Source organism: Bradyrhizobium sp., assembly GCF_049519115.1.
Classification (GTDB): domain Bacteria; phylum Pseudomonadota; class Alphaproteobacteria; order Rhizobiales; family Xanthobacteraceae; genus Bradyrhizobium.
This window is the reverse complement of sequence record NZ_JBEKRB010000047.1, coordinates 1-57011: the sequence shown is the minus strand read 5'-3', so window position 1 is coordinate 57011 and position 57011 is coordinate 1. Positions and strand designations below refer to the sequence as shown.

Below are 57011 nucleotides of genomic sequence, written 5' to 3'. Positions count from 1 at the left end.
AAAGCGACGGGTGGTCCGGAGTTGCCGAAACTGACCTATGCGGGAGCGTATGGTGAGGGCGACCAGATGCTCGCCATCCAGGCCGGCGCCTATACCGACGATGTTGACGCGGTGGTGTTCGCCCGGGCGACCTGGATCGCTGTGGGAGGATTGGGCGGCTTGCTCATCGCCGGAATGGCCGCATTCATCCTTGGCCGCGGCCTGGTTCGTCCGCTTGGCAAAATATGTGGCGCCATGGATGATCTGGCCAAAGGCGACTTGAACGTCGAGGTTCCGTTCGTCGAGCATCGCAACGAGATTGGCCACATTGCGCGCAGCCTGTCTGTCTTCAAGGATCGATTGATCGACGCCGAACGCCTCCGTGCCGAGCGCGAGGAGACGACGGCTCGCGCCGTTGGGGAGCGCAAGGTCGCCATGAACCAGATCGCGAGCGTGTTCGAAAAGAGTGTCGGCACGATTGTCGCCGGCGCGGCTTCATCGGCTGCCGAAATGCAGCGCTCGGCGCAGTCGCTGTCGTCAATTGCAATGGAGACGACGCGACGGAGCACGACCGTCGCCTCAGCTGCACAACAGACCACTGGAAATGTGCAGACCGTAGCTGCCGCGGCCGAGGAACTGTCGAAATCCAGCCAGGAAATCTCCCGTCAGATTGACCAATCGGCATCGATCGCGCAAAGCGCGGTTGCTCAGGCCGATCGCACTAATACAATGGTGGAAGGCTTGCTCGCGGCAACACAGAAAATCGGTGAGGTGATGGGCCTCATTCAAAACATTGCCGCTCAGACCAATCTTCTGGCCTTGAATGCGACCATCGAGGCAGCGCGAGCCGGCGACGCGGGCAGGGGCTTTGCCGTGGTGGCAAACGAAGTGAAGGCGCTGTCGACACAGACCGCCAAGGCAACAGAAGAGATTGCCGATCAGATCGAGTCGATCCGCAACGCTACCGGAACAACGGCCGAAGCCATTCGCGAGATTGGCGCCACGATCGGCCAGATCGACGAAATCTCGACAAAAATTGCTTCAGCGGTCGAGCAGCAGCGTGGATCGACCAGGGAAATCGCCCACAGCGTGCAGGAGGCAGCCCAGGGGACGCAGGGGGTTATGCAAAACATTTCTGGCGTGACCAAGGCATCAGGCGAGGTCGGAGCCGCTGCCGAACTGGTCCTGAGTTCCGCGGGTGAACTCGGAAAACAGTCCGAACGCCTAAAGCAAGAGGTCGAAAGTTTTCTGACGACAGTCCGAGCGGCGTAGCGATCATTCTGATTCACCGTGTCGGAGAATTCGGTCCGTCCGACCGGAGCGACGTGTTCGTTGTTTACGGTCCAGCGACCCGTGTCCTGCGAAGCCTCAAGCGCGATGAGATTTGCTTGAATCATCATTGCGCTTTAGTTCTTTGAATAGGCATGATCTCCGCGCAAACGCCTTCGGCGTTTGTCGCGAGGAAAACCGCTTCGCACTTTTCCGGATCACGCCTTAGGCATTGGGACCCTGCCATGGGGATTAAAAGCTGCGGCGCTGTGCCCTCGGTAGCTCTTGCGCTGGGACTCTTCTTTGCGTCTCTGGCTTTGCCAACCGTCGGCACTTTCGGCTTCACGTCTCCTGCAGTGGGTCAGCCGTCCGCACTGACAAGGCAGCAATCGGATGCGCTCAACGCCTACAACGCCTCGTTAAAAAATTTCGAATCGGCCCTCGGGCAGCGGCGTGCCCAGATCAATTCGAATCGGGAATTGCCGAACTTGCCGGGACAGGCACTCTACCTTGCGCGCAACAACATGATGAGCGCGTACAAAGACCTCACCGAAGCTCTTCCGTCCAAAATCGGAAGGCCCAATAAATTTGAAATCCCTCCGGCATATTTTGACGCCGACAATGAGCGGCTGCTCGATGAGTACAAAGCTCTTTTCGATCTTATGGATGCGCCGCCGGTCAACGCGCAAAAGTCAGACACGCCATTCAAGGACGTTGTCGAGCTGGCAATGGCGATTGCGCGAGCCAAGGGACTTGATGGGACGAATGCCGAAGCGGCGGCCCGTATCAGCCTCGGGCTGTTTTTTGCCGAGACAAATGGCAATCAAAATGCAGGGAACGCGCGCTCGAACAAGTACAAGGGAAGTTTTCAAACCGGCCTTTCCGAAGATCAAGACGGTCAGAGGAAGTGGGCCGCGATAAAAGCGTCGATTGCAACCCGTGATCCGGCGCTGAGCCAGCGCGACGACAAGGAAGAAGCACGGGTCGGAAATCTGGATCATCGGCTCAACCATTGGACTGCGGTGCGGGATGCGCTGATGAACGCGCATGCCGATCTCTTCCCGCAAGTAACCGCGATCGCGAAAACGCTGCCAAATCCGATCGATCAAATGAAGCTGTTTGAGCTTATCCAGATTATTCCGACGCCGACCAGGTCCGCACTCGTGTCGGATAATCTGCTCAACTACAGAATTTCAGACCCGAAGATCATGGGATTTCTGCGAAACAACAGTATCTTCGCCTTTGGACATGCCGACAGGGCCAGAACTTCCGCGAACTTCCGCGAAATTCTCGATTCGATGTGGCTATTCAATGCCAAATTTGAACAGGCGCTTGCGAGATTTGAGGAGATCAAGGCGCGGTAAGGGTATATCTTGACGTGCGAGGGGATCATTCTGGGGAGAGCAGGAATTGCTGTCATCAGGTCAAACATTCGTCCGCTCGCCCTTCGACAGTCGGCCTCGCCGCCGTGCCGCCATCGCGGTAATAGTCGCATTGGTGCTTTTGCCGATCGAGGCCAGAGCGGCCGGCTGGCTGTCTGATATATTCAAGGGGTCTTCGAAAGACGGAAAATCGAACAAGCATCACGTCGCCTCGCGAAAGGCGGCTTCTGTGGTCAAGCACGCCGCGCCGCAAAAGCCCCATCATGTCAAGCTTGCGGCGCTCGGGCCGGCCAACCTGAATGGGTTGAAACCGGCGGCTTCGGTTTGCGGTCGTTCGAAATTCCGGATCGTGCTGGATGTCGGACATACGGCGGAATCAGAAGGCGCGACCAGCGCGCGCAATGTCCCGGAATTTGCGTTCAACCTGCGCCTTGCGCAGCGAATAGAGCAAAAATTGAAGGCGGACGGGTTTGCCGAGACCCGGTTGCTCCTGACCGGAGGCAAAGCGAGGCCAAGCCTCTTCAAACGCGTCGCTGCTGCCAACGATCTGAACGCGGATCTCTTCTTGTCGATCCACCACGACTCCGTGCCCAACACATTGCTGGAGGATTGGGAATTCGAAGGCAAGAAAAGCCATTTCAGCGACCGCTTCAGCGGCTATTCGGTTTTCGTCTCCCACGACAATCCGGAATTTAAGACGAGCCTCGCCTTCGCCGAATTGCTGGCCAAGGAAATGAAGGCCCAAGGCCTGCAATATGCCCAGCAATACACCCAGGCCATCATGGGGCGATACCAGTACCCGCTGCTGGATAAGGAAACCGGTGTCTATAGCCACGATGAACTCGTGGTCCTGAGAAAGACCGGCATGCCTGCTGTCCTGTTGGAGGCTGGCTCCATCATCAACCGAGACGAGGAGCTCAAGATGGCCTCGGACGAGTACCGAGATATCGTCAGCGGTGCGGTCGTCGCGGCGGCCAAGGAATTCTGCCATCCCCGGGAATCCGTTTCCGGTCCGCCCTGATGGCGCGGGGATGCTCTACCTCTACGTTGCCATGGCTGCAGTATCGATCCAGATCTGTTCGTCTTTTATTCGCGCAGGAAATATCCGCAGCGGCTTGCTTGCCCATCCGGCAGAAATATTGCCGTCATGAAGATCAAACGAGGCAAGATGGCGCGGGCAAAATAATCGGCCGTTAGCGACATGACCGAGGCTCAGGTCGGCTTGTTCGTGCGGGCAGGCCCGTTCGCAGGCAAAAACCTGATCGCCTTCGCGAATGAGCAAAAAATCCATCGCGTCGAGCCGCACGGAAATAATCGTCTGCGATGCCAAACGACTTGCCGGACAGATCGCGACCCAATTCTCAGCCTTCATCGATATAATTCCGCCCGCCAGTTTTAGGGAACGCTGGGCTGAGTCTCGCCGACGGGCAGCCAGCCGGCGTCGCTGCGCTGGAAGAGTGGACAGCCAAATACCGCGCGAATGGCAAGCGGCGCAGACAATGCGGCCACCGCGGCCTCCCAGCGGTTGGTCTGCTTCATGGCGACGACGATGCCGGCAACGTCCGCACCGACTTTTTGCAGTAGACGCATAGAAGCGACCGCAGTCGTGCCGGTTGAGATCGCATCGTCGACCAGCACCACCCGCCGGCCTTTGATCAGCGGAAGCAGGTTCGGGTCGAGCCGCAGAAGTTTGCCGGCCTCCGGGCTAGTGATCGAGGTGACCGGTTCGGAAAGCGCGTCGTCGTACCAGAACTTGCGCGAATAGCCGAGCGGCACGTAGCGCGGCTGTCCGAGCCGTTCGGCCACCAGCGAGGCAAAGGCGAGGCCGAGCGTCGGCAATCCGACGACGACTTCTACGTCGAGCGCGCGCGCCTGCGTCGCCATGTGATCTGCCAGCGCTGCGACGACGGTGTTTGAAGCCTGGTTGGCAATGAGAGAAGCGACGGCGCGATGGCCGTCGGGTAATTGGCGCAGCGGCAGGACGAGGATGCGGCCGCATGGCAGATCGACAGGGTAGCCGAAACGATAGGGCGGCGACGCCGAGAAGCGAGCGGGAATTTTCGGCGTCAGCTCCTGCCAATAGCCGGTCGTGGGCTCGGTATAGTTTTCGCTCGCCGTCGTCATGCCTGGTGCCACATCATTAGAGGCGCTCAATTTCTGTCATAAAACCGGTGGTGCATTTGCGCGTGTCGGCGGCGCTATCGTGCAAGACGTGAGCCGTTGCCTTCGCCAACCTTTCGGTTGAATTTCAGCGTCACTCGGTCATAGCGGCCCGTCCGCAATAGCGCTTGCCTAACGCGTTACGACCTTGTCACAAATAGATACTCGTTGCACGCCGCCGGCAATCCGGCCGGCGCAACATCGAGCCCGCACCTTGCCCAGGCGCGCCGCGCCGGGTCTATACGCGTCGTGAGAGGGTCTGCTGTTATGTTGCCGATGGAGCGTATTCCGTATTCGCCGATCACACGCCGGCCAAAACTCGCATTGCCGGATGGCAAGCGCATTGCGGTCTGGGTGCTGGTCTCCATCGAGGAATGGGACATCAATTCGCCGATGCCGCGAACGGTGAATACACCGCCGGCCGGCGGGGTCCCGACGCCGGACATTCCAAACTGGACCTGGCATGAATACGGCAATCGCGTCGGCTTCTGGCGCCTCACAGATACGCTCGACAAATTCGGCGTCAAGGCCTCGATGGCCATCAACGGCGTCGCGGTCAAAACCTACGCGCCGATTGCGGAAGCCGCGCGCGAGCGTGGATGGGAGTTCATCGCGCACGGCTACACCCAGAAGAACCTGCAAAAAGTCGAGGATGAGCGCGCCGACATCCGCAAGACACGCGACGTCATCGCGCAGTTCACCGGTCAGCCGCCGCGAGGCTGGGTCGGTCCTGGTCTTGCGGAGACGTGGAATACGCCGGACGTCCTCGCCGAAGAGGGTTTCTCCTATGTGTGCGATTGGGTGCACGACGATCAGCCGACCTGGCTGAAGACGAAAACCCGTCCGCTACTCAGCATGCCCTTCACCCAGGAAATCAACGATATTCCGATCATCCTGACGCAGCATCACCCTGCGGCCGAATACAAAGCGCGGACGATCGCCCAGTTCGAGGAGCTCTACGCCGAGGGCGAGATCAACGCTCGCGTGATGGCGATGGTGGTGCATCCATTCATCATGGGTGTTCCGCACCGGATTGCGCTGTTGCGCGAGACGTTCGCACACATGGCGTCAAAAAGCGGAACGGCCTTCATGACGGCGGGAGCCGTTCATGATTGGTATCTGGCAGCGACCGGAGGGCCGCCGGCAGCGGACTAACAATACGACAAAACAATAAAACAACGGGGAGTAATGAAATGTCAGGGGCAAATGCCGGCCGCGGCGGGAGAAACCTCACGACCGGGGTCATGATGTTCGGGGTGCTGCTCGCGTCCTACGCGATGAACGCGATGGACCGTCAGGTGTTTCCGCTGATCTTGCCGGAGGTCCGTAAAGAATACGGCTTCGATCTGGCGGCGGGTGGTTTACTATCAACCATCTTCACCTTGGGTATGGCGGTTGCGGGCATTCCGACCGGCTGGCTGCTTGCGCGGTTCACGCGCCGCTTCGTGGTGTCGCTCGGCATTTTCATCTTCTCGGTCGGCACCAGCATCACCGTCATCGCCCATGGCTTTGCCGACATGTTGTTCTATCGTGCCGCAACCGGTATTGGGGAAGCGATGCAGATCACGGCGCTGATCGCGATCGCGTCGAACTATTTCACCAGCTATCGCTCCTCGGCGGTCGGCGCCTTGAGCTTCACCTATGGAATCGGCGCCATCGTCGGGCCGCTGCTGGCCGGCTATCTCCTGACGAACTACCAGACCTGGCGTGCACCGATGGTCGGCTACGGGCTGCTTGGCGGCGTCGCGATCATCGCGATCTACACTTTCGTGCGCCCCTGGTTCAGCGAGTTGATTTCCGACACGGCGACCGAGGCCGACAAGAACGTCAGCGGGACGTTGTTCAACCGCAACGTTTTCGTGCTGATCGTGCTGGCGATCCTGTGGGGGCTGACATTGCAGTCTTACTTCGGTCTCTATCCGACTTACTTGCGCGAAAGCCTCAAGTTCACTCCGGGTGACGCTGCCACGCTGATGAGCTGTTTTGGCATCGGCGGACTGACCTCGATCGGCGGCGGCTGGCTGGGCGACCGTTTTTCCGCGAAGGCGCTGCTCAGCGTCGCGTTCTTTATTGCGTCGATCATCGGCTACTTGCTGTTCCACGCCATTACCGGGTTTGTGGCGCTGGCCGCGGCACAGATCGTGTGGGGCGCGGTGGGCGGTGGTACTTTGTTCGTCAATGTCGCGACCTATTTCACCAAGGCGGTGCAGCTTCCGCTCGCTGGACGCGCCGCGGGCCTGTTCGTGACGGCATTTTACGGCGCGGGCGCGGTCTCCGGTTATATTCTCGGCCTTCTGGCGAGTAACCTCGGCTGGCAAACGGCGGCCGAAATCCAGATCGTGGGCCTGCCGCTTTTCTCCGCGCTGATCTGTTTCCTGTTCGATTCATCGACGATGTCGGCGCCGCTCGGCGCAGCTTCGCCGGGGCGCGCGCCGGTGGCGCGTCCGGTTACTATGTCACACTGAGGTTTGAGGAATGTCTGATCTGAAAGAACTTGCTCGTCACGTTCGTATGGCCGGTCGCGCACTCGCGCGGCACGGCATGGTTCACGCCTATGGCCATTGCAGCGCACGGGTCGATGCGGACACGTTCCTTGTCTCGCCGCCGCGTCCGCTCGGCAGGGTGACCGCGGGCGAGGAGTGCGCGGTGGTCTCGGTGCACGGGCCGCTGCCGGAAGGCGTTCTCGGCGAGGTGCGCATTCATCGCGATATCTATCGCCGCCGTCCCGACGTGCAGGGCGTGGTGCGCTCGACCCCGCCAAAAGCCATGACGCTTGGCGCGATGCGCCGGACACCGAAGGCCCGCTACGGCTACGGCACCTATTTCGCGCCGCAGCCGCCGCTGTGGGATGATCCCAAGCTGCTGCGATCGGACGAACTGACCGACCGGGTGGCCGCGACGCTGGGAAATGCCGGCGCGATCTTCATGCGCGGAAACGGGCTGGTCACGGCCGGATCGAGTATCGAGGAAGCAATCGTCCTGACCTGGTATGCCGAGGACGCCGCCCGCGTCGAACTCGAGTTCCTGTCCGCCGGAATGGATGACGTCGGCATCATGAACGACGAGGACACCAAGAGCCGCGCCACCTGGGCCGGGCGCATCCGGGAGCGGATGTGGGACTATCTGACCGACGGCGATCCGGAAGGCGGTTAGCCGGAACTCCCGGTTATCCCGCCCTTAGGCCGCCCGTACCGTTTCCAGAAATTTGCCGACCTCGAACCGCAAGCGGTTGCTTTCGCGCGATAGCTGCTGGGCCGATGACAAGACTTGCGACGATGCCGTGCCGGTTTCGGTTGCGCCGCGCTGAACGTCGATGACGTTGGAGGACACCTGCTGCGTTCCTTGGGCGGCCTGCTGAACGTTGCGGGAAATCTCCTGCGTCGCCGCGCCCTGCTCTTCGACGGCGGAAGCGATGGCCGACGAGATCTCGGACAGCGATTCGATGCTGATCGATATTTCCTTGATGGCGTCGACCGATTCCCGGGTAGCCGACTGAATACCGGAGATCTGCGCGCCGATCTCGCCGGTCGCCTTGGCTGTTTGTTCGGCAAGTGCCTTGACTTCGGAAGCGACGACGGCAAATCCGCGGCCGGCCTGGCCGGCGCGCGCGGCCTCGATCGTGGCGTTCAACGCGAGTAGGTTGGTCTGCCCGGCAATGGTGTTGATCAGCTCGACCACGTCGCCGATGCGCGCGGCGGCTTTCGAGAGCTCGCTCACCTGTGACGTCGTGGAGCGCGCCTGGCTCACGGCCGTGCTGGCCCTGCCGGCGGATTCCTGCACCTGGCGGCTGATCTCGTTGACCGAGGAGGACAGTTCTTCCGTCGCCGCGGCGACAGATTGAACGTTGGTTGCGGCCTCTTCGGACGCCGCAGCAACCGTCGTCGCCATATGCTGACTACGTTCTGCGGTCGCGGTCAGCGACGTGGCGGAAGCTTCGAGTTCGGTCGATGCCGACGATACGACCTCGATGATCTCGCCTACGGCGGCCTCGAAGCCATCGGCGAGCTTGAGCATGTCGGATCGCCGTTGCGCCGCCTGGCGGGCCTCGATTTCCTTTTGCTCCGCTTCCATGCGGATCTTGGCAATACCGTTTTCCTTGAAAACGAGCGCGGTCTTCGCCACATCGCCCAGTTCATCGTGCCGATCGAGGCCGTGCACGTCGGCGCCGTAATCGCCTGAAGCGAGTTGCTGAAGCAGCGCAACCATAGAGCGGATCGGTCGCGCTATGCCATATTGGCCGATCAGAACGCCGAGAAGTATCCCGATCAGAACGCTGGCCGCGGCGCCAATGATCAGCGTTTCCGATGTCGAGGCGTATTCTTCGGATGTCCGCTTCTCAAACTCGTTGACCCGTTCATCGAGCCGATCTGCGACTTTCTTGATCTTGCCCTGAAGATCGTCGGCGATAGCGCGGCTCTTCATCACGGTAGCAAGCAGAGCTTGCGCGGAAGTGGTTATTTTCTCGGAGGAGGCTGTCTCAACCGCGGACATGGTTGCCTTCAGGCTCTTCTCGTAAGCAGAAAAGGCGTCCTGCACGGCCGGCAGCATAGCCTGAGCTTGCTGGTCCGGAGTCTTCCTGACCTCTTCGAGGCGCTGACGAAACGAGGCCATTTGTTCTTCAATGACCTTCTGATCGGCCTGACGATTGGAATCGCTCGGATCGAGCGCGCTCCGGTACTCGGCGCGGTTCGTGGCAATAAGGCTTTGATTGGCCCGGGCGGCGAAGAGCGATCGCTTGGCGGCGAGCGCCATGATCTCGGCGTTCGAGTTTTGTGACGAAAGCGCCCGAATAGCGACAAACGAACCGCCGCCCATCAGCGCGGCAAGAAGGAGAACAATTGCCAGGATTTTCGGGAGGACACGGAAGCGGCCAAGAAAGTGCATTTATTGCTCCAGAAGATTCAGGCGGCGCGGTCGTTCGCGCATTAACACCTTTCGTTGTGTCAGGGGATGGTAACCCCCGGGTTAAGGAGATCCCCGTTAGGTAGTCTTACGGTGTGCGGATGAGCCACAGATCGCTGCCGGCCGGATGAGTGCCCCGGACCGACAAAATAACCCTGCGCAGGCGGCTAAGTCGTTGGTTTGACGACGAGCGGAACAGCCGCTGTAAGGCGCGGCACACATCGAGTCCACCGCGCATGCGCTTCTTCAGTAAAGCGGGTTGTACATTTGCGATTCGATGAAGGCCATCAGGTCGTTCGGCTTCGGCGCAGTTGCAAGCCCGCGTTTATAGGCGACCTCGGCGACGGCTTCTGCGATGTGAGCCGAAACCTCACGAATGCGCGGGAGCGACGGATAGAGGCTGCCCTGCTCGATATCTTCTGGCGTCACGAGATAGGCCAGCGTGTGCGCGGCGGCCATGAACATCTCGTCGGTCACGAGCTTTGAGCCGCTTGCGACCGCACCGAGCCCGACGCCGGGGAAGATGTAGGAATTGTTGCCCTGGCGCGGCACGAAGGTCTTGCCGTCGAGTTGCACCGGATCGTAGGGGCTGCCGCAGGCAAACAGCGCCCGGCCTTCGGTGTAGCGATAGGCTTCCTCGGCCGAGCATTCGGCCTTCGAGGTCGGATTAGAGAGCGCAAACACGATCGGCCGGTCGTTGATCTCGGCCATGGCCTTGAGCACTTCCGGCGTGAAGGCGCCGCCGACCGCCGCTACGCCGATGATGGCGGTGGGCCGGAGTGTGCGGATGGCGGTCAGGAAATCGTCGAGCGGCGCATGCTCGTGCGCGTAGCGCAATTTGTGATCGGTGAGACCGGCGCGGCCTTTGACGACCAAACCGCGCGAATCCACCAGCCAGTTGCGATTGATGGCATCACGCTCAGAAAGGCCCTCGGCCATCATCGCCGAGACGATGAGGTCCGCAATGCCGGTGGCGGCTTCGCCGGCGCCCAGAAACAGGATCCGCTGGTCGGAAAGCTTGCCGCCGCCGACACGCAGCGCGGAGAACAACCCGGCCAGCGCGACCGCGGCCGTACCCTGGATGTCGTCATTGAAAACCGGAATATCGTCGCGGTACTTGTGGAGCAGGCGGAACGCGGAATGATTGGCGAAATCCTCAAACTGGATCAGCACACCCGGGAAGGCTTCGCGCGACGCCGTGACGAATTCATCGACGAAGTCATCAAAGGCCTGTCCGCTCAGGCGCTTCTGGCGCAGGCCGATATAATAGCGGTCGTTCAGGAGATCCTGGTTGTTGGTGCCGACATCGAGCATGATCGGCAGGCAATTTTCCGGATGGATGCCGGCGCAGGCGGAATAAAGCGAAAGCTTGCCGACCGGAATGCCCATGCCGTGGGCGCCAAGATCGCCAAGGCCCAGGATTCGTTCGCCGTCGGTGACGACGATCAGCTTGGCCTGATAAGGCCAGTTGCCGAGCAGCTCGGCGATACGCCCGCGATCGTTGGCGCCGATGAACATGCCGCGCGGCCGCTGGAAGATCAGGCCGAAGCGCTGACAGGCGAGGCCCACGGTGGGCGTATAGATCAGCGGCTGGATTTCATCGATGTTGTCGCAAACGACGCGAAAGAACAGCGCCTCGTTGCGGTCATGCAGCGAATTCAGCGCGATGTATTTTTCGAGATCGTTGGGGAGGCTGCGCAGGTTGATCAAAACCCGCGCCACCTGCTCTTCCATTGAAAGCACGTGGGCCGGCAAAAAGCCGCGCAGGCCAAGTTCATCCCTCTCGGTCTCCGTGAACGCCGTGCCCCTGTTAAGGAGCGGATCGCGCAACAGCGCCAGGCCGCGCGGCGGGTCGATGGTTTGCGAATTGGGAGTTGCCCGGACTGGCGCGATCATGATGTTTCCTCTCTCGTTTCTTTTTGGCTTCTTGTCTTTTTAGCTTCTGGTCTCAACTCTGGCCCTTGCCATCCCGTTCGAAACGAAAGGCGGCCGTTCTGAAGAAGAGACCAAACGGCCCTCTTCTGCAATTATTCTGCATTGACCAGAATTTGCCGTCGAAAGCAACATGGCCGGTTGCGACACGCCGGATCACAAGCCGATGATGCCGGTTGGATATGGCTGGCAAGTGAACCGCCAAGTCACCTGACATGTCAGAGCTGCCATGAGGTGAGACGTTTATGCCGCGAACCGAATTGACTCCCGATGAAACGATCCTATGACTTGTGATATGCGCTGCAAAAATGTGCTCGATTTTTGATCATTGCAGCGCGAGATAAAAGCAACGGAAAAGCTTGTCCATGCGTGTCATCAATGTCGCCGCCGCTCAGATGGGTCCCATTCAACGTGCCGAGAGCCGTCAAACCGTCATTCCGCGCATGATTGCGCTGATGGACGAGGCCAGGGCGCGCGGGGCCGACCTGATCATCTACCCGGAACTGGCGCTGACGACGTTTTTCCCGCGCTGGTACATGGAGGATCAGGCCGAGGTCGACGCCTGGTTCGAGCGCGAGATGCCGAATGCGGCGACGATGCCGCTGTTTTCCCGGGCCGCCGAATATGGCATGGCGATGAGTTTCGGTTATGCCGAGCTGACGCCGGACGGGCATCATTTCAACACCTGCATCCTTACCGACAAGTCGGGAAAAATCGTCGGCAAGTACCGCAAGACGCATCTTCCGGGCCATTCGGAATTCGATCCGGAACGCGCCTTCCAACACCTGGAGAAGCGTTATTTCGAGCCTGGCGATACCGGCTTTCCGGTGTGGCGCAACATGGGCGGTATTTTCGGCATGGCGATCTGCAATGACCGGCGCTGGCCCGAGACCTATCGCGTGATGGGCCTGCAAGGCGTCGAGATGGTCGCCCTCGGTTACAATACGCCCTCGGTCAATTCGCAGAAGAGCGACGAAGGTCCGGAGAAGCGGTTGTTTCACAATCGTCTGTCGGTTCAATCCGGCGCCTACCAGAATGCGACATGGGTCGTAGCCGTCGCCAAGGCCGGCGTCGAGGACGGCTTTCCGCTGATCGGCGGCAGCCTGATTGTCGATCCCAATGGCGAGATCGTCGCCGAAGCGAAAACCGAAGATGACGAACTCCTGGTCCATCCGTGCGATCTCGACGCCACCGTCTTCGGCAAGAAGACCATTTTCGATTTCGCCCGTCATCGCCGCATCGAACACTACGGCTTGATCACGAGCCGCGTCGGCGCCGTGCCGCCGCCGGAAGCTTGATTGCTTCAGATGTCAGGGCTTCTGCTCAGCGATTTATCCCGGCATGATCGCTACAAGCTGTTGTGCGCCGTCGTGGTGCCGCGGCCGATTGCGCTGGTGACGACGCTCGACGTCAATGGCGCCGTCAACGCCGCGCCGTTCAGTTTCTTCAACGTCTTCTCCGAAGAGCCGCCGCTGATCGTGCTGGGACTACAGCACAAGCCCGACCGCACGCCCAAGGACACCACGCGCAATATTCAGCGCGATGGCGAATTCGTGGTCCAAATGGTGGACGAAGCTTTAGCCAAAGCCATGAATGATTGCGCGGTCGATTTTCCTTCCGGCGAAAGCGAGGTCAGCGCGCTCGGGCTTGCCACGTTGCCGTCGGTCGACGTCAAGGTGCCGCGCCTCGCAGCCGCGCCATTCGCGCTGGAATGCAAGCGCAACGTTTCGCTGGCCTTCGGCCCGGGCCGCGAACTTCTGGTCGGCGAAGTCCTGCGCGTCCATGCGCGCGAGGGTCTGCTCGACACCGAAAGCATGCATGTCGATTTCGCCGCTTACCGGCCGATCGGAAGGCTATTCGGCAATCTCTATAGCTATCAGCGCGAGCCTTTTGCGATGGATCGCGAGACACATTCGCAATGGGCCGCGCGTATTCTGACTGACGGTAACGAGCCCAAAGAGTGAGCCTAAAGAGAGCTAGTTGCGCGAAAGCTGAACCGTTCCCAGCGCCATCGCGGTGGCGGCTTGCGTGGGGTCGATCACGGGAATCCCGAGCGCGTCTTCCAGGCCGCGGCGCAGACGGGCCATGCCGGCACAGCCCATGACGATGGCGCCGGCGCCATCCTGCTCTTTCAGGGCGCGCCCGACCTCGATCATTTTCGCGAGCGTCCCCTCGCCGGAGGCGGTCTCGGCGACGCTCATATTCAGCGGCCGTTCGCCGGCCAGCCGATCCATCAATCCCATCTGGCGGAGATAGCGGATATGCCGGCGGATCGAGCGTTGCGCGATCGCGATGACACCGAACGTTTCGGCGCGCGTCATCGCGGTCAACACACCGCATTCGGCGATGCCGAACACCGGTCGGTCGGTTCCCTCCCGGCAGACATGCAGGCCGGGGTCGCTGTAACAGGCAATGACGAAAGCCGAAGCGCTGTTGTCGCTTTCGATCAATCGCCGCAGCGGCATCGCCACGCTGTCGACGTCGGCCTGGCTTTCGATACCGAAGGGGCCCTCGGTGAGCGTGGTGCAGACGATTTCCGGTCCGTCGGCGAAATCGAGCGGTTTGAGCGCTTGTTCCAGCCCCTTGGTCACGGCAACGTTGGAATTGGGGTTGATCACGAGGATGCGCGGGCGGGACATCTCAATTCCTTGGCTCTTCCTTGCAACTTAGCTATGCCTTGCAGCTATTAACATAGTTTGCAAAAGTTTCGAACGCGGCTTTGTCTCGATGGCCGTTGTTATTCTCGGAGAATTTCATGGCCGAACCCGCCTATGACCTCGTGATCCGCGGCGGACGCGTGGCGACCGTATCCGACGTGTTCGAGGCCGATGTAGGCATCACCGGCGAAACCATCGCCGCCATCGGCAGTAACCTGCCGGCCGGCCGGCGCGAGATCGATGCCCGCGGCAAACTGGTGCTGCCCGGCGGCGTCGACAGCCACGCCCATATCGAGCAGTTGTCGGCTGCGGGAATCATGAACGCCGACACCTTTGAAAGCGCGACCACTTCGGCGGCTTTCGGCGGCACGACGAGTGTCATTTCCTTTGCGGCCCAGCATGTCGGCATGCATTTGCTGGAGGTGGTGAGCGACTATCACGCGCTCGCTCGAAAAGGCGCGGTGATCGACTACGCCTTCCACATGATTATCGCCGACCCGACGGTGGAGACGCTGGCCCACGATATTCCGGCGTTGGTCAAGGAGGGGCATGCCTCGATCAAGATCTTCATGACTTACGATCGGCTGAAGATCGATGACGAACCCTTGCTCGATATTCTGGTCGCGGCGCGCGAATCCGGCGCTATGCTGTGCGCCCATGCCGAGAACCACGGCATCATCGCCTGGATGGTGAAACGACTTTTGGCCCGTGGCTATACCCATCCGAAATATCATTCGATCAGTCATGCGCGCTTCTCCGAAGCCGACGCGTTCAACCGTTTGATCGGCATGGCCGCACTGGTCGATCAGCCGATCATGATCTTTCATGTCTCGACCGCCGAAGGCGCCAGGGTGATCCGCCAAGCGCGCGGCGAGGGCCTGAAGGTCTTCGCCGAAACCTGCCCGCAATATCTTTTTCTCACCGCCGAAGATCTGGACAAGCCGGGCGCCGAAGGCGCGAAATGGATGTGTAGCCCGCCGCCGCGCACTGTCGCCGACCAGGAAGCGCTGTGGCAGGCACTGTCGCTCGGCGATCTCCAGACCGTCTCGTCGGATCATGCGCCCTACCGTTTCGACGAAAACGGCAAGTTGCGCGCCGGTCCCAATCCTAATTTCAAGCAGGTGGCCAATGGCCTGCCGGGGCTTGAAGTGAGGCTGCCGCTGTTGTTCGACGCGATGGTGTCGAAGGGCCGTCTGGGCCTGGAAAAATTCGTCGAACTGACCGCCACGGCGCCGGCAAAAATCTACAACCTGCATCCACGCAAGGGTTCGATTGCGATCGGCGCCGATGCCGATATCGCGATCTGGGATCCCTCGCGCGAGGTCACACTGTCGGATGCGATGATGCACGACCTCACGGGTTACACGCCCTATACTGGCCGCACCTTGCGCGGTTGGCCGGTCACGGTGTTGTCGCGCGGGCGGGTGGTCGTCGCCGACGGCAAGCGGATCGCCGATCCCGGGTCGGGCCGTTTCCTCGCGCGTTCCGGCGGCGAAGCCGCAAAACCTACGGGCCGGCTTGTTGCGGACATGGATCCGAAAACGAATTTCGGCGCGACATTGCTGTGAGAGGCAATCGAATTTCAGGCACGGAGGCATGAGGCTTTGAACATCCTGATCTTTGGCGGCACGGGTTTCGTCGGGATCAATATCGCCTCCGCGCTGCTGGCACGCGGGCACACCGTGACCTTGTTCGACCGCGGAGCCTTGCCCCGCGCCGCGACGCAGGCCTTCGCAAGGTTTGGCGGTGCGCTTGATGTGGTCGAGGGAGATATCACCGATACTCCTGCCGTCGAGGCGACCATCGGGCGCGGCTTCGACGCGATTGTTCTGGGCGCAGCCATCACCGCAGGCTCAGCGCGCGAGGCCGCCGATCCGCAATCGATCCTGCACGTCAATCTGATGGCGCAGCTGCCGATATTGACGGCCGCGCATCGCCGCGGCGTGAGGCGGATCATCAACCTGTCGTCGGGGTCGGCCTATGGCGCCGCCGCTTTCCGCCACGCGTTGCTGGACGAAGCGTTGCCGTGCGAACCAGTCTCGCTTTACGCGGTTACTAAATTCGCTTCCGAAAGAGTGGCGGCGCGGCTCGCTGCCCTATGGCAGGCCGATATCATCTCGGTGCGGCTGAGCGGGGTGTTCGGGCCGTGGGAGCGCTTGACGGGTGTTCGCGATACGCCCAGTCCGCAGATGCAAATCGCTGCGGCCTTGCAGCAGAAACAAGCGGCGGTGCTGCCGCGGCCGGGAGTCCGCGACTGGATCTATGCTCCTGACGTTGCCGAGGCGATCGCTGTTCTGATCGAAGCGCCGAAGCCCAGGCATGGGCTCTACAACATTTCGACGGGAAATGAGTGGACCGCGTTGCAATGGGGAAAGCATCTTGCCGATCTCAATCCCGGCTTCGTCTGCCGTCTGGCGAGGACGAATGAAGCGCCGACGGTTGATCTGCACAGCGACGCGGATCGCGCACCACTCTCGATCTCGCGCATGGCGGACGAATTCGGCTGGCGAGCCCGTTTTGGTTGCGCGGATTCCGCGGCCGACCTGAACGAGTGGTGGGTTCGTCATGGGGAAGGAATGTGACATGCGGCTGAAGGACCGGATTTCGGTGGTCACCGGTGCGGGCTCCGGCATTGGCCGCGCCAGTGCGGTGTTGTTTGCCCGCGAAGGCGCTTTCGTCGCGCTGGTCGATCGCGACGAAACCGGCATGAATGAAACGCTTGACGCTATTCGCCATGCGAACGGTGAAGGATCGACGCATCAAGGCGACGTGGGCGATGGCGATTTCGCCAAGGCGACCATTGACGAGGTCGTGACGCGGCATGGCCGCCTCGATGTGCTGATGACCGCGGCCGGCTGGTCCTGCGGCGGCACGGTTGTGACGACCGATCCCGCTGATTGGGATGCGGTGTTCCGTACTCATGTTGGTGGCACATGGTTGTGGGCGCGCCGGGCGATCCCGCAGATGCAACGGCAGGGTAAAGGCTCCCTCATCACCATTGCCTCGCAATTGGCGATCGCTGGCGGCAGAGGCAACAGCGCCTATATTGCTGCGAAGGGCGCCATCATCAGCCTGACCAAGACCATGGCGGTTGATTTCGCCACGGACGGAATCCGCGTCAACGCGATTGCGCCCGGCGCCATCGACACGCCGCTGCTGAACCGAAGTTTTTCCCGGCATGCGGATGTCGAGAAGTTGCGCGAGACTTCGCGCAACCGCCATGCCATGAAGCGCTTCGGTCAGGCAGAAGAAGTGGCGGAAGCCGCGCTCTATCTCGCCGGCGATGCCTCATCGTTTACCACAGGAGCCGTGATGGTCGTCGATGGCGGATGGCTTGCCGCATGAGTAGTGCTCTCGTTGCGTTGGAGGTTCAGGTCCATGACGACCTCGCCAAAACGTCGCACCCGTCTGCGCCCTGGCTCGAACCGAAGCTCGGGCCGGACGGCCAACCGGCGCTGGACGTTCTCATCGTGGGCGGTGGACAATCCGGTTTGACCATCGCCTTCGGCCTGAAACGCTCGCAGGTCACCAACATCCTGATTATCGACAAAGCCGAGGCGGGCAGCGAAGGCCCCTGGCTGTCCTATGCGCGCATGCACTCGCTGCGCAGTCCGAAGGATTTCAGCGGGCCCGACCTCGATACACCGAGCCTCACCTATCAATCGTGGCACGAGGCGCGTTTTGGCAAGGAGGATTGGGAGAGGTTGGATTTGATTCCACGCAAGCTCTGGGCGGAATACCTGGTCTGGTTCAAGCGCGCGGTGGGCCTGACGGTGCGCAATGGGTGCGAACTTCTGGAGATAGGCCCTGCGGCGGATGGATTGCTGGCGGCGACGGTTACGCATCAAGGTGCGACCAACACGCTTTATGCCCGCAAGATCGTGCTGGCGACCGGCCAGGAAGCGATGGGCAACTGGACAATTCCTGAGCCGGTGCGCCATCTCCCATCACGGCTGGTCGCGCGCGCGTCCGACCCGATCGATTTCGCTAAGCTGGCCGGCCGAACCGTGGCCGTGATCGGCGCCGGCGCGACCGCCTTCGACAATGCGGCTACGGCGCTCGAAGCGGGTGCAGCGGAAGTGCATCTGCTATGCCGCCGCGCCAAGATCCAGGTGATCCAGCCCTATCGATGGCTGACGTTCCGTGGTTTCCTGCGGCACTTCTGCGATCTCGACGATGCCTGGCGCTGGCGCTTCATGCGAGCCATCCTCGAACTGCGGGAAGGTTTCCCGCAGGCGACCTACGACCGCTGCGCCAAGTTTTCTGATTTTCATCTGCATGAGGGCTCGCCCGTCGAGACGGCGCAGGAGGTGGGCGATGGAATCCAATTACAGACGCCGCAGGGCTCACTGTCGGCGAATTTTGTCATCAGCGCCGCCGGGACCGAGATCGATTTCGCCGAGCGCCGCGAACTAAGGAAATTTGCCGGCAATATCGCTACCTGGGCCGATCGTTATCGGCCGCCGGAGAACGAGCAAAGCCCGAGGCTCGGACGTTACCCTTATCTTGCCGACGACTACGCGTTGACCGAACGCGTCGCAGGCGCGACGCCCTGGATCGGCAACATCCACCTGTTTGCTTTTGCCTCGACCATGAGCTTTGGTCCGTCGGGCTCGTCGATCAACGCCATGACGACAGCGATCCCCAAACTGGTCTATGGTCTGACCCGTGGTCTGTTCCGCGCCGACATTGAGCGGCACTGGACTTCGTTCAAAGCCTACGACGTGCCGCAGGCCGTGATCCCGGCAAAATCAGGCCGTTGAGACCGGCTTGGTGCGAAAATGTCGCTTGGCGCATAATTTGCTTAAATGCACAATGGAAGGGCGCGCCCCCGCGATTTCGGGCGGGTTTCCTGGTTGAATTTAGAGGATCAAACAATGCGGGTTCGGATTTGCAGTCTTGCCTTGGTCGGGTTCGCCGCTCTCGCGCTTTCGCTTCGTGCGGAACCCGTTTGGGCGCAGTCCCGCGCCGAGACGCTGCGCTACGTCACGGGTGCAGCCGTCAACACGCTCGATCCGAACGTGCCGGGATCGACCCGCGAGGCTTTTGCGGTCAGTCTCAGCACTTATGACCGTCTGGTGTCGTTCGGTCGCAAGCAACTCAACGGAAAATGGGTATTCGACCTCGACAAGATCACCGGCGAGCTGGCCGAATCCTACGAGATCAGCCCCGACGGGCTGAAGCTCACCTTCCACCTGCGCAAGGACGCCAAATTCCAGGACGGCTCGCCTGTGACCGCCGAAGACGTCAAATGGTCGCTCGATCGCGCCGTGACGGCGCCTGTGCTCGGCAAGGCGCAGCTACTGACGGGGTCGATGACCAGCGCCGACCAGTTCAGGGTGATCGATCCCTTGACCTTCGAAGTCACACTGCCGAAGCCCGACAAGCTCGCGCTGCCCAATCTCGCCACCGTCTACCCGATCATCATCAATTCGAAGGTCGCGAAAGCCAATGCGACCGCCGATGACCCCTGGGCGATCGCCTGGCTCAAGGAGCATACCGCCGGCAGCGGCGCCTATGTCATCGAGAGCTTCAGGCCCGGCGAGCAGGTGATCATGAAGCGCAGTGAGGCCTGGAATCGCGGCACGCCCGAGAAGTCGGCGTCGTTCAAGCGGGTGATCGTTCAGACCGTGCCGGAGCCCGCGACCCGCGCCAATCTGGTCGAACGCGGCGATGCCGACATCACCGTCGATTTGCAGGCCAGCGACATCCAGTCGCTGGAGAACAAAGGCACGCTGAAGGTGATCTCGACGCCGCAATATAACGCCGTCACCTTCATTTCGATGAACAACACGATCCCGCCCTTCGACAACATCAACGTCCGCCGCGCGGTCGCCTTTGCACTGCCCTATGACGACATGTTCAAGGCCGCCTTGTTCGGCCGCGGCACACCGTTGTTCGGGGCGGAATGGACAGACGGCAAGCCGACCACCGCTGCTTTTCCGTTTCCGCAGCCGGTCAAGCTCGATCTCGATAAGGCCAAAGAATATCTGAAAGCCGCCGGTATGCCGGATGGTTTCTCGACAACGTTCAGCTTCAACGTCGGCCAGGCCTCAACGGCCGAGCCGATGTCGGCGCTGGTCAAGGAGTCACTCGGCAAGATCGGCATCAAGGTCGAGATCCAGAAATTGCCGGACGCGCAGATGTCGACGCAGATCAACGAGAAGAAGCTGCCCTTCTTCACCGAAGGCATTGTCGCATGGCTGCCTTCGAACGATTATTTCTATCGCAATTTCTACACCGGCAATCAGCGCTGGAACTACGCCAGCATCGACAACAAGGAACTGACCGCGATTGCCCAGGAAGCGCGCTTCGAGCCCGACAAGGCAAAGTACGAAGAGGACGCCAAGAAGCTGAATGCGATCCACGTCGCCACCATGCCGCAGATCGCGCTCTGGCAACCGAGCCAGGATGCAGTGATGGCGAAATCCATCGATGGCTATACCTATCAGTTCCACCGTCAGGTCGATTATCGCGACCTCAGCCGCAAGTAGTTTTGTTAGCGATGCAAGGCATTGGCGCAACGGTGATGCGGGCGGCACGACGTTTCATGTCGTCGCTGCCGGCTCTCTTCGGCGTGCTGGTTTTCACCTTTCTTCTGATGCGCGTCTTGCCCGGCGATCCGGCGGTGTTCTTTGCTTCCGGACCCAATGCCGGGAAAGAAGAGATCGAAGTCATTCGCAAGCAGATGGGTTTGGACAAGCCCGTGCCCGAGCAATTGCTGCTTTACCTCTACGACGTCGGGCGCGGCAATCTCGGCAAGTCCCTGATGACCGGGCAATCGGTCACAACTGATCTACGCGAGCGCCTGCCGGCCTCGCTGGAACTGACGCTGACCGCATTGTTGATCGCGTTGGTGTCGGCGGTGCCCCTTGGCGTGATCGCGGCTTTGAAGCCGGGCTCGGCCGTCGATCACGGGGTGCGGCTGTTTTGCGCGCTCGGCGTCTGTGTGCCGACCTTCGTGTCGGGGCTGCTCCTGATTTACGTTTTTTACTACCTGCTCGGCCTCGCGCCCGATCCGACCGGACGCATCGATGTCTTCACGTCCTTGCCGCCACCGCGTACCGGATTTCTCACGGTCGATTTCCTGCTGGCCGGCGATCTCGACGGCTGGTGGGTCGCGTTTCGCCAGTTGATCCTGCCGGCGGTGACCATGGCGCTGTTCGTAATTGCGCCGCTGGCACGGATCACCCGTGCTTCGATGCTGGTCTCGCTCGGCAGCGATTTCGTGCGCACCGCGCGCTCGGTCGGGTTGTCGTGGTGGCGCATTGTGGTCACCTACGCGCTGCGCAATGCGATCCTGCCGGTGATTACGATTGCCGGTATCGTGTTCTCGACCATGTTGGGCGCTAATGTGCTGGTCGAAAAGGTCTACTCCTGGCCCGGAGTCGCGTCCTATGCGCTCGATGCGTTGTTGTCGTCCGACTACGCGCCGGTGCAGGGTTTCGTGCTGCTGATGGCGAGCATCTTTGTTGTGGTTAATCTTCTCGTCGATGTCCTCTACGGCATCGCCGACCCGCGGGTGTCGATCTGATGCCGAGCGCGACGCTGCGTCATACGGCCTGGATCCTGCGCGGCAACCCGCTGACGGCGGTCGCCGCGGCGGGCGTCTTGATCCTGGTGCTGCTTGCGATCCTTGGCCCGTCGATCGCGCCTTACGATCCGATTGCCTCTAATGTGTCGGAAGCGCTGCTGCCGCCAAGCCATGCGCATCTCGCCGGCACGGATCAACTTGGCCGTGACACGTTCAGCCGGCTGCTGGTCGCGACCCGGCTTGATCTCGTCATTGCCGTCTCGGCGGTCGGGATATCTTTCGTGCTCGGAGCTGTCGTCGGCGCGTTTTGCGGCTATGCGGGCGGGCGGCTCGATCGCGCGGTCGGTCGTTTTGTGGATGTGATGATGGCTTTCCCGCTGTTCGTGCTCGCGATGGCGATGGTGGCCGCACTCGGCAATCGCGTCGAGAACATCGTCATCGCGACGGCGATCATCAATCTGCCGTTCTACATCCGCTTTGCCCGCGCCGAGGTCAATGTGCGCCGTAATGTCGGCTGGGTCGAGGCCGCGCGCGCCAGTGGCGAGAGCAACATTTCGGTCGTGCTGCGTTTTCTGCTGCCAAACGTCTTGCCCGCGATGGCGGTGCAGATGTCGCTCAACCTCGGCTGGGCCATTCTCAACGCCGCCGGGCTTTCCTTTATCGGCCTTGGCGTCAGGCCGCCGACGCCAGAGTGGGGCATCATGGTTGCGGAAGGCGCACGCTTCATCTCGACCGGTAAATGGTGGCTGGTCGCGTTTCCCGGCCTCGCCTTGATGCTGGCGGTGCTGTGCTTCAACCTTCTCGGCGATGGATTGCGCGACATTCTCGATCCCCGAATGCGGACATGACCGCGCCGCTGTTACAAATCGAAGATCTTCACGTCAGCTTTTCGACCCGGCGCGGCCTCGTCGAGGCGGTGCGGGGTGTCACTTTCGCGGTCGAGGCCGGTGAAATGTTGGGGCTGGTCGGCGAGAGCGGTTCGGGCAAGTCCGTCACGGGCTTTGCCACCACGCGGCTGCTCGATGCCGCCGGCCGGGTGACGAAAGGAAAGATTTTCTATCGCGGTCAGGACATCACCAAGATTCCAGACAGCGACTTTCGCGCGCTGCATGGCGCCGCGATGTCGATGATCTTCCAGAATCCGCGCGCCGCGCTCAATCCGATCCGTGCGATCGGTCTCCAGATTGCCGATGCGATCCTCAGCCACAAGCGGATGTCGAAGCAAGCCGCGTCCGAGGAGGCGCTGAAACTCCTGCGGGCGGTCCAGATTCGCGATCCCAAGAAGCGAATGTCAGCCTATCCGCATGAGCTATCGGGCGGCATGTGCCAGCGCGTGATGATCGCGATTGCAATTTCCTGCGATCCGATGCTGTTGATTGCCGACGAACCGACCACAGGCCTCGATGTCACGACGCAAAAGGTCGTGATGGACTTGCTTGTCAAGATCGCCGCCGATCGCGGCATGGCGACCATCCTGATCACGCATGATCTGGGGCTGGCCGCTCAATACTGCCGCCGCGTTGTGGTGATGGAAAAGGGCCGTCTGGTCGAGGAAGCGCCGCCCGAGACGCTGTTCCGTCGCCCGCAACACGCTTACACCAAGCGGCTGGTCGCGGCGTCGCCGACCACGACGTCGCATATTGCCGATCTCGTCACGGATGAGGAGCGGGGCGAATACCTTGCGGTTCTCGCCGCGAGCAAACCAACAGTGGAGCCACTCCCGGGTACACCGCCGCTCCTCGACGTGAAAAATCTCGCCAAGCGCTACGATCAGGGCGCGCCGGCGGTGACCGATTTTTCCATGACCATGAAGGCCGGCGAAAGCGTCGGCCTCGTCGGTGAATCCGGGTCCGGCAAAACCACGACCTCGCGGATGATCTGCCGGCTGATTGACGCCAGCGAAGGCGAAATTCTGTTCGACGGCGAATCGATCGGACATCTGCCGGCGCGGGAGTTTCACCGCTCACCACGCCGCAAAGACATCCAGATTGTCTTTCAGGACCCCAACGAAAGCCTCAATCCGCGGTTCACGGCCTTCGACTGCATCGCCCATCCGCTGCTGCGGCTTTCCGGCTTGCGTCCGGGGGCTGTGTTGCGGCAACGGGTCGAGGAATGCGCGACGCGCGTGGGATTGCCGGTCGAGCTGTTGCCACGGTTTCCGCATCAGCTCTCCGGCGGCCAGAAGGCCCGCGTCGGCATCGCGCGCGCCATCGCCTGCCGGCCGCGGCTTCTGGTGCTGGATGAACCAACCGCGGCGTTAGACGTTTCCGTACAGGCGGTCGTGCTGCAACTCCTGGACCGGCTGCGGCGCGAGGATAACCTTGCGCTGCTGTTCGTCAGCCACGATCTTAACGTGGTACGGATGATGTGCGACCGGACCATCGTCTTGCGCAATGGCAGCATTGTCGAAGCCGGCGAGAGCCGGGCGCTGTTCGAAAATCCGCGGGACCAATATACTCGGGAACTCGTCGAAGCCGTTCCGCATATCGACCGCAGGCAACCCCGCGTCGAGAGCCAATCCGCATGACCTTCGCGCTCGATCATGTCGTGATCAACACCCTGTTCGACATGGACCGCGCCGCCGGCCTGATGGCGCAGCTCGGCTTCACGCTGACGCCGCGTGGCTATCATTCGCTCGGCTCGATCAATCATCTTGTCATGTTCGAACACGACTATCTGGAACTGATCGGGCTTCCGTCGGGCACCGACGTTTTGCGCAAGGATGTGCTCGAAAGCCCGCGCGGATTGAACGGACTGGTGTTTCAGGCCAGCGATATCGACGCATGCCAGCGCACGCTGCGCGATAGCGGCCTTGCGATGCTCGAGCCGCAGAGTTTTTCGCGCCCCGTTACGATCGACGGTGTCGAGCATCTGGCGCGCTTCCGCACGGTGCGCACCGCGCCGGAATTGTTCGAAGCAGGGCGGGTCTATTACTGCCAGCATTTTACGCCCGAACTGGTCTGGCATCGCCCGCGGATGTCACATCCTAATGGCGTACGGGCCCTGAGCGAACTGGTGATTGTAAGCTCAAACTTTGAGGCCGACGTGCCGCGTTATGCCAAGGCATCGCAAGCGCCTTCCAAGCGGCAAGGCGATGATTGGACAATCATATTGCCTAACGGTTTTCACCTTACGCTGATATCGCCCGCGCGCTATCGCGAGCGTTATGGTGATCAGTGTGCCGTGGCCGATGGCCGGCAGAGTTTTTTCGGTGCGATCGTATTCGATAGTCCGGACCTTGCACGTATCCGCGATCTCGCTTCGTCCATTCCGGATTTGCGCGTTGGAGCGAATGAGACGTCGCTCGCGCTGCTGATTCCGTTCCTCAATACGCTGCTGGAATTTCGCAATCGCCGCTAGTTCAGGCCGTCGCCGGCCGGATCGCCGTCGCCGAGCGCCTGCCATATCGCGCTGGTATAGGCGGTAAATTCGGAACTGGCGCGTAGCGTGCGCAGGTTGCGCGGCCGCGGCAGATCGATCCGGTGTTCGGCAATGATGCGGGCCGGGCGCGGCGAAAACACAATGACACGATCGGCCAGCGCCACGGCTTCTTCAATGTCGTGGGTGACGAACAGGATGCTGCGCCGCTCGGTTTCCCAGATACGAAGCAGTTCTCGCCCCATCACCGCCTTGGTCTGGAAGTCGAGCGCGCCGAACGGTTCGTCCATCAGCATCACGGCGGGTTGATAGGCGAGCATTCTTCCTAGCGAAACGCGATGCCGCATGCCGCCGGAGAGTTGCGCCGGATAGGCATCGTGAAATTCCGAGAGCCGCAGCAGCGCCAAGAGATCGGCGAGCCGCGCGGCCCGTTCTATGGACGCGATGCCGGCCAGTTCAAGGCCGACCTCGATATTGCCGCGCACGGTCAGCCACGGCAGCAGCGTGTCCCGCTGGAACATGAAGCCGATATGTTCGGGCGGGCCGTCGACCGTTTTGCCGTCGACTGAAATGATCCCGCTCTCGGCTGCGTTGAGGCCGGCAATGGCGCGCAGGATGGTCGACTTGCCGCAACCGCTCGGTCCGACCAGAACGACGAATTCAGCGCGGTCCACCGCGAGGCTGACCCGGTCGACCACCGGCAGGCGGCCGCGCGGCGTCGCGTAGGAAATCGAGACGTCGTCGAGCAGGATACGCGGCGCTGCGGCCGCGGCCATCATTTCGTCGCGGGCCGCCAATGCAACACCTTACGTTCGATGAGGAAAACGATCTGGTTGGCGATCATCGCCACCAGCATGAGAACGAGTAGTCCGGTAAAGACGCCCGTCGTATCGAGCTGGCCGCCGGCGCGCAGGACATACCAGCCTAGCCCGCGGTTGGCGCCGATCAGTTCGCCCACGACAGCGCCGACCAGTGACAGGCCGATGCCGATCCGGAACGACGCGATCAGCCAGGGAACGATCGAGGCAATCGTGACCTTGCGCAGGATGTAGGATTTTGGCGCGCGCATGGTGCGCATCAGATCGACCATATCGGGATCGACGGTACGAATGCCTTCCGTCACATTGAGGATGAAGACGAACACCACCATCGAAAACGACATCATGACCTTGGCGAGAAGGCTGATGCCGAACCACAGGATGAACATTGGCGCGAGCGCGACGCGGGGAAGGCCGTAAAGCCCCATCACAAAGGGATCGACAATTTCGGCAGCGCGCCGGTATTTCGCCAGGGCAATGCCGATCGGCGTACCCACAAGCGCGCCGAGCAGCAGGCCGAACAGCGCTTCCGAAACCGTGGCGTCGAGATGCCGCCAGATCTCGCCGCTCGCAAACAGCGCCAAGAGTCTCTCGCCGATCAGGCTCGGACGGCTGCTCCAGAATTCGTTGAACAGATGCCCGGCGGAAAATTCCCAGATCAGCAGCAGCCCCGCGATCAGGCCGAGCCGCCAGAGCCAGATCGAAATGCCATTCCCCGAAGCGTTTGACTTCTCGTCCCCCGGGCCGCCCGGTGGGATCATCTCTTCGGAGGCGGTGGGGTCGATCATTGGCTCGGTCACATCACGGCAAATAGCGAACGGCGACGACATCCGTATAAGAGAGGTCTTTCACCGAGGGGTCGGCGATCCGCAACATTTCAAGCGCGGTCTTGAATCCGGCCTCTTGCGCACGCCCGTCATGAGACAAGCTGCGTTCCGCAGCGTCGTGAGCGACGGTGACCACAAGCTCCGCCGACAGGGTCGGAAAACGCTCATGCACGGCGGCCTCGACCGCTTTGGGGTCAGTCTGAATGAGCTTTTCGGCCTTGACGATCGCGCGCGCCACGGCGTGCGCCGTCGCATCGTTGGCTTTCAGCCAGCTTCCGACAACGATCAAATCGAGCGCCATATAGTCCAGATTACGAAAATCGGCGACGAACTTGTACTTGCCGGTTGCCATGTAAGCCTGGACGTCGGGCGTGGTGAACATACCAGCCGCTACCGATCCGCGTTCGATCGCCGCGCGCATGGATGCGCCGGTGCCGGCGGCGATGATCTCGTAATCGCTGTCTGGGTTGAGGCCGAGCTTTTGGATGACAAATCGCAGCGTATTGTCGGTCAGGCTGCCGGGCGAGGTGATGCCGACGGCTTTGCCGCGCAGGCTGGCAAGATCCGAGGCCGGAGATCCGGCCGGCGCCAGCAGCGAGTAGGGATGTTTGTCGAGCAACGCCACCAGCACCGCGCCGCCGAGCCCGCGGCTTGCGAGCCGGAGCGCATGGTCGCCGGCGCAGATGCAGAGATCGATACCGCCACCGGCCAAAGCCTGCACGGCCGGTCCGCCACCGTCGAAATCGATGATCTCGGCGTTAAGGCCTTCAGCCTCGAACAGCTTTTGCTGCATGGCGACCACGACCGGGATCGAGGCGATCGAAACTTGCGCCGATCCGATCCGAAGCGCGGTTGCGGCTTGCGGGCTGCCCGCCGTCAGCGTCAGCGCGGCAACGGCGCCGAGAACGGAAGAGGCCACATGCCGACGAGAGAAAATTTTTACGCTTCCGTTCATTGAATATCCTTGCCTTAGTTCGGCAGCTTGGCTGCGAAGGCCGAGTTGCGAAGGCAGAGACAGCCCTTCGGATCCTGCCATAGCCGTTCTTTCTCGTGCAAAAGCCCGATCGCGCGGGCGACTGCGTTGAAGTCGTAACTGGAGAAACGTTCCGCGACATCGGTGAAATAGAGCGGCGTTTTTTCAAGCACGGCCGCAATCTGTTCGGCGAGCTTGCTGATGGTGTCGTGCGAAGCTTTTTCGGCCTCGCGGTCGGCCTTGCCGCCGAGATAATCCGATATCTTGGCCGTATCGGCGTAGGCGTAAGTGATGCGCTCGTAGCGTTCTTTCGGAATGCCTTCCGAAATTGTGGCATCGATGCCGATCTTGGCCGTGGTCGGCACAATGCCGTGCGGCGTCGGCGCCAGCGATGGATCGAGCGGCTTGCCGCGAGCGTTGCTGACGATCAGAATGTCGCGGTCACCTTGCACGCGGGTGGCGATCGCCCATTCGACTTCGACCGGATTAAATACGTCGATGTCGTCATCGACGACGACGACATGTTTGATGTCCATGACCGAGAGCGCGGCAAGCAGCGCGTTCTTGCCGTCACCGGCCTGCTTCTTGATCGAAATCACCGCATGCCAGAAGGTGACGCCTCCCATCGTCATATTGATATCCTTGACGACGACGCCCGCGGTACGCAACGCCTGACGGATTGCGGCATAACGCGTCGGCGCCATCAGCCAGGTATTTTCCCAGGGCATATGCAGCGCGTAATAGATCGCGTCGCGACGCATCGACACCGACGTGATGCGCACGATCGGATTCCAGTGCAGGCCGCCCATCAGCCACGTGAACTCGCCGAAGCGGCCCTCCGGATGGGTCCAGCCGGTCGGCAGCACCTCGCCCTCCAGAACGATTTCAGCGTCCGCGACATAGGGAACGTCGACGGTGTCACCGGCGGCAAGTTTCACCGCCTGACCGCGGATGCCACCGGCAATCGCCATCTCGTCGGTGCCGAGCGGCGCCTTGAAGCCGGCGCCAAGCAGCTCGACCGGGTGCGTGCCGATGCTGATCGAGATCGGCAGCGGCCGCTTTGCCTCATAGGCGCGCTGCACGAACAGCCGCATATTGTTGGGGGTTACAATATCGATCCCGGTCAGGTTCTTTTCCTTGACCATGAAGCGGTAGATGCCGGTGTTGATTCCGAATTCGGGATCTTTTGCGATGACGACGCCCGCCGTGATCATCGGGCCGCCATCGTAGATCGACGACATCGGGATCGGCAGTTTGTAGAGGTCGACATCCTCGCCCTTCATCACCACTTCCCGCGTAGGCGAGGTCCCAACGCGCTGCGGCGGAATCGGTTTGGCGATGCCGTTCTTCAACCGCTCCTCGATTTCGAGATATTCGCTCGCGCCCATCGCCATCATGGCCCGCTCGCGCGTGCGGATGATGCCGGAGACGACCGGGATGTCGTAGCCGATGACTTTGTGGAAGAAGATCGCCTTGTCGGACTGATCGACCAGGGTTGCGATATGGCGGATATCGATCGGCTGGCGGAAGTCGATCAATTCGCCCACTTGACGCAGGTGATCGAGGAAGCCGCGAAATGTCTCGTCCATCCGCCTAACTCCTTGGTCCGGATTCTCGCTGCCGCAGCCGTTCGGCAGCCATGTCGCGCATTATCTTGCGATCGAGCTTGTTGGTCGAAGCCAAAGGAAGGCTGTCGACAAACCAGATCGAGCGCGGATGCTGGTAGGCCGGCGCGTTCGCCAGCGCAAAGGCCTTCAATTTTGCTTCGTCCAGATCGCTGCCATCGCGCTTGACCACGAACGCCACCGGTTTGGTGCCCTTGATGTCGTCGTCCACCGGCACCACGCAGGCCTGGATCACGTCCGGATGGCTCTCCAGCATCTTTTCCACTTCGCCGGGAAAGATGTTCTCGCCGCCGCTGACAAACATGTCGTCGGTTCGGCCGACGAAGAAGTGGAAGCCGTTTTCATCGCGGCGAAAGACGTCGCTGGTGAAATAGAAGCCGTCTGCGGTGATCGGCGAGGCTACACCCGGGCGATTGTGATAGCCGTTCATGATCGCCGGGCTCTTCATCTCCAGTACGCCGACGTCGCCCTGCGTCCCGTCTTCCGCGATCAGTCGCACCTGCACTTTCGGATGCGGATAGCCGACCGACATTTCCGGCTGGGCCAAGCCTTTCGGGTGCGGTCCGAATACGACGGGTCCGCCTTCGGTCGTGCCATAGGCATTGGTCACAGCCGCTTTTGGAAGCGCATCATGGATCGCTTTCATCAGGATTTGGCTGACGGGCGCCGATCCCATCCGCAGATATTCCACGCTGGACAGATTCGTCGCCGCAAAGTGCTCTTTGTCATTCAGCATCATGGCGATCATCGGCGGAACAGCGGTAAGCCATGTGCAGTGATAGTCCTCAAGTGCCTTGAGGTAGAGTTGCGTGGTAAACTGCGGGAGCAAAATCACAGTTGCGTGGGCGGCGTGCGCCAACTGGCTGATGGCGAGCGCGTTCATATGATAGAGGGGTGCTGCGACCAGGAAGCGATGGCGGGTCATGTCCTGCGCGGCCATGCGCTGCTCGACCACCCAGATATGGCTTTGGTGCGAGAGCACGACGCCCTTGGGCCGTCCGGTCGAGCCCGACGTATAGAGAAACATCGCTGGTTCGCGATCGGCAGGCGTGATCGGCGTAAATGGGCCGGGCTTGAGGAAGCTTGCGAAATCACTGTCGCCAATGCTGCAGTCGAAACAGATGCGCGGCAAATCCTTCGGCGCGCTTGCTAGGCGCGGCGCGTCACAAAAGACCAGCCTGGCGCCGGAGTCGTGAACGATGTAGTCGATCGTCGCCGGAGGGAATTTGAAGTTGACCGGCACGGCAATGAGGCCGGCACGCATGATGCCATGGACCGTCGTGAGATACTCGTAGCGGTTGGCCGAGAGAATGGCGACCCGGTCGCCGCGCGCCAAGCCGCGGCCTGCGAGCGCTCGCGCGACGGCATTGGCCTGCGTTTCGAAATCACGGTAGCTGAAGCGACGCTCTTGCCCGGTGCCGAGATCGATGATCGCGACCTTCTCGGGATCGCCGTCCTTTGACGTCAGGGCTCCCAGATTGGAAAACGACGGGATACCAGACACCACGATGTTCCTGTCAGGCCGGCGGCGCGGTCAGATAGGTTCCGCGGCCGCTCGCCAGCAAGCGGCCTTCCTTGTCGAAGACTTTTGCCTCTGCAACCGAGAACTGCTTCCCGAAATTCACGATCTCACCGCGGATCGTCAAAACGCCAGGCATCGCGGCGCGGTGATAGTCGACGCGGAGATCAATCGTCGGAACGCCGCGGCCGGTCTTGGAGACCATGGCCCAATCGGCCGTGAGATCTACCAGTGCTGCGAGAATGCCGCCATGGGTATAACCGCGGTCGGGATTGACGACCCATTCTTCGCGCCAGGTTGCGGTCAGTTCAATCGTGCCTTCGCCGACCGCCACCACCTTGAGGCCGAGCCATTGGTGGTAGGGACCACGAGATAGCAGCTTCTGGACGTCTTCGACGCTGGGAACCTCACTCATCGCACAAACACCTTTTTGCTCTTGCTCACCGGGCGCAAGCGCTCACGGCACGACCACGACCTTGCCGATGACTTCGCGATCCTGAATGAGGCGCAGCCCCTCCGCCGCCTTCTCAAGCGGCAGCACGGCGTCGATCACGGGCGCGATCTTCTTCTCGACGATCATTTTCATCAGATCGGTCAGGTTGTCCTCATAGAAGCTGTTGGAGCCGATCACCTTCAATTCGAAGCTCCAGATATAGCGCAGGTCTTCCTTCGGATCATGTCCGGCGGTCGCGCCGCAGACCAGAAGGCTGCCGCCGCGCTTTAGGCACCGCAGCGACGGCACCCAGGTGTCGCCGCCGGTGAAGTTGATCACGACGTCGACACCGCCTTCGTGCGTGCGGCGTTGTGGCTTGCCGTATTTTTCGATCGCCCATTTCGAGAAATCGACTTCCTTGTAGTTGATCGCTTCGTCGGCGCCCATCGCCTTGAGCTTGTCCATCTTCTCTGCGCTGCTCGCACAGGCGATGACTTCGGCGCCGAGTAGCTTGCAGAGGATGACGCAGCCGGTGCCGACGCCGCCGCTGGCGCCCAGGATCAGGACGCGGTCGCCCTTCTTGATCGTGTTGTGGGTGATCAGCATGCGATGTGCGGTCCCGTAGGCGACCGGCAGAGAGGCTGCTTGTTCGAAAGTAACGCCGTCCGGCATCGCGATCAGCTGGTCGGCTTCGACGAGACAATATTCCGCCATGCCGCCGTCGAGCATTTCGCCCATCAGGCCTTTTTTCTTATTGAGCGGGTTGACCAGCACGCGGCTGCCGACCTTCCAGCCAGAGACGCCTTCGCCGATCTCGACGATTTCGCCGGCCATATCGAGGCCGATCACCACCGGCAGTGGCACCTTGATGCCGGGCATGCCTTTCACCGTGAACACATCGTGATAGTTGAACGACGAGGCGCGCACGCGGATCACGACACTTCCGGCCTGTGCCTTCGGCCTCGGGTGATTTGTCACCAGCTCCAGGTTTTCCAATCCGCCGTGCTGGCGCAGAACGAGCGCCTTCATCGTCTCTGACATTTCGTTATCCCGTTCGGTCCGATCTTGCGCGGGGTCGGCGCAGGAGTCTTATATTTTGCTGTTTCGCCGGCAGTTTGCTGAGGGACACCGCAATATCAAGCCAATTCCTCGCAACCCACCCATTTGGGGAGGGATTTCGCATTTCGGCAGGCTAAAGCGCAATAGCCTTCATCTGATGACAGCGTTCAGGATGCAGCCGGGATCGCGGCGTCGACGATCGTGTCGATCGACGAAGCAAGATTGACTTTCGGTGCTGCGCCTCGCCCTTTAGCGAAGCGTGAAACGACGTTCTCCAGCACGGTGCGGAGCTGTTCCGGTCTCACGGTCTCTTCTTCCGGCGGCCTGAGCGGCAGACATTCAACGAGCAGCTTGTTTTGAAGTTTTTCGGCGGCCAGTTCCAGCGCCTTGACCTGCGAACGGAATGGTTTGGAAGCCTCGCTGGGCGCGGGCCGCGGTCCGGTCTTCAACCCCGAACGGATAGCTCGTAATGGCCACACAATTTGCTCGCGCCAAGGGCGGCAGGCCTCGTCGAGCGCTCTGATTTCATCAGACGTCAATAAAAGGCGATGTTTGACGGCGGCAAAGGTCGTCGTCAGCAGCAACATCACGTCGACGCCGGCCTCGTCCTGCAAAGTGAGGCAGGCTTCCGCCACGCCAAGTCTTGCGTAGATGGCGAGCGCGAAAGCCCAGCATTCGGCTTCGAGGTCGGTACTTGGCGATCTCATTCCGGATTCTTGATCGAGTTCAATCCGCTCCAGCGGCTGACGGCGGTGTTGTCGATGTCAAAGAGGTCAAGTACCCGTCCCAGCGTGTGGTCGACCATCTGTTCCAGGCTCGCGGGCCGTGCATAAAATGCCGGCACCGGCGGGTAGACGATCGCACCCATCTCGGTGGCCGCAGTCATCGCGCGCAGATGGCCGAGGTGAAGCGGCGCTTCGCGTACGAGCAGGACCAGACGCCGCCGTTCCTTGAGCACTACATCGGCCGCGCGCGTAACCAGCGACGACGTGGCGCCCGTCGTGATCTCGGCGAGACTCCGCATCGAACATGGCGCGATCACCATGCCCATCGTTCGGAACGATCCGCTCGAGATCGAGGCGCCGATATTATCGACCTGATGAACGACGCTGGCCAGCGCCGAAACCTCGGCAATGCCGATGTCCATCTCCTGGGTCAGGGTGATCTTGGCCGACCGGCTCATCACGAGATGGGTTTCGATCCCGGTCGTCTGCAACAGCCGCAGCAGCCGGACGCCATAGATCGCCCCTGAGGCGCCGGTGATGCCAACGATCAATCGCCGCGGATGTGTGTTCATCGAAAATAGAACCGGTTTTGGAACAGATGAAATGCCATTTGGGCCGCAATAGCACAGAGTCCAGGCGGCGTTAAGTTAACGGGAAACTCTGGCCTCTTTCGGAGGCTGCGGCCTTGGGATAGTTTGCCGCCATGAGGCTTCCACGTCGTCGTTTTTTGCACCTTGCTGCCGGGTTTTCGGCGCTGCCGGCTCTCTCGGGGGTGGCAAAGGCACAATCCTATCCCGCCCGAACGGTTCGGGTAATTGTGCCGTATTCGCCGGGCGGCCCTACCGATGTCTGTGCACGTCTGATTGCGCAGAAGCTGTCCGATCGCCTGGGCAAGCAATTCTATGTCGAGGATATCGCCGGCGCCGGCGGCAATATCGGCACCGGGCAGGCCGCGCGGGCGGCCGCGGACGGCTACACGATCCTCATTACGGTTAACAGCTATGTCATCAACCCAACCTTGTATGAAAAGGTTCCCTACGACGCGCTGAAGGATTTCGAGGCGGTAACACAGGTCGCGATTTTTCAATCGGCGATGTTTGTCCATCCGTCCGTACCGGCACGCACCGTTGCCGAACTCGTCGCGCTCATCAAGGCGAACCCGAACAAATACAGCTTCGCCTCGCCGGGCTTTGGGACGCCATCGCACCTGCTCGGCGAACAGTTTCGCGTCGCCACCAATGTCGATCTCGTGCACGTTCCCTATGGCGGCAGCGGCACGGCCGCTACCTCGGTGGTTGCCGACAATCCGCCGATCGGCTTTGCTGCGCTCTCGTCGGCGGTGCCATTCATTCAGGACGGCAAACTGCGGGCACTGGCGGTGATGAGCCGACATCGCTCGCTAGCGCTTCCCGACTTGCCTACGATTGCGGAAGCCGGATATCCGGATCTCGACGGCGACGCGTGGGTCGGTGTTCTGGTTCCAGCCGGCACGCCGAATGAAGTTGGCGCACGGCTCTATCAGGAAATCATTAAAATCATCGCCGAGCCGGACACCAAGGAACGACTGGCGGCGCTCGGCCTTGAGCCCGTGGGCGATAGCCCCGAGCAATTCTCCGCACAGTTAAAAGTCGAGATGGAGAAGTGGACCAGAATCATTCGCGCCGCCAAGATCAGGGCTGAATAAGATCGGAGCCGAATGAAGTGAGGAAGCAGGCGATGGAAGCAAAGCGATCCAATACGGATACGGCCATCGAGACGGCGCATCCCGATTTGCGCGGTTGGTTGAATCAACTTGTCGACGCTGATCGTCTGGCGGTCGCGAAAAAAGGCGTCTCGCTGATCGACGAGTTGGCGGCAATCGCCAAGAAACTTGAAAATGAACGCACGGTGCTGTTTCCCGAGCCCGGTCACCACCCGATTCCGGTGGTCGCCAATCTGTTCGCCGACCGCAGCTGGATTGCGGATGCGCTCGGGGTGCCGACTGAAGAGCTGCTCTCGAATTTCCAGAACGCCGTGCGTCACCCGCTGCCATGGGTCGAGGTCACATCCGCTCCCGCGCAGGAAGTCGTTCATGAGAAGATCGATCTGCTCAAGCAATTGCCGATCCCAAAACACAACGAGCTCGACAGCGGTCCCTACATCACCGCGGCGCTGTTGATTGCACGCAATCCGAAGACCGGCATCCAGAACGTATCGATCCACCGTTGCCAGGTCAGCGGGCCGGACCGTATCGGGGTTTTGCTGTTACCTCGGCATACGTTGCATTATTTCCGGATGGCCGAAGAGGCCGGCGAAGGTCTGGAGATTGCGTTGGTGATCGGCGTGCATCCTGCCTGCATTCTCGCCTCGCAAGCGATCGCCGCGCTCGACAGCGATGAAATGGAAATCGCCGGTGCGATGCTCGGCCGTCCGATCGAAATGATCAAATGCCGCACCAACCGCGTGCGGGTGCCCGCCCATGCGGAGATCGTGATCGAAGGCCGCATTCTGCCGAAGGTTCGCGAGCCCGAGGGGCCGTTCGGCGAGTTCCCGCAATATTACGGACCGCGCGCCGATCGCGAGGTGATCCAGGTCGACGCGATCACCCATCGCAACAATGCGATTTTTCACACCATTGTCGGAGGCGGCGTCGAGCATCTTCTGCTCGGCGGTATTCCGCGCGAAGCGACGCTTCTCGAACATCTGCAGCGAAGCTTTCCCTCGGTCCGCGACGTGCGGCTCACCCGTGGCGGCACCTGCCGCTACCATCTCGCGGTCAAGGTCGACAAGAAGAGCCAGGGTGAGCCGAAGAATATCATCATGGGTGCTTTCGGTGGCCATTATGACATCAAGCAGGTCGTCGTGGTCGATATGGATGTGAATATCGATGACGAAACCGAAATAGAATGGGCGATCGCGACGCGTTTTCAGGCCGATCGCGATCTCGTCGTCGTGTCAGGCGCGCAGGGCTCGAAGCTCGATCCGTCGTCCGACAACGGCATCAGTGCCAAGATGGGAATCGACGCCACTAAACCGCTGTCCACCGAGCCGATGGAATTCAAGCGTATCCACGTCAAGGGCGTCGAGAACGTTAACCTCGGTCAGGTTTTGCAGGGTGACCCAAAAGCCGCCTTTGCGAGACTGATCGCAGGCTGATAGGCTGCCGGCCATCATGAGATACCGCCGGCATCAAGCCGGGCGAGCTGGGTTTGTTCGGGAGAGAAGCTTTAGCGATGTCGACGGCGCTGCGGATCGCGCACGGAGCCTTCGGGCGGGTTGCGCTTCTGGACATGGACGGGTCGCTGGTGCGACACGCCCATCCGCATTGCCATGTGTTGTTGAAGGTCGAGGGTGCGGACACCCAATTTATCGTTGGGGACAAGGTTTACCCGTTGACCGATACCAGCGCCGTTCTCGTGAACGGCTGGCAGCCGCATTCCTATGTCCATTATCCGGAACGGCCGCGCACCGTTATCCTCGCCCTCTATATCGAACCAGAATGGCTGACGGCCTTCCGACCGGGCTGGGCGGCCAGCGGCGCGCCGGGCTTTTTCAGCCATCCCTCCGGTGAAGTTTCGCCGCACATCCGCGATCTGGCGATGAGTCTTGCCGCCGATATGATGGCCCACCCGGAGGCACTGGCGGAGCACGAAGCTCTGCTGTCAGACCTCATGATCGCGGTGATCGAACGTTTTACGCCATGGCGGAGCTTTCCGGCCTCTATCCGCTCGATACGCACGCGCGCCGGCGACTGGCGTATTCACAAGGCCGTCGCTTCCATGCGGTCCGAAAACCAGCGCGGCACAGCCCTCGAATCCTTTGCCAGGGATGCCGGGCTCTCTCGCGCGCATTTTTTCCGCCTGTTCGAAGCCTCCGTCGGTGTGCCGCCAAAGGTCTATCTCAACGTCGTGCGGATGGAGAAGGCAGTCGACGCCGTGCTGCATCAGTCCGCAAGCGTCTCCGAAATCAGCCACCAGCTCGGCTTTGCCGAGCCTGCGCATTTCACCCGCTTTTTCCGCAACCACAGCGGCGTCTCGCCGCGCGAGTTCCGAAGCGTTTCACGTCTTGCTAGTTGAGTGGATTTGGCATTCGCTACAGTCTAGCCGCGGATCCGATGAGCGAATGCCAAATCCTAAACTCAACTGGGATTTTAATGTTTGCTGGTGGTCCTTCGATTCTAACATTCGCTAGCGGACCCGCTGAGAAGGGAAGCGAATGTTAGAATCGGACGTTGATGCTGCGCCGCACATTTCTCGCGAAATGAGACGGGATGGTAAGTTTCGAGATCAGCCGACATTGCGGGTCCGGACCATCGCTGAATAGCTGTTCCTGACGCAGTCATTATCTGCGTGGGAGAAACGTTTTCGGATGGCGGAAGCCACCACCTCAGTTACAGCCCGTACAGGGGCCGGCTCTCCTTGGGTCGGCCAGTCGATTGCGCGTGTCGAAGATTCCTCGCTTCTGAGCGGGCGCGGCCGCTTCATGGACGATGTCGGCGTTCACCCGGGCACGCTGCACGCGGCGTTTCTGCGTTCGCCGCACGCTCACGCCGATATTATCTCTATCGACGTGTCGCAGGCGATGCAGGCGCGCGGCGTGGTTGCTGTACTCCATGGCGAGGATATCAAGGCGCTGACGTCGAGCCTTGTGGTGGGCGTCAAGGCGCCGGTCGAATGCTGGCCGATGGCGGTCGGCCGCGTGCGCTACGTCGGCGAACCCGTGGCGATCGTCGTCGCAGCCGATCGTTATCTGGCCGAAGACGCGGTCGATCTCATCGATGTGCGTTATGCGCCGCGGCCTGTCGTGATCGATCCGCGCGCGGCGTTGCGTTCCGATGCGCCAGTGCTGCATGATGGCTTTGGTGGCAATGTCGCCAGCGACCGCTCGTTTCGCTACGGCGAACCTGAACAGGCCTTTGCATCCGCGGCGTATCGCATCAGCATCGACGTCAGCTATCCGCGCAATTCCTGCACGCCGATCGAAACCTATGGCGTGGTCGCGGACTACGATCCGGGCGAAGACGCTTACGACGTGCTGGCCAATTTCCAGGGGCCTTTCAGCATTCACGCGGTGCTGTCGCGCGCCTTGAAAGTCCCGGGCAATCGCTTGCGGCTGCGCACGCCGCCGGATTTTGGCGGCAGTTTTGGGGTCAAGCAGGGCGTATTCCCCTACATTGTCCTGATCGCGGCCGCCGCTCGCGCTTCGGGGCGCCCGGTGAAATGGATCGAGGATCGGCTCGAGCACCTGACAGCTTCGGTTTCAGCAACCAACCGCGCGGTTTCGCTCGCAGCTGCGGTTGCCGGGGACGGTCATATTCTTGCGCTCGATTGGGACCAGGTCGAAGACTGTGGCGCACACCTGCGGGCGCCGGAACCGGCCACGCTCTATCGCATGCATGGCAACCTCTCCGGCGCCTACGACATCCGCCACATGAAAATCCGCAACCGGGTTGTCGTCACCAACAAGACGCCGACCGGATTAAATCGCGGCTTCGGCGGTCCGCAGGTGTATTTCGCGCTGGAACGCCTGGTCCAGCGGATCGCGATCGAACTGAAGCTCGATCCGCTCGACGTCATCACGCGCAATCTCGTCGCGGCGGATGCATTCCCCTACCGGACGGCGAGCGGAGCCTTGCTCGATTCCGGCAATTATCAGGAAGCGGTGCGGCGGGCGGTGCAAGAGGGCGCGCTCGCCGAACTCAAGTCGCGGCGGGATGCGGCACGCGCGGAAGGCCGTCTCTACGGCATCGGCTACACGGCCGTGGTCGAGCCCAGCGTCTCCAATATGGGTTACATCACGACCGTGCTCACGCCCGCCGAGCGGCGCAAGGCTGGCCCGAAAAATGGTGCGCAGGCGACCGCGACGGTCGCGATCGATCCGGTCGGGAGCGTATCGGTTCACGTTGCATCTGTGCCGCAGGGACAGGGACATCGTACCGTTCTGTCGCAGGTCGTTGCTGATGTATTCGGGCTGAAGCCCTCGGATATTCGTGTCAACACCGAGATCGATACCGCGAAGGACGCCTGGTCGATTGCGTCCGGAAATTATGCCAGCCGCTTTGCTCCGGCGGTCGCCGGCACCGCCAAGCTCGCCGCCGAGCGAATTGCCGGGAAATTGCGTGGCATCGCGGCGAGCCAGTTGAACACCGAGGCCGATGACATCGCGTTCGCCGATGGTCGTGTCGGGTCGAAGCGCAATCCTGACAATAAAGTGTCGTTCTCGCGCGTTGCCGCGCTCAGTCACTGGTCGCCGGGTGCGCTGCCTGACGGCGTCGGACAAACCATCCGCGAGACCGTGTTCTGGTCGCCGCCCGAACTCACCGCGCCGGACGAGGACGACCACATCAATTCCTCGCTTTGCCACGGCTTCATTTTCGATTTCTGCGGCGTCGAGGTCGACCGCACCACGCTGCAAACGCGGATCGATCGCTACGTCACCATGCACGATTGCGGGACCATCCTGCATCCGGCCATGGTCGACGGGCAGGTGCGCGGCGGCTTCGCGCAAGCGGTCGGCGCCGCGCTCTATGAAGAATATGCCTATGCCGAGGACGGCAGTTTTCTGACCGGGACGCTCGCGGACTATCTGCTGATGCGATCGGAGCGAGAGATCTTGTTTTGCCTCTCGTGCCTGCGAAGCTGGCTGAATTCGTTCGTGGCGCCGAGCCCGAGCCTCCGGCACGCCAGGCGGCGCAAGCGGAGGAAAAACGCGGCGGCGATCGAAAGCTGCGCGGCGAGGGCGAGGCCGTCGTCAAGGCCAGCGCGCAGCAAATCTGGGACATGCTGCTCGACCCCAACACGCTCGCGGCCGTGATTCCCGGCTGCCACGGTGTCGAAAAAATCTCCGACACCCATTTCCGTGCGGACGTGACGATCGGCATCGGCCCGGTGAAGGGGCGTTATCGGGCCGAGGTGAAACTGTCCGATCTCGACCCGCCGAGGGCCGTGACGCTCGCGGGCCACGCGGAAGGAGGGCTCGGCTTCGGCAACGGCGAGGGCCGCATCACCCTTCGCCCCACTTCGAATGGCGGCACCACGATCCATTACGTGTATGAAGCCGGAATCGGCGGCAAGGTCGCCAGCATCGGCGGGCGGCTTCTGGATGGTGCCGCGCGGGTGATCATCGGGCAGTTTTTTGCGGCACTGGCGCGACAGGCCGGGGGCGGCGCATCCGCTTCTCGGGGCCTCTCGCTTCTGGCGAGGCTTCGAAATTGGTTCGGAGGGCGGCGATGAAGCCCGCCGCGTTCGACTATGTCCGCGCCGGGCATCTCGATGAGGTGCTGGATGGGCTCGCCCGTGAGGGCGGCGATGCGCGCATCATCGCGGGCGGACAATCGCTGATGCCGATGCTCAACATGCGCCTGGCCAGGCCGAAGACGCTGATCGATATCATGCGCCTTCCGGAACTCGCGCGCATCGAGCGCAAGAACGGTAACGTCACCGTTGGCGCCGGCATCCGGCAGGCCGCGTTGTTGGCGTGGCCGGAACTTGGCGAAGCTTTGCGGCTGGTTGCGCAGGCGCTGCCCTGGGCCGGTCATGTCCAAACCCGAAGCCGGGGCACGGTGTGCGGATCGATCGCGCATGCGGATCCCAGCGCCGAATTGCCGCTGGCGCTTTGCGCACTCGGCGGCGAAGTGCACTTGCGTAGCGCCAAACGGCGCCGGCGTGTATCGGCGAAAGATTTCTTTGCCGGCATGATGGCTACCAATCGCGCCGACGATGAATTGATTGAGGCCGTTTCGTTTCCTGCCGATCAGCGCCGCTGTGCCTTTCGCGAGGTGGCGCGCCGCCACGGCGATTTTGCCATCGTCGCCTGTGCCGCGGTGGCGACAAAGAACGGTGTTCGCCTCGCTGTCGGCGGCGTCGCCGACATGCCGGCGACGCGGGAGTTTCCGAGCCTTGAATCAAGCGCACTCGACGACGCCTTGAACGCCTTCGCTTATGAGCTCGGTGCCCGCGATGACGTTCATGCCTCGGCGCGATACCGGCGCGACCTCGTTCGTCTGATCGGCGCCGATCTGATCCGGGAGGTGTCGCCATGAGCCGTCTCGCCGCCGGCCAACGTCACACGATTCAGTTCACGCTTAACGGCAAGCCGTGCGGCGGCGAGGCCGAGCCTCGCATGCTCCTTACCGACTTTCTGCGCCACCAGATCGGTGCCACCGGTACCCATGTTGGCTGCGAGCACGGCGTCTGCGGCGCCTGCACGGTCGAGGTCGACGGTAAATTGGCGCGCGCCTGCCTTACGCTTGCGGTGCAGGCCGAGGGCTGTGCGGTGCGGACGGTTGAGGGACTTGCTCCCGCATCGGGCCGCCTCAGCATACTGCAAGCGGCGTTCAAGCGTAACCACGCGTTGCAATGCGGATTTTGTACCGCGGGTATTTTGATGTCACTCGATCATTTCTTGCGCGAAACCCCTCAGCCCAGCGAGCAGGAAGTCCGCGACCTCCTGACTGGCCATCTGTGCCGGTGCACCGGGTACACGCCGATCGTGTACGCGGCCATGGAAGCTGCCGCGGAAATGGATGGCGACAGGAGCGGGGAGAAATCCGATGCTTGATCTTGGAACCAGCTTTGTCGCCAGCATCGCGCGTGACCCGCGAGCGCTCGCGGTCGTCGATGACGGCGTCCGGCTGACTTATGCGCAATGGTATCGACGTATCTCGTCGGTGGTTGCTGCGCTCGACCGCATCGGTTTGAAGGCGGGCGATCACATCGTCACTTTGCTTCAGAATTGCGAGGCCGCCGCAACCTTGCATTGGGCCTGCCAGTTGGCGGGCATCGTGATCACGCCAGTCAATTGGCGAGCCAAGGACGACGAACTCGATTTCTGCATCGAAAACTCCGAAGCGCGTGCCGTCGTCTACCAGGACGCTTCCGCACAAGCCATTGCACGGTCGAAACGCGCACCGAACCTGCCGCGCATCGCCGTTGGCTGTGACGATGCCGGCGCAATCGATTTTGCGCGTGTGGCGAGCGAGCCTGCGACGGATGCGACCCCGCGAGTCGGCGCCGACGGCTGGTCGATCATGCTTTATACGTCGGGCACGACGTCGAGGCCGAAAGGCGTGCCGCGGCGGCATCGTGCCGAGCGCGCCGCCGGCATCGCCCATGTCGCGCAAAATCTCTATCGGCGCGGCGAACGGACGCTCGGCGTCATGCCGCTCTATCACACCATGGGCGTCCGCTCCCTGATCGCGATGTCGCTGATCGGCGGCACGTTTGTGTGCCTGCCCCGCTACGACACGAAAAGGGCACTGGCGCTGATTGAGGCGGAGCGGGTCACCAACCTCTATCTGGTGCCGACGCTGTACCACGATCTGGTTCACGCCCGCGAATTTGCTTCGAGCAACGTGTCGAGCGTGCGAAAGCTCGGTTTTGCCGGTGCGTCGATGACAGACGGCCTCCTGAAGAAGCTCAACGAGGCATTCCTCCCCGATCTGTTCGTCAATCATTACGGTAGCTCTGAAATCTACACTTTCACCATCGACCAGAACGCCCCGGCCAAGCCGGGTTCGGCGGGCAAGGCCGGCATCAATCAGGAAATCCGCGTCGTAAAGCTGAATGCAGCTTCCGTGACCGACCTTGCCGCGCCAGAAGAAGAGGGCGAAATCATCGCACTCTTGGCGGGCGATGAATCCTTTGAGGGCTACTGGCGGCGGCCGGACGCGGATGTGAAATCCCTGCGAGACGGCTGGTATTTTACGGGTGATACGGGCTTCGTTGATCGCGATGGCGATCTCTTTGTCACCGGCCGCGTCGACGACATGATCATCACCGGTGGCGAAAACGTCTCTCCTGTCGAAATCGAAAGCTGTCTTTCGCTGCACCCGGCCGTGCTCGAGGTCGCTGTCGTCGGCCTTCCTGACGAAAAATGGGGCAAGGTCGTCACGGCCTTCGTCAAGCGCAAGGCAGCGGTCAGCGATGCCGACCTCGATCAATTCTGCCGTACCTCTGGCCTTGCCGATTTTAAGCGCCCGCGGCGTTTCGTCTTTGTCGATGTGTTGCCGAAATCCCCGGTCGGGAAATTGCTGCGCCGCCTGCTGGTGGCCGGCGACTATCAACCTGAACACGCGCGGCCTGATTAAAAGAAAGGAACTTGCCATGGCTTCACCTTATACGTTCGCGGACCCGAGGCTCGCCAAGCTCGACGGCTTTCAGGTCGAAATCGATGAAGCGCATGAGCGCGCCGATATCATCCTCAACCGGCCGCCGCTCAACGTCGTCTCGATGCCGGAACGCGACCAGCTCCGTCTGGTGTTCGAGACGCTGGATGAGGATGCGCGGGTGCGCGTCATTGTCGTGCGGTCGGTCGGCGAGCACTTCTCCAGCGGCGGCAATATCGGTGGCTTCATGGAAGCGACGCCCGAGAAGGTTTCGAAGCTTGCCTGGAATATCGGCTCGCCGGCGCGTTGTTCGAAGCCGGTGATCGTTGCCAACCGTGGCTATTGCTTCGGCGTCGGCTTCGAACTGTCGCTGGCCTGCGATTTCCGTCTCGCGTCCGAGACTACGCTTTACGCGCTACCAGAACAGAAGCTCGGACAGATTCCCGGCTCGGGTGGCTCGGCGCGGTTACAGAAGATGATCGGAATCACCCGCACCAAGGACATCGTGATGCGGTCGAAACGCATCACCGCGAAGCAGGCGTTTGACTGGGGCATCGCCACCGAATGCGTGTCCGATGCCGAGCTCGAGAAGGTGACCGACAAGCTTGTCGATGAGCTTCGCACCTTCTCGCCGATGGCCCAGCGAACGGCCAAAAAGCTTTTGAACGACACCGAGGATTCGACGCTGTCAATCGCGATCGAGCTCGAAGGCCATTGCTACAGCCGTCTGCGCCAGTCGGATGACTTCAAGGAGGGGGTCGAAGCCTTCAACGCCAAGCGGCCGCCGAAATTCATCGGAAGCTGAGCGTCGATCTTTTTTCAAATAAAAAGTTGGAGAGACACATGTCGATTGCGGATTCCAAGAATATTGAAGCGTCGCCGCCTGCCGGGACGCGACAAATGCGAAATGCGATGATCGCGTCGGTGCTCGGCTGGTCGCTCGATCTGTTTGACCTGTTCATTCTATTATATGTCGCTCCCGTCGTCGGTGCCTTGTTCTTCCCATCGACCGTCCCGACGCTCTCACTCGCCGCGGTCTATGCGTCTTTCGCGGTGACCTTGTTGATGCGTCCCGTCGGCTCCGCGATCTTCGGCCACTATGCGGATGTTCACGGCCGCAAGAACGCAATGTTTGTCGCGATCGTTGGCGTCGGCTTTTCGACAGCCGCGTTCGGCCTACTGCCGACGATCGCGCAAGCCGGCTATATGGCGCCGGCCTTGTTCCTGATCCTGCGGCTGGTTCAGGGCGTATTTGTCGGCGGCGTCGTCGCTTCCACCCACACCATCGGCACCGAGTCGGTCTCGCCGGACCGGCGCGGCGCCATGTCGGGTCTGATCGGCGGGGGCGGAGCCGGGATCGGCGCGCTGCTCGCTTCGTTCGTCTTCCTGATCACGTCCTCGGTCTTTCCGGGCGAGGCGTTCGCGGTCTGGGGATGGCGCTGCATGTTCTTTTCCGGCCTGCTCAGTTCGCTGCTCGGCTGGTTCATTTTCAATAACCTCGAGGAATCGCCTTTCTTCAAGGAACGTCAGAAGCAGAGAGCTGCCGGTACCGCCGTCAAGACAGCGGCTCCGGTCACGGCGCTGTTTTCGAGCGACTGGCGCAACGTCCTGCTGCTCAACCTGCTGATCACATTCGGTGGCGGCGCCGGCTACTACCTGACGTCAGGCTACCTGCCGTCGTTCCTCAAGGTCGTGAATAACGTTCCCAATAACGTCTCCTCGCTCATTTTGATGGGCGGGAGCGTGATGGCCTTGATCTCAGCGATCCTTGTCGGCGCGCTCAGCGATGCGATCGGCCGCAAGAAGACCTTTATACTGGCTGGCCTGTGCATGATCGTCTTGCTGCCGATCTGCTATCTCGGAATGGCCGTGGCCAAGGATACCGGCATGATCGCATTTTATGCGCTGGCGATCGCATTCCTCGGCAACGCCGGTTACGCGCCGGTCCTGATATTCCTCAACGAGCGATTTCCGACCGAGATCCGCGCCAGCGGTACTGGTTTGTCATGGAATATCGGATTTGCCCTAGGCGGCATGATGCCGACTTTTGTATCGCTGGCCGCGGGAAGTCCGGCGCAAATCCCGATGACGCTTTCGATTTTCGTGGTCGGGATCTTTGTGATCTATCTGATCGGCGCGTTTTTGATTCCGGAAACCAAAGGGAATTTTCGCTGACGAGGCGATGATCGCAAAATCAAAACTCACGCGCCGGCGGCGAGCAGCGCGCCGGCGACGGTCATGATGGTCACATTGCGTTTGGCTGCGGCATCGAGCGCATATCGCAGCAACGACGGGGTGCAGCCGTAGGGGCTGGGCTCACTCGCCACATCATGGCCGTAGAAAATGAGCCAGCCGTTGCTATCGACCAGTGCATCGAAGACACCATCGATGCGCTCTTCATCGATGTGGCGATTGATCAGCGGGGTGGAGCGTAAATACTGCAAATCCACCACGCCGCTGTTGATGCCTGGAATAATGCCGCGGGAAGACCGGAAGGTCTTTGCAAGCTGCGCTTTGCGCCATACCGAGCCGAGGCCGTAAGGGTAAGCAAAATTCTCGATCCGCATCGAAGGGTTGAGGCCAAGCAAGTAGCGGCGTTTTTCTCGATTTCGGCAGCGAGCCGTGCCGCATCGAGATCGGTCGCGCGCACGTGGGAAAATGTATGGCAGGCGATCTCGTGGCCGCCCCGGTGTAATTCCAGGATATTGTCGGCCGTAACCCCTTGCCAGTGGTCTGACCATTTGTCGACCTGGCTGCCGGAGACATAGAACGTCGCCTTTGCATCGCAGCGGTCGAGAATGGAAGCGCCGGTCGTGGCAGCGCTGTCGGGCAAGTCGTCGAAGGTGAAGCTGACCATCGGCCGCGTGTTGCGCAGCTTGAACGGCGTCGTGCAGAAGTACCGCGACAGGCGGTTACTGACGCGTGCCTGCAATGCTGGCCATTCGGTTTGCGCAGGCATTTCCGTCACCCGATCAGAGACTCGTTTCCGGTGAAGCGGCTCGTGCGCGTTCGAAGAGAAAGCCGATCCAGTTGCGGAACATGACTGTGGCGGCCGCGCCGGTCGCAATATCCTCCCGAAGGGTGCGGTCGGGTAATTCCGTGCTCAGCGCCGGCCGGCGTTCGGCTTGGGCACGCATGGCAAAGGCCGCAAGCTTCTGCTCGGTCTCCGCGTCGAAATAACCGGCGGGAATTCCCGGGTAGCTGTCGCGTTCGCAGCTGAGAAAGCGCGATATGTCGCGAAGATACTCACGCTCCAGCGACAATTCCTCATATTCCGGATGGCCCTGGAAGAAGATGAACTGACTGCCGAAGTCCTTGGCGAAGCTGTCGACGCCGCGCAGCGAACGCGACAGCAAATGGTAGCCGTTCGCGGTCAGGTCGTCGGCGCAAACTTCATTGAGACGAGAATGCGCAACCTTGAAGGGGGAGGGAAGTCCTTCCGTTAGCCAGTGGGGCGAAACGCCGACACAGTCGTAGATTCCGGAGCACTTTGTCTCGATTCGTTGTCGTTCGATGCCGTCCAGATGCAGCACCGCGGCATGGGCAGCCAGGCACGACCAGATCGTCGATCGCGTATTGTTCCTGGCCCAATCGACAATGTCGGTGAGCTCGCGCCAGAACGTCTCCTGGGGGAGGGTCGCCGCGTTGGGCTCAGCTCCAGTGACGATCAGCCCGTCGATCTGGAGCCGTTCGATTTCGGCGATGTCGGTGTACTGACCCTCGAGGCGCCCCTTCTCCGATTGCGAGCGTCTCACGGACGGCAACGAAAAGCAGTGAAAATCGATGCGAACGTCGCCGGCGGCTTGCCTTAGCAGGCGCATGAACTGACGTTCGGTCGCCTTGAGCGCACCGTCCGGCATATTGTTGATGAGACCGATCGTAAGATCGACATAGACGTTTTGCGGATGGCCGAATTTATCCTCGCGCCGCTGCTGTGCCGGTACGAGACCGGGGCTGACGATCAGTCGCCGCTTTTCCAACAGGACAGTCATGTCACGCCTAGCGCTCCGATTCCGAAGTTCGCATGATATCGCGGCAACCTCTGATGCGAACTTCAGAATCAGAGGAGCTCTAGCAACTTATCGATTCCTAGTGCGGCTTAGAATTTGAAGTTCCCATGACGAATTTGCTGCGATACCGATAGGAACTTCAAATTCGCCGCACTAGCCGGTTCATTCCGCCGCTTGAAGCCGTCGACCCGTGAAGTTCGCCTTCGCCAGCGCCTGATCGATGTCTTCGATGATGTCGTCGACGTGCTCGATGCCGATCGAAAGGCGGATGGTCTCGGGCAGGATGCCGGCGACGCGCTGCTGCTCCGCGGTCATCTGACGATGGGTGGTTGAGGCCGGATGGCAGGCGAGCGACTTGGCATCGCCGATATTGACGAGGCGCGTGATCAGTTCCAGCGAGTCGTAGAACACCTTGCCGGCCTCCAGGCCGCCCTTGATGCCGAAAGTGAACAGCGAGGATGCGTTGCCGTTGAGATATTTTTCCACCAGCGGGTAGTAGGGGCTGTCGGCAAAGCCGCCATAGTTGATCCAATCGACGCGCGGATCGTTGCGCAGGAATTCAGCTACCTTGCGCGCGTTCTCGACGTGCCGCTCGACGCGGAGGGCCACGGTCTCGATGCCTTGCAGCAGCAGGAACGCATTGAACGGAGAAAGTACCGCGCCCATGGTTCGCTGATAGACGCTGCGGGCGCGCTCGATATAGGCCTTCGCGCCAAAGCGTTCGGCATAGACGAGGCCGTGATAGGAGACGTCCGGACGGTTGAAGGCCGGGAAGCGGTCGGCGTGATCGGCCCAGCGGAAGCGGCCGCTGTCGACGATCGCGCCGCCGAGCGTAGTGCCGTGGCCGCCGAGAAATTTGGTCAGGGAGTGAATGGCGATGTCGGCGCCGTAGTCGAACGGCTTGAGCAGGATCGGCGTCGCCACCGTGTTGTCGACCACCAGCGGCACGCCGTGACGATGCGCAACCTTGGCCAGTGCTTCGATATCGCAGATATTTCCGGCGGGATTTCCGATCGTTTCGGCAAACACCGCTTTGGTATTCGCGTCGATCAGTTTCTCGATTGCATCGGCCTTGTCGCTTTCCGCAAAGCGGGTGGTGATGCCCTGGCGCGGCAGGATGTGGCCGAAAAGCGTATGCGAGGTGCCGTAGAGCTGTGGCACTGAGACGATGTTGCCGCCGACGTCGGCGAGGTTAACGATAGAAAAGTGCAGCGCGGCCTGGCCGCTCGCGACCGCCAGCGCACCGACGCCGCCTTCGAGCTCGGCGATGCGTTTTTCCAGAACCGACGTCGTCGGGTTGGCGATCCGGCTGTAGCGATAACCTTCGGCTTCCAGGTTGAAGAGGGCTGCGCCATGGTCGGCGCTGTCGAACGCGTAAGATGCCGTCTGATAGATCGGAACAGCGACCGACTTGGTGGCCGGATCGGGTTCGTAGCCAGCGTGAATGGCGATCGTCTCGCTGCGCATCGGTCACCTCTACTTTCTTCGCGTAATGCACTTCAGCGTGCTTTTTTCGCAGTCCAATTTGTAAAACGCCGACCATCAAGCCTTCAATAATTCGCGCCAAGATAGATGAAATAACCCTAGTGAACGTGCGCCGATCGATTAAAGGTCTGAACAGTTTCCTCATTCCTTCGTAACCATGTTCGGCCGCGCGCGATCACGCCGGCCTGCGCAAGCGGATGCGCTCGTCGTCTGCCGGCATCGCGCCTTCGGCATGGAAAAGGAAATCCTTAGGAAGTTAGGACAATATGGAGGCCGTTATCCACCGCGCTGGTCGCGAGAGCACAGATGGCTATGTCCGTTCCGACCGTGAAGCCGGTCGATTTTTCCGAGACCTTAACCTTCTTCGAAGGCGACTGGCACGGCGGCAATGTGCCGATCATGGGGCCTCGTACCCACGGCGCGTGGCTGGCTTCAACGGTGTTTGACGGGGCGCGCGCCTTTGAAGGCGTGGCGCCCGACCTCGACCGGCATTGCGAGCGCGTCAACCGGTCCGCGGTCAACTTCAAGCTCAAGCCCGTGGTCGATACCGAAACCTGGCTGGCATTGGCGCGCGAGGGCATCGCGCGGTTTGACGCCAAAGCGGAGCTGTATATCCGCCCGATGTATTGGGCGCAGGCCGGAAGCGGCGGCGGCGTTCTGTTCGATCCCGAAACGACGAACTGGTGCCTGTGCGTCTATGCAGCTCCCATGCCGCCGATCACGGGCGCGGCGATCACGCTCTCGCCGTTCCGTCGCCCGACGATGGAAAGCGCGCCGGTGGACTGCAAGGCGGGTTGTCTTTACCCGAACAATTCGCGGGCCCTGATCGAGGCGCAAGCGCGCGGCTTCAACAATTGCCTGATGCTCGACATGCTCGGCAACGTTGCCGAATTCGGCAATTCGAATGTGTTCATGGCAAAGCATGGTGTGGTCTACACGCCCGCGCCGAACGGAACGTTTCTCAACGGCATCACGAGGCAGCGCGTGATCGGCCTGTTGCGCGCCGACGGCGTCACGGTCATCGAGACAGCGCTCAAGTATCAGGATTTTCTGACCGCGGATGAAATCTTTTCGAGCGGCAACTTCGCCAAGGTCGCGCCGGTGATCCGGATCGACGACCGCTCATTGCAACCGGGCCCGGTCTTTCAACGTGCACGAAAGCTGTACTGGGAGTTTGCGCACAGTTAGTCGATGGGCGTCTTGATCGCGACATGCGCCGGATCGCCGGCGCACGACGTCATTCGCTTGGCTTAAAGGCCGAGTAGTTCACGCAAGGCGTCCGGCCATTTCGCGAGATCCGTGCCGTGGGTGTGGAACATCGCCACCGCCAACCGGTCCATGCCGAATGCCACGCAGCCGGTATGGGCCGGTGCGCCGCTGGCGTCCTCGATATCCCAGGTCGTGCCAAAATGGTCGCGGTGGTAGTTGAAGCTCATGCAGGCGGTGGGTTGCCCCTCGGAACGCAGCGGGATGAGCAGTTCGAATTTCAACGACTGCTGCTTCTGGCTGACGGCCTTCATCTGGCCGACGCGGCCGAAGAACGGATCGCTCGCATAGTCGACCTTGAAGGTCAGCCTGAGGTCGCGCGCGATCGCTTGCGCCCGAACCATCCAGCGCTCACGAAAATCGGAAACATCTTCAGGGCTGCCGATGCAGACATATTCCCGCATCCGGAAGGATTGTAGCCGGTCGAGATGGCGCGAGGGTTCGCGCCGGAAACAATCCGCCGCGACGTCGAAACGCAAACCGCCTTGCTGTAGCCGCCCGCGGGCGGCCGCAATCGGATAGACCGGATAACAGGCGGCCGGGGACAGCACGAGATCGGCGGGCGAGAGCGAGGTGGTCCATTCGCCACCTGCGTCGAAACGGCTGACCGCGTCGTTGATCTCGCGCTCCGTGCCGTGCAGCCCGCAAACGCAACCGAGCAGGTTCGGGAAACTCTTCAAGTAGCCTGATTTCTCCAGTTGCGCGCGATTCATGACCGGCGGAAAGCGCATCACTTCTGTGCCCGCCTCGCGATGCCCTGTGATCAGCGCGGCAAGGCGCTCGACGATGTGTTCATAGAGCTCGGTCCGGGCGTAAACGCCGTCGGTGCTCATCTTGTGGAACAGCTTGTCGGCCAGGTGGTCGAGCGGATCGGCGGGCTGTGCGGCGCTTTCGACCGTGTTGGTTCGGACGACGACGTTCATGTTCGGCCTTCCCTGGTATTGCTGGATCGTTGTGGCTTAGTCGCGCAAACCCGCCGGCACCGCGCTCATGAGGCTGGTGGTGGCAATGTTGGAGAGAATGCGGTCGTTGTTGATCATGATCGGCGACGACAAGACGTCACGCAGCAAGCGGCCGACGCTGAAATCGCCGTCGTTGCGATAGCCCGCGAGTCCGCAAGCGCGCATCGCGCTCATCACGGTCTCGACGGCAAGTTCGGAAGCCTCCACCTTGAGCAGGTTGATCGACGACTGGAAGTCGATCGATGACAACACCCGCTCGTCGTGTTCATGGGCTGCATAATTGTCGAGATTTGCGGTGATGATCGCACGCAGTTTGGCGAGCTTCATCCTGGCGGCGTTGAAATGGGCCGCTCCCGGCGGCATTTGACCGCCGGCACTGCGAGCGGCCTTGCGGATGAAGGCTTGCGCGCGCGCGACGGAAGCGGCGGCAATCCCGGCCCAGGCGGACGACCAGCACAGGTGTGCTACCGGCGTCATGGTCTGGGCATGGATCTTGTCATAACTTGCGGGAAAAATCTGTTCGCTTGAGCCTTTGAATTTCAATTCGAAGCCGGCGCTGCAGGTTCCGCGCATGCCGAGCGTTTCCCATTCGACGCTGCGCTCCAGCGTGTAGTCGTTTTTGGTGATAGCGAGCAGTACCTGATCGGAGCCGGCTGCATCGCCGTCACGGCGAGCAATGGTGACGATGCCGTCGGCCTGCGCGCCATAGGAAATCACCGTCGCATTACGAACCAGCGAGATCTCGCTGCCGGCATGCTCGACGGCCGCGGAGGAAAGGCGAATGTTGCCGCCGTTCTGGCCTTCGGTCGTCGAGGATGCGAGCAGCATTTGCTCGGACGCCACGCGGCGCATCAGGGCTTCGTGATAGGCGCTGCCGCCGCCGTGCCGAACCAGGCAGGCGACCTTGGTCTGATGCATCGCGAAAATCATCGCAGTGGAAGAACAGGCGCGGCCGAGCGCGTAGCACATGTCGGTAATGTCGAAAATCGACGCGCCATCTCCGCCGAAGGCTTGCGGGATCTGGACGCCAAGCAGGCGTTGCGTGCGCGCCGCATCGATGGCCTTTTGCGGGAAGCGCGCGCCACGGTCAACCTCGTCGGCCTCTGTGGCCGCGGCTGCGGTTACGGCAGCGATTCTTTGCGGGAAGGAACTACGATCGGGGATGAACTGCTCGCCGGTCTTTTCGGTGCTCGCGTCACGAAAATTGGCTTGCTGAACATTCATGACAAATATGCCTCGATGGTTTTTCGGTGCAAAACGTCGGCGCGTGCAACTTCCGATCGAGTGTTACGCTTAAAGATTTAACTCAAATGCGTCGATGAAATTCGAGGTAAATGGCCACCGTTTCAGCGATGAAAGTTAATCGGACGTTGTCGCAATGCTCTGTGTTTTAACGACCGTCATTAGCGTTAAAAGCGACAAAGATTTCGCTCAAACCGGATTCACTGTTTTTAAGGCAGTCGCAGAAGTATAGTCACGCGCGTTATGGTTTGCATTTCTCGCAAGCAATGACTGGATCGACACGACAGGTGAGAAAATCGAAATGCAGACCGCTAGCGATGTTCAGGGCAGATTGCTCGCCCTCGTCAAATCCATCCTCAAGCAGAATCGATGGACATGGTCAACCTGATGCTCGCTGTCGAAGCCGAGTTCGATTTCACGATTCCACAATCGGACATCACGCCGGAAAAATTCCAGTCGGTCGCCACGCTGGAAAGACTGGTCGTCAGCCAGCTCGTGGGTCGTGAACGCGGCCTGATCGGCGGCCTTGCCGCCGGTTGCCAGCACGACAGAATCAATCGATCGAAGGATGAGATTGCCTTGAGGTGCCCAGCCGATGCAGGTTGGCGCGGATAGTCCCATCCGACGATTCGGTGGCGCCCATGAAACCGATGAAACGCCTTGATCTGTTGGCGGCGTATTGTCTGCTGCTTCTGGTGCTGCCCTCCACCGGGGCGCGAGCGGACGAATTGCGCTTCGAACCGATACGTATTCCGGTCTCGGAACCCGGCAGGTCTCGCGCCCTCGAGCTGGAGGCGCTCGTGGTGCGGCCGGATGACGGGATCGCGCATCCGCTAGCGGTCCTCAATCATGGCTCTCCGCGCGATGCTGCCAACCGTTCGACCATGTCCCCGTATCGCCTGTGGCCACAGGCGGTCGCATTCGCACGGCGTGGCTTTGTAGCGGTCGTCGCAATGCGGCGGGGCTACGGAAACTCGCAAGGCGAATGGGCCGAGGGCTATGGCTCTTGTTCGGGTCCGGACTACGCCACGGCCGCCCGCGCCGGCGCCAGCGACATCGCCGCGGTCGCCAGATATATGAGCGGACAATCGTATGTCAGCAAAGGCAAATGGATCAGCGTCGGTCACTCGGCCGGTGCCTTTGCAACCGTCGCGCTGACCTCCGACCCCCCGCGCGATCTCGCTGCTGCGATTGCATTCGCGCCGGGGCGCGGTTCGACCGTTCCGGACGCGGTCTGCGGCGAGAGGCAGCTTGTTGCGGCGTTCGCCCAGTACGGCGAGACGTCGCAGGTCCCGCTATTATGGGTTGCGGCCGAAAACGATCATTTCTTCGGGCCGCGGCTGGTGCCGCTGCTCTCGAACGCCTTCGCCAACGCCGGCGGGAATCTCACCTTCGTCAAAACGGCCGCGTTTGGCGAGGACGGCCATCAGCTTTTCACGACTGGCAGCGGGATTTCGATCTGGTCGCCGATCGTCGACCGCTTTCTGGCGGCGAATAACCTGGCGCTGCGCGAGCGCCTGATCGACCTGACGCTTCCGAATGTCACCGCCCCGCCTGGGTTGAGCAGCAACGGTCGTGAGACATTCAAAACCTATCTCGAGAGCGGGCCCAACAAGGCGTTTGCGGTCTCAAGCGATGAGCGCTTCGGCTGGACGACCGGCCGCCGGTCGGTCGAAGAAGCACGTCAGGCCGCACTCGGCTATTGCACGTCCGGCACCTCCGTGAGGTGCCGGGTCGTCAACGTCAACAACCAGCCGGTTCAATAACCCGGTGGCAGAAATTCCAGGCTGGATCAGCTCGGGAATTGGAAGTTTCAGGATTTGGACCCCTGCAGCGCGAAGGCGCCGCTGCCGGCCAATACCAAGGCGGCCTGGGCGACCAGCCACAGCATCGGATATTCCCAGCCGCCACCCGTGTTGGAGTAGCCCCAGCCGACCGGCCATTTGATCCAGACAACCACGGCCAAAAATATCAGCAGGAAACCGGCCCATTGCCGGGTGTACCAGCCGAGCAGGATGGCGACACCGCCGATCACCTCGAGGCTGAAGGTCGGCCAGGCGAGCAGGGGCGTGATGCCGTTCTTCGCCAGCAGCGCTTCGTGGGTGTACATGCCGCGGGAGACTTTCAGGAAGGCATGAACGAGCCAGTCGAACCCGAGTGAAATCCGCAACAGAAAAAGTCCGTACGGCGCGTAGTCGCGGTCAACGGTCGCATTGCTGAACATGGCGGCGACAATGCCCGGCAGATTGGTTCGGCTTTCTCCGGCTTCGATACTCATCCTCTGTTCCCCGTTTCTTGAACTTCTCTTGGCGTTCGCGCCCCATCATACCCGAGAAACGGCGGCTTTGAAGCCACTGGTCTTCGGCAATCCAGCCCTCTACACTGTCCGCAACGAATAACAATAATCAAAAACAGGGGAGACGCCCATGTCGCGCCTTTCGGTAGCGAGCTTCGTTTGCCTTCTAGGTCTTGCTTGTCTGATCACAAGCCGCTTGGCCGCGCAGCAGCCGGCGCCTGCGTTGACGGGAACGGTGACGGCCGGGCCGGAGGCGCTGGAAGGCGTCCTTGTCAGCGCTCGAAAAAGCGGGTCGACCATTACGGTGACAGTCGTGAGCGATAAGGACGGCCACTACAGCTTCCCGGCTGCAAGACTTGAGCCCGGTGCCTACGCCTTGCGCATCCGGGCCGTGGGTTACGACCTCGATGGGCCCACCCAGGTTTCCGTTGTGGCGGACAAGACCGCGACCGCCGATCTTGCGTTGCGCGCGGCGAAAGATATTGCGTCGCAACTGAGCAATGCCGAGTGGCTTGCGAGCTTGCCGGGCACGGATGCGCAGAAGGGGCAATTGCTCAATTGCGTCGGCTGCCACACGCTCGCCCGCCCGCTGAATTCGAAATACACCGCGGACGAATTCCTGACGATGATCCTGCCGCGCATGCAGGGCTATGTGAATCAAAGCATGCCGTTGCATCCGCAATTGCGCCGTGCCGAGCGTCTGAGAGAAGAGCGCGGCGATCAGCGCGTGCAGGTCTATCGCGGTACGGCGGACTACCTCGCCAGCATCAATCTCAGCGCGCAACCCACCTGGAATTTCGAATTCAAGTCCCTGCCGCGTCCGACCGGAACCGCCACCCGCGTCATCTACACCGAATATGATCTGCCGCGCGAAAGCATTGAGCCTCACGACGTGATTGTCGATGTCAACGGCGCGGTTTGGTTCTCGTCCTTTGGAGAGCAGTATCTCGGCAAGCTCGATCCGAAAACGGGCAAGCTCACGGAATTTGCGATCGCCGAGCACAAGCCCGGCTTCCCGACCGGCCTGCTCGGCTTGCGCAGCGATATCGATGGCAATCTGTGGTTCGGCAACATGTATCAGGCCACGATCGCCAGGTTCGATCCCAGGACAGAAACTTTCAAGTTCTGGCCGCTCGAAGGCGAGGAAAATATCGATGCCGCGCAGATCAACATGGTCAGCCCGCAAAGCGCCGGCGTCGACGGCAAGGTGTGGGCGCAGAACAACGGCTTTGCCGGCATCCACCGGCTCGATGTCGCCACCGGCAAGCTCGAAACCTTCGAGCCGTTCAAAGGCATGTCGGGTCCGCACAATATCTACGACGTCATTCCCGACTCCAAGAACAACGTCTACTTCACCGATTTCCGGCAACGTCACATTGGCCGTATCGATGCCAAGACCGGAGCCGTCGATTTATTCGAGATCCCAACTCCGAACTCGGCGCCGCGCCGCGGCTCGATGGACGCGCAGGACCGCTTGTGGTTCGGCGAATATCGCGGCGATCGAATCGGCATGTTCGACACCAAACGCGAAGAGTTCAAGGAGTGGCCAATCCCGCCGAGATGGTCGTCGCCTTATGACGTCGTTGTCGATCGCAACGGCGAAGCCTGGACGGGTTCGATGCTGAGCGACCAGGTCACCCGGCTCAATCCTGCGACCGGCACGACGGTCAATTATCTGCTGCCGCGCTCCACCAATATCCGGCGTGTCTTTGTTGACAATTCCACCAGTCCGGTCAGCTTCTGGGCCGGTAACAACCACGGCGCTTCGATCGTGAAAGTCGAGCCGCTGGAGTAACAAAGCGTTTTCAAGCGAAGCGGGTACCGGTTCGCGTCAAGAAAACGCGTCAAACAAAAGCGAATCTCGCCCGGTCGCGGTCGAGCGTCAGCGGCTACTGCGTCGCCTTCTGCAAGTAAGCGATGAGGTCGGCGCGATCGCTGGCATTCGATAGGCCGGCATAGGGCATGCGGTTGGCCGGAATGAAGGCCTGCGGATCGGCGATGTATTTGTCGAGTGTTTCCGGTGTCCAGCCGACGCCGCTGCGCTTCATCGCCGGTGAGTAGCGAAAATCGGAAAGTTCGCCGGCCTTGCGCGAAAAGATTCGATGCAGGCTCGGACCCACTTCATTGGCGCCGGCTTCGAGCTTGTGGCAGGCCGCGCATTCCTGGAAGCGGGTCTCGCCGCGCTTGGCGTCGCCTTCGGCATGCGCGCTTGTGACGAGAGCCGAGGCCAACAACAAGGCCGCGGTTGCGATACGTCTTGCGATCATGCCTGCACCAGTGGACCTGGATTCTTGAGATAACGGTTCTTGATGGCGTCGGCGGTCCAGTAAGCGAGCGCGCCGACGGGGCCGGTGGGATTATAGGCCGAATTGTGCGGGAACACGTTGGCGCCCACCACGAACAGGTTGTGGCAATCCCAGCTCTGCAAATATTTGTTCACCGCGCTGTCGCGTGAATTGGTCCCCATGATCGTCCCGCCGGTGTTGTGCGTGCT

Annotated in this window: 51 protein-coding genes and 3 pseudogenes (1 of these 54 running past the window's edge); 31 read left to right on the top strand and 23 right to left on the bottom strand. The window is 61.1% G+C overall.

The genetic code is table 11. The features are described 5' to 3' along the window. From ABSE61_RS28035 to ABSE61_RS28025, 3 genes are all read left to right on the top strand, one after another. Nucleotides 1-1251: the 3' portion of a methyl-accepting chemotaxis protein gene (locus ABSE61_RS28035; protein ID WP_423874402.1), read on the top strand. The gene continues 450 nt to the left of window position 1, outside the view; only the last 1251 of its 1701 coding nucleotides appear in the window; the start codon falls outside the window, past its left edge; it ends in the stop codon at nt 1249-1251. A gap of 242 nt (nt 1252-1493) precedes the next feature. Further along, entirely contained in the window at nt 1494-2612 is a 1119-nt protein-coding gene (locus ABSE61_RS28030) for a hypothetical protein (RefSeq protein WP_423874401.1), read from the top strand. A gap of 46 nt (nt 2613-2658) precedes the next feature. Further along, nucleotides 2659-3651 carry an N-acetylmuramoyl-L-alanine amidase family protein gene (locus tag ABSE61_RS28025; protein WP_423874400.1) on the top strand — a complete coding sequence of 331 codons (993 nt, stop codon included), beginning with the start codon at nt 2659-2661 and terminating at the stop codon, nt 3649-3651. A 21-nt stretch (nt 3652-3672) separates the two neighbouring features. On the opposite strand, the gene ABSE61_RS28020 is transcribed toward ABSE61_RS28025, so the two are convergent. Beyond that, nucleotides 3673-4002, bottom strand: coding sequence for a Rieske (2Fe-2S) protein (locus tag ABSE61_RS28020; RefSeq protein ID WP_423874399.1), 330 nt, complete (start codon nt 4000-4002; stop codon nt 3673-3675). Nucleotides 4003-4025: 23 nt separating this feature from the next. Beyond that, the gene (locus ABSE61_RS28015) at nt 4026-4754 is read right to left on the bottom strand and encodes a phosphoribosyltransferase (RefSeq protein WP_423874398.1); all 729 of its coding nucleotides are present in this window, start codon (nt 4752-4754) and stop codon (nt 4026-4028) included. A gap of 312 nt (nt 4755-5066) precedes the next feature. Here ABSE61_RS28015 and ABSE61_RS28010 point away from each other — a divergent pair, with 312 nt between their 5' ends. From ABSE61_RS28010 to ABSE61_RS28000, 3 genes are read left to right on the top strand one after another with little or no spacing between them, the layout of a single operon-like run. Further along, nucleotides 5067-5945, top strand: a complete 879-nt coding sequence (locus ABSE61_RS28010; protein WP_423874397.1) for a polysaccharide deacetylase family protein — start codon at nt 5067-5069, stop codon at nt 5943-5945. Nucleotides 5946-5983: 38 nt separating this feature from the next. Continuing rightward, entirely contained in the window at nt 5984-7255 is a 1272-nt protein-coding gene (locus ABSE61_RS28005; protein WP_423874396.1) for an MFS transporter, read from the top strand. Nucleotides 7256-7265: 10 nt separating this feature from the next. Then, the gene (locus ABSE61_RS28000; RefSeq protein ID WP_423874395.1) at nt 7266-7943 is read left to right on the top strand and encodes a class II aldolase/adducin family protein; all 678 of its coding nucleotides are present in this window, start codon (nt 7266-7268) and stop codon (nt 7941-7943) included. A 24-nt stretch (nt 7944-7967) separates the two neighbouring features. Here ABSE61_RS28000 and ABSE61_RS27995 read toward each other — a convergent pair whose 3' ends face one another. Continuing rightward, the gene (locus ABSE61_RS27995; RefSeq protein ID WP_423874394.1) at nt 7968-9674 is read right to left on the bottom strand and encodes a methyl-accepting chemotaxis protein; all 1707 of its coding nucleotides are present in this window, start codon (nt 9672-9674) and stop codon (nt 7968-7970) included. A 264-nt stretch (nt 9675-9938) separates the two neighbouring features. Then, a complete protein-coding gene (locus ABSE61_RS27990) occupies nt 9939-11588 on the bottom strand; it encodes an NAD-dependent malic enzyme (RefSeq protein WP_423874393.1) in 1650 nt (549 codons plus the stop codon). Nucleotides 11589-11989: 401 nt separating this feature from the next. Here ABSE61_RS27990 and ABSE61_RS27985 point away from each other — a divergent pair, with 401 nt between their 5' ends. Together ABSE61_RS27985 and ABSE61_RS27980 are read left to right on the top strand one after the other, a co-directional pair. Beyond that, complete coding sequence (locus tag ABSE61_RS27985) at nt 11990-12922, top strand: N-carbamoyl-D-amino-acid hydrolase (RefSeq protein WP_423874392.1); 933 nt, start codon at nt 11990-11992, stop codon at nt 12920-12922. A gap of 9 nt (nt 12923-12931) precedes the next feature. Beyond that, complete coding sequence (locus ABSE61_RS27980; RefSeq protein WP_423874415.1) at nt 12932-13588, top strand: flavin reductase family protein; 657 nt, start codon at nt 12932-12934, stop codon at nt 13586-13588. Nucleotides 13589-13600: 12 nt separating this feature from the next. Here the strand turns inward: ABSE61_RS27980 and ABSE61_RS27975 are convergent, their stop codons facing one another. Next, nucleotides 13601-14263 carry an aspartate/glutamate racemase family protein gene (locus ABSE61_RS27975; RefSeq protein WP_423874391.1) on the bottom strand — a complete coding sequence of 221 codons (663 nt, stop codon included), beginning with the start codon at nt 14261-14263 and terminating at the stop codon, nt 13601-13603. 116 nt (nt 14264-14379) lie between these two features. Between ABSE61_RS27975 and hydA the strand changes: the two genes are divergently transcribed. The 9 genes from hydA to ABSE61_RS27930 all read left to right on the top strand — a co-directional run bounded on the left by hydA (nt 14380) and on the right by ABSE61_RS27930 (nt 25175). Beyond that, nucleotides 14380-15849, top strand: a complete 1470-nt coding sequence (gene hydA, locus ABSE61_RS27970; protein WP_423874390.1) for a dihydropyrimidinase — start codon at nt 14380-14382, stop codon at nt 15847-15849. A 36-nt stretch (nt 15850-15885) separates the two neighbouring features. Next, nucleotides 15886-16863 carry an NAD-dependent epimerase/dehydratase family protein gene (locus ABSE61_RS27965; protein WP_423874389.1) on the top strand — a complete coding sequence of 326 codons (978 nt, stop codon included), beginning with the start codon at nt 15886-15888 and terminating at the stop codon, nt 16861-16863. A 1-nt stretch (nt 16864) separates the two neighbouring features. Beyond that, nucleotides 16865-17626, top strand: a complete 762-nt coding sequence (locus ABSE61_RS27960; protein WP_423874388.1) for an SDR family oxidoreductase — start codon at nt 16865-16867, stop codon at nt 17624-17626. Then, nucleotides 17623-19044, top strand: a complete 1422-nt coding sequence (locus tag ABSE61_RS27955; protein ID WP_423874387.1) for an NAD(P)-binding domain-containing protein — start codon at nt 17623-17625, stop codon at nt 19042-19044. Before ABSE61_RS27960 ends, ABSE61_RS27955 begins: the two co-directional genes overlap by 4 nt. 114 nt (nt 19045-19158) lie before the next feature. Further along, on the top strand, nt 19159-20775 hold the full coding sequence (locus ABSE61_RS27950) for an ABC transporter substrate-binding protein (protein WP_423874386.1): 1617 nt from the start codon (nt 19159-19161) through the stop codon (nt 20773-20775). A gap of 11 nt (nt 20776-20786) precedes the next feature. Then, complete coding sequence (locus ABSE61_RS27945) at nt 20787-21815, top strand: ABC transporter permease (RefSeq protein WP_423874385.1); 1029 nt, start codon at nt 20787-20789, stop codon at nt 21813-21815. Beyond that, the gene (locus ABSE61_RS27940; protein WP_423874384.1) at nt 21815-22663 is read left to right on the top strand and encodes an ABC transporter permease; all 849 of its coding nucleotides are present in this window, start codon (nt 21815-21817) and stop codon (nt 22661-22663) included. The genes ABSE61_RS27945 and ABSE61_RS27940 overlap by 1 nt, the downstream gene beginning before the upstream one ends. After that, complete coding sequence (locus ABSE61_RS27935) at nt 22660-24342, top strand: ATP-binding cassette domain-containing protein (RefSeq protein ID WP_423874383.1); 1683 nt, start codon at nt 22660-22662, stop codon at nt 24340-24342. Before ABSE61_RS27940 ends, ABSE61_RS27935 begins: the two co-directional genes overlap by 4 nt. Beyond that, nucleotides 24339-25175: a VOC family protein gene (locus ABSE61_RS27930; protein WP_423874382.1), complete on the top strand. Its 837-nt coding sequence runs from the start codon at nt 24339-24341 to the stop codon at nt 25173-25175. The genes ABSE61_RS27935 and ABSE61_RS27930 overlap by 4 nt, the downstream gene beginning before the upstream one ends. Here the strand turns inward: ABSE61_RS27930 and ABSE61_RS27925 are convergent. The 9 genes from ABSE61_RS27925 to ABSE61_RS27885 all read right to left on the bottom strand — a co-directional run bounded on the left by ABSE61_RS27925 (nt 25172) and on the right by ABSE61_RS27885 (nt 33744). Then, entirely contained in the window at nt 25172-25990 is an 819-nt protein-coding gene (locus ABSE61_RS27925; RefSeq protein ID WP_423874381.1) for an ABC transporter ATP-binding protein, read from the bottom strand. The genes ABSE61_RS27930 and ABSE61_RS27925 overlap by 4 nt on opposite strands. Next, entirely contained in the window at nt 25969-26799 is an 831-nt protein-coding gene (locus tag ABSE61_RS27920; protein WP_423874380.1) for an ABC transporter permease, read from the bottom strand. Before ABSE61_RS27920 ends, ABSE61_RS27925 begins: the two co-directional genes overlap by 22 nt. Before the next feature lie 13 nt (nt 26800-26812). Then, nucleotides 26813-27793 carry an ABC transporter substrate-binding protein gene (locus ABSE61_RS27915; protein ID WP_423874379.1) on the bottom strand — a complete coding sequence of 327 codons (981 nt, stop codon included), beginning with the start codon at nt 27791-27793 and terminating at the stop codon, nt 26813-26815. Nucleotides 27794-27807: 14 nt separating this feature from the next. Further along, nucleotides 27808-29400, bottom strand: a complete 1593-nt coding sequence (locus ABSE61_RS27910; protein WP_423874378.1) for a UbiD family decarboxylase — start codon at nt 29398-29400, stop codon at nt 27808-27810. A 4-nt stretch (nt 29401-29404) separates the two neighbouring features. Further along, a complete protein-coding gene (locus ABSE61_RS27905) occupies nt 29405-30940 on the bottom strand; it encodes a class I adenylate-forming enzyme family protein (protein ID WP_423874377.1) in 1536 nt (511 codons plus the stop codon). Between the two features lie 13 nt (nt 30941-30953). After that, nucleotides 30954-31370, bottom strand: a complete 417-nt coding sequence (locus ABSE61_RS27900) for a PaaI family thioesterase (protein ID WP_423874376.1) — start codon at nt 31368-31370, stop codon at nt 30954-30956. Between the two features lie 42 nt (nt 31371-31412). Continuing rightward, a complete protein-coding gene (locus ABSE61_RS27895; protein WP_490338377.1) occupies nt 31413-32417 on the bottom strand; it encodes a quinone oxidoreductase family protein in 1005 nt (334 codons plus the stop codon). A gap of 197 nt (nt 32418-32614) precedes the next feature. After that, complete coding sequence (locus ABSE61_RS27890; protein WP_423874374.1) at nt 32615-33154, bottom strand: TIGR02444 family protein; 540 nt, start codon at nt 33152-33154, stop codon at nt 32615-32617. Then, nucleotides 33151-33744, bottom strand: coding sequence for a UbiX family flavin prenyltransferase (locus ABSE61_RS27885; RefSeq protein WP_423874373.1), 594 nt, complete (start codon nt 33742-33744; stop codon nt 33151-33153). The genes ABSE61_RS27890 and ABSE61_RS27885 overlap by 4 nt, the downstream gene beginning before the upstream one ends. A 131-nt stretch (nt 33745-33875) precedes the next feature. Between ABSE61_RS27885 and ABSE61_RS27880 the strand changes: the two genes are divergently transcribed. The 9 genes and pseudogenes from ABSE61_RS27880 to ABSE61_RS27840 all read left to right on the top strand — a co-directional run bounded on the left by ABSE61_RS27880 (nt 33876) and on the right by ABSE61_RS27840 (nt 45431). Next, nucleotides 33876-34856 (top strand): Bug family tripartite tricarboxylate transporter substrate binding protein, encoded by a 981-nt coding sequence (locus ABSE61_RS27880; RefSeq protein WP_423874372.1) that lies wholly within the window; start codon nt 33876-33878, stop codon nt 34854-34856. Nucleotides 34857-34888: 32 nt separating this feature from the next. Continuing rightward, a complete protein-coding gene (locus ABSE61_RS27875) occupies nt 34889-36307 on the top strand; it encodes a UbiD family decarboxylase (protein ID WP_423874371.1) in 1419 nt (472 codons plus the stop codon). A gap of 77 nt (nt 36308-36384) precedes the next feature. Continuing rightward, the gene (locus tag ABSE61_RS27870; RefSeq protein WP_423874370.1) at nt 36385-37227 is read left to right on the top strand and encodes an AraC family transcriptional regulator; all 843 of its coding nucleotides are present in this window, start codon (nt 36385-36387) and stop codon (nt 37225-37227) included. Between the two features lie 292 nt (nt 37228-37519). Beyond that, a pseudogene (locus ABSE61_RS27865) lies at nt 37520-40383 on the top strand (xanthine dehydrogenase family protein molybdopterin-binding subunit). Then, entirely contained in the window at nt 40380-41192 is an 813-nt protein-coding gene (locus ABSE61_RS27860; RefSeq protein WP_423874369.1) for an FAD binding domain-containing protein, read from the top strand. The pseudogene ABSE61_RS27865 and the gene ABSE61_RS27860 overlap by 4 nt, the downstream one beginning before the upstream one ends. Further along, entirely contained in the window at nt 41189-41710 is a 522-nt protein-coding gene (locus tag ABSE61_RS27855; RefSeq protein ID WP_423874368.1) for a (2Fe-2S)-binding protein, read from the top strand. Before ABSE61_RS27860 ends, ABSE61_RS27855 begins: the two co-directional genes overlap by 4 nt. Continuing rightward, entirely contained in the window at nt 41703-43238 is a 1536-nt protein-coding gene (locus ABSE61_RS27850) for an AMP-binding protein (RefSeq protein ID WP_423874367.1), read from the top strand. Before ABSE61_RS27855 ends, ABSE61_RS27850 begins: the two co-directional genes overlap by 8 nt. A gap of 16 nt (nt 43239-43254) precedes the next feature. Then, nucleotides 43255-44061 carry an enoyl-CoA hydratase/isomerase family protein gene (locus ABSE61_RS27845; RefSeq protein ID WP_423874366.1) on the top strand — a complete coding sequence of 269 codons (807 nt, stop codon included), beginning with the start codon at nt 43255-43257 and terminating at the stop codon, nt 44059-44061. Between the two features lie 38 nt (nt 44062-44099). Next, the gene (locus ABSE61_RS27840) at nt 44100-45431 is read left to right on the top strand and encodes an MFS transporter (protein ID WP_423874365.1); all 1332 of its coding nucleotides are present in this window, start codon (nt 44100-44102) and stop codon (nt 45429-45431) included. 26 nt (nt 45432-45457) lie between these two features. Here the strand turns inward: ABSE61_RS27840 and ABSE61_RS27835 are convergent, their stop codons facing one another. Next, the gene (locus ABSE61_RS27835; protein WP_423874417.1) at nt 45458-45823 is read right to left on the bottom strand and encodes a polysaccharide deacetylase family protein; all 366 of its coding nucleotides are present in this window, start codon (nt 45821-45823) and stop codon (nt 45458-45460) included. A gap of 86 nt (nt 45824-45909) precedes the next feature. Next, nucleotides 45910-46113, bottom strand: a pseudogene (locus ABSE61_RS27830) (polysaccharide deacetylase family protein); the annotation flags it as partial. Here ABSE61_RS27830 and ABSE61_RS27825 point away from each other — a divergent pair. Further along, on the top strand, nt 46055-46249 hold the full coding sequence (locus ABSE61_RS27825; protein ID WP_423874416.1) for a hypothetical protein: 195 nt from the start codon (nt 46055-46057) through the stop codon (nt 46247-46249). The pseudogene ABSE61_RS27830 and the gene ABSE61_RS27825 sit on opposite strands and share 59 nt — an antisense overlap. Here ABSE61_RS27825 and metA read toward each other — a convergent pair. Both metA and ABSE61_RS27815 read right to left on the bottom strand, forming a co-directional pair. After that, a complete protein-coding gene (gene metA, locus ABSE61_RS27820; protein WP_423874364.1) occupies nt 46229-47248 on the bottom strand; it encodes a homoserine O-succinyltransferase MetA in 1020 nt (339 codons plus the stop codon). The two genes, ABSE61_RS27825 and metA, sit on opposite strands and share 21 nt — an antisense overlap. Before the next feature lie 180 nt (nt 47249-47428). Then, nucleotides 47429-48733, bottom strand: a complete 1305-nt coding sequence (locus ABSE61_RS27815) for an O-acetylhomoserine aminocarboxypropyltransferase/cysteine synthase family protein (RefSeq protein WP_423874363.1) — start codon at nt 48731-48733, stop codon at nt 47429-47431. A 330-nt stretch (nt 48734-49063) separates the two neighbouring features. Between ABSE61_RS27815 and ABSE61_RS27810 the strand changes: the two genes are divergently transcribed. After that, nucleotides 49064-49939: a branched-chain amino acid aminotransferase gene (locus tag ABSE61_RS27810; RefSeq protein ID WP_423874414.1), complete on the top strand. Its 876-nt coding sequence runs from the start codon at nt 49064-49066 to the stop codon at nt 49937-49939. Between the two features lie 62 nt (nt 49940-50001). Here the strand turns inward: ABSE61_RS27810 and ABSE61_RS27805 are convergent, their stop codons facing one another. Further along, the gene (locus ABSE61_RS27805; protein WP_423874362.1) at nt 50002-50940 is read right to left on the bottom strand and encodes an amino acid--[acyl-carrier-protein] ligase; all 939 of its coding nucleotides are present in this window, start codon (nt 50938-50940) and stop codon (nt 50002-50004) included. Between the two features lie 36 nt (nt 50941-50976). Further along, entirely contained in the window at nt 50977-52203 is a 1227-nt protein-coding gene (locus ABSE61_RS27800) for an acyl-CoA dehydrogenase family protein (protein WP_423874361.1), read from the bottom strand. Between the two features lie 384 nt (nt 52204-52587). Here ABSE61_RS27800 and ABSE61_RS27795 point away from each other — a divergent pair. Together ABSE61_RS27795 and ABSE61_RS27790 are read left to right on the top strand one after the other, a co-directional pair. Continuing rightward, nucleotides 52588-52716 (top strand): annotated as a pseudogene (locus ABSE61_RS27795) (acyl carrier protein); the annotation flags it as partial. A gap of 146 nt (nt 52717-52862) precedes the next feature. Further along, a complete protein-coding gene (locus ABSE61_RS27790; RefSeq protein WP_423874360.1) occupies nt 52863-53987 on the top strand; it encodes an alpha/beta hydrolase family protein in 1125 nt (374 codons plus the stop codon). Between the two features lie 47 nt (nt 53988-54034). On the opposite strand, the gene ABSE61_RS27785 is transcribed toward ABSE61_RS27790, so the two are convergent. Further along, a complete protein-coding gene (locus tag ABSE61_RS27785) occupies nt 54035-54499 on the bottom strand; it encodes a DoxX family protein (protein WP_423874359.1) in 465 nt (154 codons plus the stop codon). Nucleotides 54500-54647: 148 nt separating this feature from the next. Here ABSE61_RS27785 and ABSE61_RS27780 point away from each other — a divergent pair, with 148 nt between their 5' ends. Then, a complete protein-coding gene (locus ABSE61_RS27780) occupies nt 54648-56312 on the top strand; it encodes a virginiamycin B lyase family protein (protein ID WP_423874358.1) in 1665 nt (554 codons plus the stop codon). Between the two features lie 94 nt (nt 56313-56406). Here ABSE61_RS27780 and ABSE61_RS27775 read toward each other — a convergent pair whose 3' ends face one another. Together ABSE61_RS27775 and ABSE61_RS27770 are read right to left on the bottom strand one after the other, a co-directional pair. Beyond that, a complete protein-coding gene (locus ABSE61_RS27775; RefSeq protein ID WP_423874357.1) occupies nt 56407-56784 on the bottom strand; it encodes a c-type cytochrome in 378 nt (125 codons plus the stop codon). Continuing rightward, nucleotides 56781-57011 (bottom strand): GMC oxidoreductase (locus ABSE61_RS27770; protein WP_423874355.1); only part of this gene is annotated, 231 nt, incomplete at its 5' end. The genes ABSE61_RS27775 and ABSE61_RS27770, both read right to left, overlap by 4 nt.

Bases quoted from the DNA above. Each gene is read 5' to 3' on its own strand.
- ABSE61_RS28005 (WP_423874396.1), top strand. From the start codon at position 5,984: ATGTCAGGGGCAAATGCCGGCCGCGGCGGGAGAAACCTCACGACCGGG.
- ABSE61_RS27805 (WP_423874362.1), bottom strand. From the start codon at position 50,940: ATGAACGTCGTCGTCCGAACCAACACGGTCGAAAGCGCCGCACAGCCC.
- ABSE61_RS27920 (WP_423874380.1), bottom strand. From the start codon at position 26,799: ATGATCGACCCCACCGCCTCCGAAGAGATGATCCCACCGGGCGGCCCG.
- ABSE61_RS27785 (WP_423874359.1), bottom strand. From the start codon at position 54,499: ATGAGTATCGAAGCCGGAGAAAGCCGAACCAATCTGCCGGGCATTGTC.
- ABSE61_RS27915 (WP_423874379.1), bottom strand. From the start codon at position 27,793: ATGAACGGAAGCGTAAAAATTTTCTCTCGTCGGCATGTGGCCTCTTCC.
- ABSE61_RS27815 (WP_423874363.1), bottom strand. From the start codon at position 48,733: ATGCGCAGCGAGACGATCGCCATTCACGCTGGCTACGAACCCGATCCG.
- ABSE61_RS27900 (WP_423874376.1), bottom strand. From the start codon at position 31,370: ATGAGTGAGGTTCCCAGCGTCGAAGACGTCCAGAAGCTGCTATCTCGT.
- ABSE61_RS28015 (WP_423874398.1), bottom strand. From the start codon at position 4,754: ATGACGACGGCGAGCGAAAACTATACCGAGCCCACGACCGGCTATTGG.
- ABSE61_RS27985 (WP_423874392.1), top strand. From the start codon at position 11,990: ATGCGTGTCATCAATGTCGCCGCCGCTCAGATGGGTCCCATTCAACGT.
- ABSE61_RS27960 (WP_423874388.1), top strand. From the start codon at position 16,865: ATGCGGCTGAAGGACCGGATTTCGGTGGTCACCGGTGCGGGCTCCGGC.
- ABSE61_RS27880 (WP_423874372.1), top strand. From the start codon at position 33,876: ATGAGGCTTCCACGTCGTCGTTTTTTGCACCTTGCTGCCGGGTTTTCG.
- ABSE61_RS27945 (WP_423874385.1), top strand. From the start codon at position 20,787: ATGCAAGGCATTGGCGCAACGGTGATGCGGGCGGCACGACGTTTCATG.
- ABSE61_RS27825 (WP_423874416.1), top strand. From the start codon at position 46,055: ATGGAAGCGCCGGTCGTGGCAGCGCTGTCGGGCAAGTCGTCGAAGGTG.
- ABSE61_RS27890 (WP_423874374.1), bottom strand. From the start codon at position 33,154: ATGAGATCGCCAAGTACCGACCTCGAAGCCGAATGCTGGGCTTTCGCG.
- ABSE61_RS27930 (WP_423874382.1), top strand. From the start codon at position 24,339: ATGACCTTCGCGCTCGATCATGTCGTGATCAACACCCTGTTCGACATG.
- ABSE61_RS28000 (WP_423874395.1), top strand. From the start codon at position 7,266: ATGTCTGATCTGAAAGAACTTGCTCGTCACGTTCGTATGGCCGGTCGC.
- ABSE61_RS27845 (WP_423874366.1), top strand. From the start codon at position 43,255: ATGGCTTCACCTTATACGTTCGCGGACCCGAGGCTCGCCAAGCTCGAC.
- ABSE61_RS27875 (WP_423874371.1), top strand. From the start codon at position 34,889: ATGGAAGCAAAGCGATCCAATACGGATACGGCCATCGAGACGGCGCAT.
- ABSE61_RS27800 (WP_423874361.1), bottom strand. From the start codon at position 52,203: ATGAATGTTCAGCAAGCCAATTTTCGTGACGCGAGCACCGAAAAGACC.
- ABSE61_RS28020 (WP_423874399.1), bottom strand. From the start codon at position 4,002: ATGAAGGCTGAGAATTGGGTCGCGATCTGTCCGGCAAGTCGTTTGGCA.
- ABSE61_RS27775 (WP_423874357.1), bottom strand. From the start codon at position 56,784: ATGATCGCAAGACGTATCGCAACCGCGGCCTTGTTGTTGGCCTCGGCT.
- metA (WP_423874364.1), bottom strand. From the start codon at position 47,248: ATGACTGTCCTGTTGGAAAAGCGGCGACTGATCGTCAGCCCCGGTCTC.
- ABSE61_RS27980 (WP_423874415.1), top strand. From the start codon at position 12,932: ATGTCAGGGCTTCTGCTCAGCGATTTATCCCGGCATGATCGCTACAAG.
- ABSE61_RS27940 (WP_423874384.1), top strand. From the start codon at position 21,815: ATGCCGAGCGCGACGCTGCGTCATACGGCCTGGATCCTGCGCGGCAAC.
- ABSE61_RS27955 (WP_423874387.1), top strand. From the start codon at position 17,623: ATGAGTAGTGCTCTCGTTGCGTTGGAGGTTCAGGTCCATGACGACCTC.
- ABSE61_RS27855 (WP_423874368.1), top strand. From the start codon at position 41,189: ATGAGCCGTCTCGCCGCCGGCCAACGTCACACGATTCAGTTCACGCTT.
- ABSE61_RS27910 (WP_423874378.1), bottom strand. From the start codon at position 29,400: ATGGACGAGACATTTCGCGGCTTCCTCGATCACCTGCGTCAAGTGGGC.
- ABSE61_RS27885 (WP_423874373.1), bottom strand. From the start codon at position 33,744: ATGAACACACATCCGCGGCGATTGATCGTTGGCATCACCGGCGCCTCA.
- ABSE61_RS27990 (WP_423874393.1), bottom strand. From the start codon at position 11,588: ATGATCGCGCCAGTCCGGGCAACTCCCAATTCGCAAACCATCGACCCG.
- ABSE61_RS27780 (WP_423874358.1), top strand. From the start codon at position 54,648: ATGTCGCGCCTTTCGGTAGCGAGCTTCGTTTGCCTTCTAGGTCTTGCT.
- ABSE61_RS27835 (WP_423874417.1), bottom strand. From the start codon at position 45,823: ATGCGGATCGAGAATTTTGCTTACCCTTACGGCCTCGGCTCGGTATGG.
- ABSE61_RS27895 (WP_490338377.1), bottom strand. From the start codon at position 32,417: ATGAAGGCGCTCGTTCTGCGCCAGCACGGCGGATTGGAAAACCTGGAG.
- ABSE61_RS27840 (WP_423874365.1), top strand. From the start codon at position 44,100: ATGTCGATTGCGGATTCCAAGAATATTGAAGCGTCGCCGCCTGCCGGG.
- ABSE61_RS27870 (WP_423874370.1), top strand. From the start codon at position 36,385: ATGTCGACGGCGCTGCGGATCGCGCACGGAGCCTTCGGGCGGGTTGCG.
- ABSE61_RS27810 (WP_423874414.1), top strand. From the start codon at position 49,064: ATGTCCGTTCCGACCGTGAAGCCGGTCGATTTTTCCGAGACCTTAACC.
- ABSE61_RS28030 (WP_423874401.1), top strand. From the start codon at position 1,494: ATGGGGATTAAAAGCTGCGGCGCTGTGCCCTCGGTAGCTCTTGCGCTG.
- hydA (WP_423874390.1), top strand. From the start codon at position 14,380: ATGGCCGAACCCGCCTATGACCTCGTGATCCGCGGCGGACGCGTGGCG.
- ABSE61_RS27935 (WP_423874383.1), top strand. From the start codon at position 22,660: ATGACCGCGCCGCTGTTACAAATCGAAGATCTTCACGTCAGCTTTTCG.
- ABSE61_RS28010 (WP_423874397.1), top strand. From the start codon at position 5,067: ATGGAGCGTATTCCGTATTCGCCGATCACACGCCGGCCAAAACTCGCA.
- ABSE61_RS27950 (WP_423874386.1), top strand. From the start codon at position 19,159: ATGCGGGTTCGGATTTGCAGTCTTGCCTTGGTCGGGTTCGCCGCTCTC.
- ABSE61_RS27790 (WP_423874360.1), top strand. From the start codon at position 52,863: ATGAAACCGATGAAACGCCTTGATCTGTTGGCGGCGTATTGTCTGCTG.
- ABSE61_RS27995 (WP_423874394.1), bottom strand. From the start codon at position 9,674: ATGCACTTTCTTGGCCGCTTCCGTGTCCTCCCGAAAATCCTGGCAATT.
- ABSE61_RS27975 (WP_423874391.1), bottom strand. From the start codon at position 14,263: ATGTCCCGCCCGCGCATCCTCGTGATCAACCCCAATTCCAACGTTGCC.
- ABSE61_RS27860 (WP_423874369.1), top strand. From the start codon at position 40,380: ATGAAGCCCGCCGCGTTCGACTATGTCCGCGCCGGGCATCTCGATGAG.
- ABSE61_RS27850 (WP_423874367.1), top strand. From the start codon at position 41,703: ATGCTTGATCTTGGAACCAGCTTTGTCGCCAGCATCGCGCGTGACCCG.